Genomic DNA, 57671 nt, shown 5'->3' with positions numbered 1-57671 from the left:
CGAATGATTCTCCATGAATACCGTAATTCCGGTTTCGTCCTGCGGTTGCCCTTTCTGTAGTTCAACGGATGTTCCGGCTGTGAAGTCGATATGTTGCTGTCTGCGGCCGATGAAAGTGGGAGAGTCCATACTGTTCAGATTGACGGGAGTTGCTTTCAATCGGAGTGTCTTACCGTTCAGGATGTAGTTCTCCTGTTTGGGATTGCGCAGATAGATCCATTCCGGTCCCAGTTTCTTGGTATTGAAGGTAATGCGGGGAGCTTTCGAGTCAAAAGGTTGCTGTGGAAGAGTGGGGACATCCATCTGTAAGGCTATGGTTCCATCTCCATTTACCACAGGCCAGGCATTCTTATCCCATCGTACAGGTGCGATAAACGTTTCGCGCCCCAGCAGATGGTGTGAGCCGGTTTGCGGACGGAATGCGAGACATACCATCCACCACGAACCATCGTGAGCTTCTATCAGATCGGCATGACCGGTTCCCTGTATCGGACTGTTCTGTGCGTTTTTGTTTATGTGTGTCAGGATGGGGTTGGCAGGATTACTTTCATACGGGCCGTCAATATCCCGGCTACGGGCAATGGTTACCTTATGACCATATTCAGTACCTCCTTCGGAAATCAGCAGATAATACCAACCATCTTTCTTATAAATATGTGGCCCTTCCGGATGGCGTCCGCCCGTACCGTTCCAGATACGTTTGGATTCGCTTAACTGTTCTCCGGTCATCGGATTTATTTCGCACAGGTAGATGCCTACATCCGGATTGCTGACCAAATAGCACTTTCCATCTTCAAAATAAAGGGATGGATCAATACCTCCTTGCTTTATCCAAACCGGTTCTGACCATTCACCACGTGGATTTGTGGTGTGAACCAGGAAGTTCCCTTTGTCCGAAACATTGGTGGTAATCATGTAAAACACTCCCTCATTGTATCGGATGGTAGGGGCGTAGATTCCGCCCCATGTGCCGGCATTGGTTAACTTTACCTGTGATTCCCGTGTCAGGCAATTCCCTATCTGTTCCCAGTTGACCAAATCCTTACTATGAAACAGGGGTACTCCGGGGAAATAACAGAAACTGCTGTTGACCAGATAATAGTCTTCGCCAGCACGGCAAACACTCGGGTCCGGATGGAAGCCCGGGATGATTGGATTTTGGTATCCTTGTTGGGCATGTGAGAGATTTGCCAGTCCCATCATAATAAAGATGGATAAGATGATTTTCTTCATATATGTGCCTTTTAAAATGATATTATTGCAGTTTGAAACGCATTCTCCACCGTTTGGCTTCTTCATTCCAGTCGTGGCTGATGACTTCGAAGGTTCCTACTTCAGAGGTATTTTTTACGTGCGTTCCCAAACAAAGACATTCATCATAATTGCCTACTTTCACTATGCGTACGGTTTCCGAAGCATCTTCCGGCAGTCGTTTCAAGTCAAAGCGTCCTTGTGCTTCTTCCTGCGTGATGAATTCTGTGGTAACATCCAATCCTTGCGCAATCACTGCATTTACAGCTTCTTCCAGTCGTTTTACATCTTCTTCGGTAGGAGCAGTTTCCAAAGCATAGTCCAGCTTACTTTTCTTTCTCTCTATATGTGCGGATACTGACCGTCCACAACCGAAAAGATTCATCATAGTACGGTTAACTATATGCTCGCAGGTGTGCATAGGAGGATATTCCTGTTTGTTGTGGTCGTTGAGTTGAATTTGTTGTTCCATATTATTTAGTAACTTTTTATTGTTTATATTCTCAAGAATACTTGCTGACTTTAAGATTGATTTCTAATTATGGTGAATTCGCCATAATTAGAAATATAAAGTTTCTCCCATATACCAAGATATTCTAATGTATTTCTATTTCTTAGTTGGTCGAAAATAAAAAGATCCCCTTTGACCTTTTAGGGTATCTGTAAGGCATAAATAATCTTCATTATTTACGTTAATGATTAATATCATTAATCTTGCCATAATAATATTTTTGCGTAAAGGTAGGGCTATATTCTGATATTGAAAAGATTTATATTGTAATTTGTTTAGGCTGTATTTAATTAACCTGTATACATGGATAGATATTTTTTGTTTATTGTAGTCGTTGGTTTTGCTTTTTTCTAAACCCCTCGAATTCGAGAGGTTTTCAATCAGAGTTATATAATATCTCTCACAATTCTAAGTATCCGGTTATCTTTTTATATCTCTTATTTTCGTTTTAAATACGAAATAAGTCTGCTGAATATATTTTTCTTTTTGGGGAGAGATGCATTGCAATTATTCTCTCGTAGAATTTTATATTTAGGATCAGGATTTTCTATCCACAGTTTGAAGAACCTGAGAATATATTCATACCAATTCTCTTTTGTTAAAGATGCATCATTCCAATACCATTGCTCCCCTAATGCTTTCAACTCGTCTATGGCATTAGATAACAAATAAAAATCGTATAAGAAGGTGTTGTACTCATTATTTATACATTCTTGTTCAAGTTTATTTAAAGCAGCAGACACTTTATTCTTATCAGGAGATTGTATTACTGATTTTACTATGAATAAGCTATATAATATAATGATAGAATTTGCGTCGATTTCGTTAAGGTGCAGTTCCTCGAAAATTTTATCTGTTAATTCTGTAAATTCAAAAGGATTGCAATGGATGTCTTCACCAGCTAATATAAAAAGATTTTCCGTCTCATATCCGGCCATCAACATCTCTAAAGCCCAATCTTTCCATTGGGTATTGATGTTGAATTTTTGTTGCTTATAAACCAATATCTCTGCTGTAGATGGCACTTTCTGTAGTATCTCATTGAGGGTGGCGTCAAGTTTCACTATATCAGTAAGTGGGCATTCCTGCCTGTCTTTATCGTTGGTTTGAAGATTTTGCTCCATATTTTAATTACTTCTGTTTATATATCTATTTTCATATTAAAAGCATAATTATCAGCACTATTCTCTGATTTATATCTGGCTGCCTTATTACGAACCAATGTCTCGTTAACATAATGTCCAATCTCGTGCAATAGCAAACGTTCCAGATAATACCTTCTTGCGCTTTCTTCTGTAAATTCAATATACCAATTATCTTTTTCTTTTTGAGGTTCGGAAGCATAGCCCTTATACCATGTCAGTAATTTATGGGTAGGCCTTTCTTTCCCAAGAATAAGTTGATTGCTTTTCGGAAAAGGATATAGGGTAATGAGGCGAACACCACTACCAACCGTATAAACTCCTTGATATTTTTCTTTCTTATTTGTTTTTCGTAACCAAATATGTGTCAGACCTTCTACATGTTCAGATGGAAGTTGTGCTAATACATTTTTTATATCATCTATTGTTATAGGGAAATAGAAGTCTTTGGACGGATTCTCTACCATATAGATAGGTAACTCGTCGAACTCTGATGGTTTTAATAATGAGTGTTTTCTTTTTACAATATTATCTTTCAATTTGGGCCATCTTCTTCCGCCTTTGACGTCTCCAAAGGTACGACTCTTTTTCCAGGCTGTTTGTTTTCTGCTTTGTCTCATAATTATTCTCACCATCTATTTAGGTCGATACCTACAAAAGTAGCTATAACCAATGAAATTTACTAACTTCTTTCTTTTTTCTTTAAACAAAATCCTCTTGCAAAAGCGCTTGTGAGTCTTACAAGTACTTTTATACAGCGCAACACATACATAATTAAGATAAATACTTCTCCCACAAGTAACGCAACGGTCCGAACAACCTCCCGGTCACACTCCGTTCATCCGTCATAACTTCTGCAATTCCGGTTAGTTCACCTTTAAACTCCAGTACTTTCCCATAAGACGTCTGTAAGTCTTGTGGTAAGCTTACGGTCACGGTATACATGCTTTTATCATCAGTCAATAGAGAGACGGATACCACTTTTCCCGTCAGAAATCCGAATTCCATATAAGGATATCCTGTCACACTGATATTTACCCGTTGTCCGGGTTTCACTTTGCCCGAACCGTTAACGGGTAGCTTTATCTTGCCGATAATATCCCCGGTCTGCGAGGCCACGATGGAGAAAACTTTATCTCCGCTGTTCACATTCTGATTCTTTTGCCATACATCGTTGTAAGATAGTATGCCATTTGCCGGACTAATGAAGAGATATGTCATTTTCCAGTCCTCAATGCCTACCTGTAGCTCATCATAAGCAGCTTTTAATGTTGCCACTAAGTTGTTAGCCTCCCGGCTTCGTTCCATTTGAGTTTCCAGAATATTTTGTTGCAACTGTGCTTCCTGTATTTTGGCGGATGAGAGCGAAGTCATCATTTGCTCTTGTCCCTGCTGCTTGTTCAGAAATGCCTGTTTAGCCTCTTCATAGTCCGATTGTGCCGTTAGTCCTTCACCAAAAAGTTTCTTTTCCCGGCTGTGTACAGTCTCAGCTATACGTACCTGTTCCTTATCCAGTTCTGCCTGACGATTCAGATGTTTTATATAGTTGCGATATTCCTGCAATTCCTTGCGAGTTGCCTCTATTTTCTGTTCGTAAAGATCTAAAGACAGGAAATTACGATAATCTGTCAGGCTCTTGATAAATGTGGCATAGGCCGCCTGTACACTGCCCAAAGCTAATTGTTCGGGAAATACAGTGCTGTGTATGCAACTATCTGTCAGGCAGAAATCCTGCAAGATTTTTTCCAGTAGTAAAACATCCTTTGTCTCTGCCGGATTTTCCAGCACGGCAATGATCTTACCGACTTTCACCTGTTCCCGGTCTTTGCCATATACTTCCTTTATTTTCCCATTTCCCCGTGCCACTATCCACACGGGGGGATGCTCCGTAGTGACCGTAATTTCCGCACTCACTACATCCGGATACTTAAAGAAACATCCTCCGATAAAGAACAGGGCCAACACAGTGAAGAATACTGTGATTCCCCACCTTACCAGCGCATGTGGCGGACGTGTCAGTATCTCCTGCACCTCCTCACACCTCAGTTCAATATCTTTTTCTTCTTTTTCCATGCCTCTCAGACTTCCTGCTTATCAGAGTTCCAACTGGTTTTTCACTAACCTGTAATAGATACCTTTCTTTACAGTGAGTTCCTCGTGTGTTCCCATCTCTGCTATATGTCCCTGTTCTATTACTACTATCCTGTCTGCATTCCTGACGGTACTCAGCCTGTGAGCTACCACTACTGATGTCCTTCCTTCGAAAAACTTCTGCAAATTCTCCATGATGATGCGCTCATTGTTAGCATCCAGTGCATTGGTAGCTTCATCGAAGAAGATGAATTCCGGATTCTTATATACGGCGCGGGCAATGAGGATACGTTGTTTTTGTCCCTGGCTCAGTCCATGCCCTTCTTGTCCTATTTTTGTGTTATATCCCAGCGGTAATTCTGCTATGAATCCATGTATGTTTGCCACTTCTGCGGCGTGGCGCAAGCGTTCTTTATCTATGTGTTCCACTCCCGGCGCAATGTTTCCCGCGATGCTATCAGAGAAGATAAACCCATCCTGCATTACGACGCCACACTGCTTTCTCCACTCTCGGATACTATAATTTTCTAATGGCGTATCTCCCAACAGTATTTGTCCGCTTGCAGGCGGATAGAACCCCAATAACAACTTTACGAGTGTTGTTTTTCCACTTCCGCTCATACCAACCACGGCTGTTTGTTTTCCTGCTTTTATCTCCAGATTGATATTATCCAGTGTCGGAAATTCGCTCAACGGGTCGTATTTAAAATTTAGATTCTCTATTCTCAAATCTTTTCCCACAGGAACTTCCCGTATCAATTGTTTTGTTGGTTCTTCTTCATCCGGCTTGTCCCGCACTTCACCCAGACGATTCATACTGAGGCGTGCATCCTGCATGTCGCGTGCGAAAGTTATCAAATCATTCACAGGACTGTTCAGTTGCCCAATGATATACTGTACGGACAGCATCATACCCAGTGTCATTTCTCCCCGTACCACAAGGCTTGCTACCAATCCCGTTATTATAATGTTCTTGGTTTGGTTTATCAATACCGCTCCCGAATCCTGATATTGTCGCAGGGCAAGGCTACGAATATTCACTTTGAACAATTGTGCCTGTATGCGTTCCCATTCCCACCGTTTTTGTTGTTCACAGGCACTCAGCTTGATTTCCTGCATACCATTTACCAGTTGTACCACTGTACTCTGATTGGCACTCTGCTGTGCAAAACGCTTGTGATCCAGTTCCGCCCGCTTCTTCATGAAAAGCCAAACATAAGCCACATAGAGCACACTGCCTCCCATGAAGATAAGGAAAATCATCCAATTATAGAGTAACAGTACAATACCGAAAACCACGATGTTGAATGTAGAAAACACTACACTCAAACTACTTCCCGTCAGGAAATTCTGAATACGTGTATGGTCGTTGATGCGTTGCAGGATATCTCCTGTCATTTTAGTGTCGAAGTATCCCATAGGGAGCTTCATTAGCTTAATAAGGAAATCTGAAATGAGGGCAATATTGATACGTGTTCCCAGATGTAACAATATCCAGCCACGAATAAATTCCACAGCACTGCTACTGAAACTCAACATGAGTTGAGCTATCAGTATTAGGTATATAAAGCTAAGGTTTTGATTATTAATTCCAAAGTCTACGATGGATTGTGTAAGAAATGGGAGCATTAGTTGTATCATGCTGCCTAAGAGCAAACCTAACAACAGTTGTCCAATCAAATTTTGATAGGGGAGAAGATATGAATATAGAAATCTAAAACCTTTACGGTCAATGGTTTCATCTTCGTCTTTCATCGCATAGAATTCGGGAGTCGGTTCCAGCAACAGCGCAACCCCTGTGTTTTCTCCATTCTTTCGCGAACTTATCCAGCAACGGCTAAATTCTTCTTTGGTATATTTCAGTTTTCCCGCTCCGGGATCGGCAACCCATACTTGCTGATTATTCATTTTATAGACAACAACAAAATGTTGCTGGTTCCAGTGTATGATGCAGGGTAGGGGAACTTCCTTTAACTGTTCATAGGTTCCTTGTATAGCAATACTACGAAAACCGAGTTTTTCAGCTGCCCTACTTATGCCCAGCATAGATACTCCTTCACGAGTTATAAATGATTTTATTCTCAAATTTTCCAGCGTATAATGCTTGCCATAGAAAGCAGCTATCATACGTAAACAAACTGGACCACAGTCCATAACATCATATTGAGTATAATAAGGAATTTCCTTCATTGTATATAATAGGCAAGAAAATAAATAACTACTATTAAATACCATTCGACATTATAAAGTAGCTAAATCCGAAAATCTAGCAATGGTGCTAGTGCTTGCCCTGTCTTTTCAAATTCTGTCATTATATAATCTAATGTATCCTTTATTCCTTCTTTAAAACAATACTTTTCAAAATCATCTCCATCAGCAACATATGTTGTCTTTTTATGACAAGGTCCATAACAAATAGGAAGAAATCTACATTCTTTACAATACTCATTTTCAAAAGTAGTATGTATAATCTTATGCGCCAAAGAATTTCCCCATAATATATTTCCATCATCTGTAAGGATGCCATCTTCTTGAGTTTTTTCAAAATTTAAAGCAGTACATTTAAAAACTCGTCCATCGTAATTGATAACAGACTGATTAAAATTATCGGCATAACACGAAGTCTCTGTTGAACAATGTAAGATCTCTCTTTCTATTTGAAATCCAGCCTCTTTAAATTTAAACTGGAGATCACCAATTTCTCTCATCGTTAATCGTTTACTTTCTTTGTCTTGCCATACCTGTTGCAATAAAACTTTTATATTAGCTCTTATATCTTTAGGAAAAGAATCTATAATGCATCCAATAGAGCTAAATGATTTGCTCGTATAATTAATTCTTAAAGATAAATTTTGGGGTTTTAGTTCACGAGTCAATAAAATTATATTATGAACTATCCTGTCATAACTTCCTTTATTACTGTGCGTATATCTAATAGTATCATGAATATCTTTAGAACCATCCAAAGTTATTTGAAAAGACTGCATATTTACCTTTTTAAAGAAATCTATCATTTCTGTATTTATCAAATATCCATTGGTCGTAATTCCTGATATAAAAAACACTTTTTTTTCTTCACATACACTTTTAGTAAATTCTGATATTGGTTGTACCATGTTTTTATAACACAACAATGGTTCTCCACCAAACCAATCAAGCTCGAAATATTGTATATCTTGTTTGGAGACAATATTGTCAATTAATTTTAGGATACGCTGTTTTACCTCATTACTCATATACTTTTTATTGTGCGTTTCATAACAATACCAGCATGAGAAATTACAATTGAGAGTAGGGTTTATTGTTAATCTATAACTAGGATCTCTAAATACAGTTAGCCTTCTTTTCAATAAAGCATCTTCATAAAATGCACGATCTAATTCAGTGCTTTTTATTATTCCCAGCTTTACCATAGTACTGTAGAATACCTGATTTTCTTTTCTTAGTCCCTCAAGATTACTTTTATAATTCAAAAGTAAATTGTATTTTTCCAAATCAATAGCAAACAATAATTTATCTACAAAATTAACGCCAATAACAGTCTTCCCAATTACTTTAAAGTAGTTGAACTTGCTAAATGAATAATGATCTGTCATAATATAAATTTAAAGGTTAATAACATTATCGGGTAGCAATTCAAATTACTACCCGATAGTATTTTCTAGAATTTATTCAATTCTATCGCAATTCACACATTTTTAGTATAATACAATTAGTCAGGGCTACAATAGCATGTACATTCAAAATGTGTATTTTTATTTCTCATACTACTTACCGGTCTATTGTCACATAAACATCCGGTAGCTTTATTAAGGTTACTGGTTTTAAAAAACTCTAATCCACCCTTTAGTTGTGCAAGTTCTTTCTCATTCAGATAAAGAACTGATTTTGACTTGTTCTTTTTCATAATTTCAATTTTTAAAGTTAATATTTATTGAGTATATCTATTGCTTTTAGCATTGCAACATCTATCCCCTTTATATATTCATCAACAGTAGGTTTAGCTTCTATATCTGGTAATATGCCTTGATTGACAAAAGGCTTCATACTATATGGATATAATGCTCTGAGTGTACATAAACGTGCGCATGCTTCGTGGGGAAGTTCGATGACAAGCGGAGCTCCCGTTGATCCAGCTGTTTCTTCTCCAATAAGCACTGGACGCCCTGGCATCTCATAAATATTTATAAGAAAGTCTTCGCAAGCGGAAAAAGAATAAGTGTCTATCAAAATGGCAACTGGACATTGTATAGGTACAATGCTTTTATCCCTTTCTATGACTTCCGCGGGGAATGTTTGATAGGCTTTATATTCAAAATAGTCTTTGTAGTTATTATCGTAGTTTCCTTGTGCACGACCATAGCCAAGATTTGTTCTGGACTGTGTACCAAATGACTTAATGGAATCTGCTTTAGTGAGATGCATCTGAAGACGGAGAGCCACATCGGTTTCACCTCCTCCGTTACCACGTAAATCAATAATCAAACCTGTAGGATTTTTAGACTTGATTTCACTCATCGCGTTATCTATTTCATCGCTGATCGATTCTGGAATAAATCGACTGATTTTCAGTACGGCAATCTTGTCTTTCCAATCATATGTCACAGTTTTTCTTGATCTCTGCTTTATTTCAGGGAAATATTTATCCTGATCTGTACGCGTAGCTTCTCCATCACGTATGATATTAAAGTCTATTACTTTTCCATCAGAGCATAGAGCTTTACCTTTTATATATGTTCCAGCTATGCCATTAAGCAAAAAAGTACCGGCACTATTCAGTATATAATTAAGGGTTGATCCCGTTCTTTCAGGTATTACGTATTTTTCAACATATTCTAACGTAGGCATATCCTCTATTTCAATTATCTCGGCACCCAATAGACGTGGATCAACGTCACTACAGTTTAGTCTATAATTTACAAAATAGAATTTATCACCAAAGCGCTTTGTTGAATACTTCGGATAATCGATATCTTCCATACCAGAATCGGGCATATCAAGCAACTCTGTATGAGCATCTTTAAAAGAACGGAGAAAATTAGAGAGTTCCTTATAATAATCCACATCATTTGTTGTGACAAGTACTTTTTTCATGGTCTCACGATAAAGGCTGTCAACGTCAAAATCCAGTCGGTCAATATTTACAAAGTTATATTTTACTTCTGACCATAATAGGCTAAGTCCATATACTTTGTCCTCTAAACTATTTACCGATTTTATATTTTCAGATGTTTGTTGAGCCATAACACTAATATTAAGTCCAATACATATGTACAAAAGTAATTTATATTTAAGCATAACTTCTGAATAGGTTTATAAAGTGTTTTTTAAAAGCGAGCGGTAATAGTGATAAAAATTATTCTAATACAAAATTACCTTCTAATATTATGTCATCATATTCAATTCTAATTAGATAATAGCCACTCTTTTCAGTACTCAAATCTATAATAATACTATTGAGATTATTGTAATTTTCTAAATAGATAGTCACACCTGTTGTTTCATTTATTATACTAATAGTAATAGTAGGCAATAAATCTTCAAAATCAAGGCTTATTACATTATTATATAGCCAAGCATAAATTGGCTGAAAAGAAATGCTGCGTCTTATAGGAAGATCTCCACCGATATCCCCACCTCTATCTTTCGGCCTTTTATCTTTAAATTCAATTACTTGACTAGTAATAAAAGTCTGGCTATAAATATTTATATTTCCTATAGCTAATAACAAGAAAAGTAATAGTGCTTTCATAATAAATGTGATTAAATTGTTCTTTTGTTACAAAATTAACCGCATTTCATATAAATTGCTGTCCAAAAAGTGCCCGATTTTGTGCCTTCAATGTTCAAAAAGTGCTTAAAATTAAACTTTAAGTTCTTGAGACAATGATAACAGCACATCCTTGAGCAATTTACCTTTAGGCGCTTTTATTTTTTGCAATAGATTTTTTGCTTTTAGTTGAACGGTACTACGAGCATAGCCTTTGATAAAATGGCCTATATGTTTAACTGGTATTTCAGCCAAGTAGAGACAGCATATTTGAATTTCTTCTCCTGACAAATTATATTTTGTATTTAGGTGAGTGATGATTCCATTCCATTTTATATTTGTCAAAACAATCAAATGCTGCCATTCCTCCTCATTAAGATTTTCCTTTGTCTCAACTTTTATTAATGTACGCGCTATGTCTTTTAATTTAATATATACAGCTGAACTTTGATATTCTTCTTCTATAATTGAGTGTTTCCTAATTTCCACCTTTAACTTTGGTTTTTGCTGTTCTTCTGCAATTTTCAGCTTCTTATTTCGTCTAATGTAATTCATAGCAATAGCACATCCTGCAATAGAAAAAAATGTAACCAATACAATAATAGAATATAGATATTGCTTTCTGATTTTATCATTATTAGATTTTTCTTGAGACACTATATTCTTGAGTATAGCATGTGTCTGTAACTTTTGTTGCGCACTATCCATATAGGCAATCTGCTTTTGTTGCATTTTTGCGATAATTTCTGTTTTTCCATGTATTTCTGCAATTTCAGCTAATCGCATACAAGCATCTGCTTTAGTATCATAATATCTATCTTCTGTAAATACACTTTGTAAATATACCTCGGCAGAATCATATTGTTCATTTTTAAAATATGCGTCGCCTAGCAATAGAGAAGCTCTACATCGATGTAATGTATCTCTTTGGGAGTAATAGTTAAGCTTGGCATATTGAAGTGCCTTCTCTATTTCTCCCATTTCGCAATAAAGTGTACTTAAAGATTCATATACAGGAGTTTTTACAGTAGTATCTGAAAAATGTTCAGCTAATAACAATGCCTGTTGCATTTGCAGTTCGGCCCTTGAATAATAATGTTTTCCTCTCTCAAGGTTAATCATGCCTTGTTGTGATAAAGCATAAATTAGAGAGATAGTATCTTTTTGTTGAATAGCAAGTAATTCTGCTAATTGATAGATAGAATCCGCTTCTTCATTTAATTCTTGGACATAATATAAATAAGCAACATTACTATATATCAATGCTGGCAATTCAATATTCTTTGCCATTTTAGCAAAAGAATGCGATATATGATACTCATCTATAGCTTTCAGATGTTCACCTTTATCCCTCCGCACACATCCCCAATAATAATGTGCCTTTGCTTGCATCTTTGTATCTCCAATAGAATCATAATAATGAACCGCTATCTGTATCAATGAATCATCCTTCTGTACAACGAAGTTTTTATCTTGCGCTTGCGTCAGCAGCAATGCATAGTATGCATTATCAGCTCGTGTAGAAAGTTTTTCGGATGAAATGCTTTTAAGAATATTCAAGGCACTATCCGGACGCAGCTGCATAAGTGAGTCTGCCTTAAGTAATTGCTGGTTGTAGTCCTGCCGAATGGTACAAGACGATAGCAAAGACATAGCGAATAATATAATAATGACAGTATTTTTCATATTGCTTGTCGTATTTTCAATTAGATATAGTCCACTTGAAGAAGTGGTATTCCTTTATGCTACTAAGGTACAAAAAATATTCTGATGGAAGCATGGCAAACATTATAAAGAATGAAATATTATTCATAATGGTACAAATCACTGAATCATTGACACCATTTGTCACTACCATGTAAAGTAAGCTGTTAGTAATCCGAAGAAAAGTAAAGGCTTTAAACTGTAAACAGTAAACTCGATGATGTGCAGAAAAGTGCAGCTCATTATTTGCGGTGAATTACACTTTCTCTATATTTGCAATATTCTCAAATACCGAATGTGCATATAAGCAAAAAGAGCAAGAGACCGAAAAATGAAAAGTTACCAATGAAACAAGAAATCTACAATACGCTTGACAGGTTAGGTATCGACTACACCCGTTTAGAACACCCTTCCATTATGACTATGGAAGAAGGTATGACTATAGCACAGAAACTGGGTGTTTCATCCTGTAAGAACCTGTTTTTGGTCAACAAACAGAAAGAGTACTTTTTGCTTCTACTTTCGGGAAATAAAAAACTATCAGCCAAAAGTATTGCAAAGCAAATAGGAAGTTCACACCTTTCTTTTGCTTCTGATGAAGATATGGCAACACTCCTTTTTACAACACCCGGAGCTGTAAGTATTCTCGGACTTATTTATGACAAAGAGAATAAGGTTAAGTTATTAATTGATAAAGACGTTATCCAGGCAGATTATATAGGCTGTCATCCATGTGAAAATACTTGTAGCCTGAAAATAAGAACAAAAGATATATTAGAAGTTTTACTTCCAGCGATTAATCATGCTGATTTTGAAGAAATAAATACGGAACTATAAATGAATGTAAAGAAGCAAAGAGTAGCTCAATAAAAATAGTTGTTTACAACATTATCAAACAGCACTTTTGTATATTTGCAAATCGCTATAAATATGTATGCATTAAAGACATTCAAAAAGTATGGATTATATAATATTCTACTCATTTTATAGAAGAAATACCTTAAACTTATGATTATTCTTATTGCAGGAGATACGCATACGGGAAAGACCCTGTTAGCACAAAAGCTATTGGAGAAATATAAATATCCCTACTTGTCAATAGATCACTTGAAAATGGGAGTTATTAGAAGTGGGCAATGTAAATTGCCTGCTGATAGTAATGATACAGAACTAACAAACTATCTGTGGCCAATCGTCAGGGAGATGATAAAAACCTGTATTGAAAATTCCCAGAATATGATTATTGAAGGATGTTATATTCCTTTTGGCTGGGAAAAGGATTTTACGGATGAATATGTAGAACAAATAAAATACGTATGCCTTATATTCAGTCAGGAATATATAAAGCATAGTTTTCAGAATATTCTGGAATATGAAAATGTTATAGAAAAAAGGCTCTCAACAGATGTAACCTTTGAGGATGTAAGTAAAACCAATAGGTATAATTTGGAACAATGTATATCAAGAAAGTATAATTATATTCTAATAGACAAGAACTATCAAATAAATATAGATGATATAATATGAATTATATCTTCTTCGTCTCCGTTCTTAAAGAATATACTTACTTACATGTACATGTTAGCGCTACTCACATGCACATGTTATCCTTCTCTACATGCACATGTCAATATTGCTAACATGTACATGTAAGCATCTCCATTCTTTAAAAAACTATCGTCTTTACTTTAAAGATATTGTGATTTAAGTGCTATCCGCATGGGATTCTATTAAATTTTACTTATTTTTGCATAGAACTTCTTGTAGAAGTAACCTTTAACCAATCGAAACTCAGATGAAGAAAATAGTCACATCCTTATATCTATTATGTTGTGTATGTATGTGTCAGCTCCATGCCGCCAACAATGTTGTAGACTCCCTTTTATCCCAACTGGACCATGTAATTCAAAACCGCCCTGTATACATCGAGCAAAAAGAAAAGAAGCTGAACGACCTGAGACAAGCCTTGAGACAACGCATTTCTGACGAAAACCGCTTTACCCTGTTGGGGGAATATCTGGATGAATACCGTTCCTACAACACCGACTCTTCGCTCTACATCTCACGCGAGAGATATCAGGTAGCCCTGCGAATGAAAAACAAGGAACATCAGGACAACGCCCTCATGAACACTGCCGAGATTATGGGCACAGCAGGCATGTATAAAGAAGCAGTCGACCTGATGCACAACGTACAAATCAATCATCTACCTGATGACCTGCACCCGTATTATTACCATATTTACCGTACCGTCTATGGCCTCATGGCCGATTATGCCGTTACGGAACAGGAGAAAAAACTCTATGCCGAGATAACGGATAGATACCGTGATTCCCTGTTGCTGGTCAACAAAGACAATCTTCTGGTGTACACGCTGATTCAGTCCGACCAGCACAATGTGCGGGGCGAGTTCGATAAAGCCATCCAGTTATTGACCGACTACCTGGCGGGACAGATAGACAATGTGCACGATGTGGCAATCTGTGCCTACACTTTATCAGAATCATACCGCCTGAAAGAAGACACAGAAAAAGAGAAGGAGTATTTGATTCTTTCCTCCATTGCAGACATGAAGTCCGCAGTGCGCGAATATATTTCTTTGAGGAAACTGGCTGTGCTGCTCTATCAGGAAGGAGACATAGACCGCGCCTATTCGTATCTGAAATTGTGTATGGACGATGCCGTGTTCTGCAACGCCCGGTTGCGTATTCTGGAAATCCTGCAAATTTTCCCCCTCATCAACGACACTTACCAGCAAAAGGCCGAAAAGCAACAGGAACAAATGAAATGGGCGTTAGTCTCTATCAGCTTGCTGTCCATCTTCCTACTGATTGCCATCTTCTATGTGTATAAGCAGATGAAACGCGTAGCAGCCGCACGTCACGAAGTGATAGATGCCAACAAGCGTCTGAAAGAATTGAATGAAGAACTCCACCGCTACAATCTGCAACTGAAAGAAGCCAACCACATCATTGCCGAAAACTCCTACCTGAAAGAGGAATACATCGGCCGCTATATGGACCAGTGTTCCGTATATCTGGAAAAGATGGATAACTATCGCCGTTCATTAGGCAAGATAGCCGCTACGGGCAAGGTAGATGAGCTATACAAAAACATCAAATCTTCCAAGTTCATAGAAGAAGAACTGAAAGAGTTTTATGCCAATTTTGATAATACCTTCTTGCAACTGTTTCCCACTTTTGTAGAAGACTTCAACACCCTGCTTGCCGAAGGGGAGCAGATTTACCCCAAGGCCAACGAACGAATGAGTACCGAACTGCGTATCTTCGCCCTTATCCGTTTGGGAATTACTGACAGTGTGAAGATTGCCCAATTCCTGCGCTATTCTGTGACTACCATTTATAATTACCGTACCAAAGTTCGCAATAAAGCTGCGGGCGACCGTGACCAACTGGAACAGGAAGTAATGAAAATAGGTAAGTCGAGAGACTAAAACCACACTTTTAAGGCATATAAGTGTCTTTTTTACGCTTATATTTTTACTACTTTTTTGGAACAATGCATCTTCTTGATAGCATTGATTATTAGTGTTTTATGTCTTGTAAAACACCTAAAACTACTACTTTTTCACTCTTTTCCCCCTTATTGCTTCCTCTTATCAGATACATTTGCATTGTTCCTTCACAGAGGGGACAAATGCATGTGAATCTATATTTTTATTACTAACTTTAAACTCTTATATTATGCAAAAGTACAAAATGCCGATCAGGCTTCGAATCATGGTTTGTCTGATAGGAATGTTACTTCCGATGTGCATGTTCGCACAGCAAATCACAGTACAAGGTGTAGTGAAAGACCAGACCGGAGAAACCGTTATCGGTGCCAGTGTGGTGCAGAAGAACACAACGAACGGTACGATAACGGGTATTGATGGCGATTTCTCGCTGAATGTGCCTTCGGATGCCGTTATAGTAGTTTCATTCGTGGGCTATAAGTCTTTGGAAATTCCCGTGAAAGGACAGAAACAGATTATGGTAACACTCTCGGAAGACAGTGAAATGCTGGACGAAGTGGTGGTTATCGGTTATGGAACCATGAAGAAAAGTGACCTTACCGGTGCTGTTTCCTCTTTGGGAAGCAAGGACATCAAAGATGCTCCCGTTTCTAATCTGGGACAAGCCATTCAGGGCCGCATCTCCGGTGTGCAGGTAGTGGATGCCGGAAAGCCCGGTGACAATGTATCTATCAAGATTCGTGGTCTGGGTTCCATTAACAACTGCGATCCGCTGGTGGTGATTGACGGTGTGCCTACCGACCTGGGACTGTCTTCACTGAACATGGCGGATGTGGAACGCCTGGACGTATTGAAAGACGCATCGGCTACAGCCATTTACGGTTCGCGTGGAGCCAATGGGGTAGTGATGATCACCACCAAGCGAGGAACGGAAGGGAAAGGCAAATTGTCGGTATCGGCTAATTGTGCTTTCCAGAATGCCACGAACATTCCTTCTTTGCTGAACGCAAGCCAGTATGCCGATTTGAGTAATGATATGATGGTGAACAGCGGTCGCAACCCGAACCCGAATTGGGCAAATCCTTCGGAACTGGGTGCAGGTACCGACTGGATGGACGAATTGCTGCGCACGGGTGTGATGCAGAACTATACGGTAAGTTATTCCGGAGGAAATGAGAAGTCTCATTATTATGTATCCGGTGGTTTTCTCGATCAGTCGGGTACGGTGCGCAGTGTAAACTATCGCCGTTTTACGTTTCAGTCCAACAGCGACGCACAGGTGCTGAAGTGGTTGAAGTTCTCCAATAATATCACTTTCAGCACTGATACGAAGGATTCGGGCAGCTATAATATCGGTGATGCACTGAAAGCTCTTCCCGTTCTTCCGGTGAAGAATGAAGACGGCTCATGGAGTGGGCCGGAAGGTAATTCGGAATGGTACGGTAGCATCCGCAACCCGATAGGGCCTACGCAACTGAACAAGAGTCAGACGAAAGGTTATAACTTCCTTGCCAACCTGACAGCGGAACTGACTTTTACCAAATGGCTGAAATTCAAGAGCACTTTCGGTTACGATGCCAAATTCTGGTTCATCGATAACTTCACGCCGAAATATAATTGGAAGCCTATTCCAACGGAAGAAACTTCACGTTACAAGAGCGATAATAAATCATTCACTTATCTGTGGGATAACTATTTCCTGTTCGACCATACCTTTGCAGAAAAGCATCGTGTGGGAGTGATGGCAGGTTCATCTGCACAGTGGAATGAGAATGATTACCTGAATGCGCAGAAGAATGTCTTCATGTTCGACAATGTGCATGAAATGGATAACGGTCAGGAGATGTACGCCATCGGCGGCAGTTCCAATGAATGGGCATTGCTCTCTTACATGGCACGTATCAACTACTCTTACGAAGACCGCTATATGCTGACGGCAACTGTCCGCCGCGATGGTTCCAGCCGTTTCGGCAAAAAGAACCGTTGGGGTACTTTCCCTTCTGTATCTGCCGCATGGCGCATTTCGCAGGAAAGCTGGTTCCCGAAGAATGACGTTGTGAACGACCTGAAAATACGTGTAGGATATGGAGTGACGGGTAGCCAGGCAAGTGTCGGCAATTATAGTTACCTGGCATCTTACAACACCAGTGTATATCCATTCGGAACAACGAGCGGCAATCAGACCGCATTGGTTTCCTCTACGCTTGCCAATCCTTACATCCATTGGGAAGAGGTGGCACAGACGAATATCGGTTTTGATGCTTCCCTGTTCAATTCACGGATCGTATTTTCGCTGGATGCTTATCTGAAAGAGACAAGGGATATGTTGGTAAAGGCATCCATCCCCATCACATCGGGATTTGAAGATACCACCACTACTTATACGAATGCCGGTAAAGTGCGCAACCAGGGCTTGGAAATGAGTCTGCACACCATCAACCTGACCGGAGAACTGGGTTGGGAAACAAATGTGACCGCCACTTATAATAAGAATAAGATTAAGGACCTGAACAGCGCGGTTCCTTACTATATCAACCAGATCAACAACTCGTATGTGACGATGCTGGCAAAAGACTATCCGATTAATGCCTTCTACGGCTACGTGACGGATGGCTTGTTCCAAAACCAGGCGGAAGTGGATGCGCATGCCGTGCAGCCGGGAGCTGAACCGGGTGATATCCGTTTCAGGGATTTGAACAACGACGGTGTCATCAACGACAGTGACCGCACAGTGATTGGTAATCCCAATCCCAGTTGGTTCTTCTCAATGAACAATAACTTGTCTTATAAAGGATTCGAGCTTTCCGTATTCCTTCAGGGAGTGGCCGGCAATAAGATTTATAACGCCAACAATATCGACAATGTCGGTATGGCTGCCGCATACAACCAGACGACTGACGTGCTGAACCGTTGGCGCGGAGAGGGGACAAGCTACTCCATGCCGCGTGCCGTGTTCGGCGATCCTAATCAGAACTGCCGTGTATCCGACCGCTTTGTAGAAGACGGATCTTACTTGCGTGTGAAGAACATCACTCTCTCTTATACCTTCCCGAAACAATGGTTGCAGAAGTTGCAGATAGAGAATGCACGCCTTTCCCTTTCTTGTGAGAATGTGGCTACCATTACCGGGTATTCCGGTTTCGATCCGGAGGTGGATATCAACGGTATTGATTTGTCCCGTTATCCCATTTCCCGTACATTCAGTGTAGGATTAAACTTTAACTTTTAATTGATTTGGATATGAAAAAGATAACAAACTTACTATACGTGCTGGCTGTATTGATGCTGGTATCATGTAACGACTTCTTGGATAAGTCGCCCAAATATGCCGTTGATCCTGAAACAACCGTGACCGATGATGTGGCCGTGGCACTGACAAATGCTTGCTACAAGGCGCTTCAGTCTTCCAATCTCTACAACCAGCGTATGTGGTCGCTGGATATCGTTGCGGGCAACAGCCTGGTAGGTGCAGGCGGTGGTACAGATGGTCTGGAAACCATACAGGCATCCAATTTTATCACGCAGAGCGATAATGGTATGGCCCTGTATATGTGGCGTTCTCCGTGGGTAGGTATCGGGCAGTGTAACATTGTGCTGACCAGTCTTCCGCAGGCCGAAGCCGTATCGGAAAGCATAAAGAACCGTTGTATGGGTGAAGCATATTTCCTTCGTGCCCATTACTATTATATCTTAGCCCGTTTGTATGGCGGCGTTCCTTTGCGTCTGGAACCTTATAATCCGGGTGAATCTACTGCAATAGCACGCACTACGTTGGATCAGACTTATGAGCAGATCATTTCGGACTGTAAGAATGCGGTCGATTTGCTTCCGGCGAAAGCGGAATATAATGAAGAAGAAAAAGGACGTGCCTGTAAGGATGCCGCCCTTGCCATGCTGGCGGATATTTACCTGACACTGGCTCCCAACCATACGAGTTATTATGAAGACGTGGTGGAACTGTGCAATGAGATTACGAACCTAGGTTACGACCTTTCCACCTGTAAGTATGAAAATAACTTCGATGCTACTATCAATAACGGTCCCGAATCTCTGTTTGAAGTGCAGTATTCCGGAAGTACGGAATATGATTTCTGGGGAACGGACGGTCAGTCTTCCTGGCTTTCCACTTTCATGGGGCCCCGCAACTCGGACTTTGTTGCAGGCAGCTACGGCTGGAATCAGCCTACGGAGGAATTTGTGAGCCAGTATGAAGAAGGTGACAAACGGAAAGAACTGACGGTTCTTTATGCAGGTTGTCCGGACTTCGACGGGAAGACTTACAAGAGTTCTTATTCCAATACCGGATATAACGTGCGCAAATTCCTGGTGTCCAAGACTATTTCGCCGGAATACAATACGAACCCCAATAACTTTGTTGTGTACCGCTATGCGGATGTCTTGCTGAAGAAAGCGGAAGCGCTGAATGAAATGGGACAACCCGGCCAAGCTGCCGCTCCCCTGAATATAGTTCGCAAACGTGCCGGACTGCCGGAAGTTTCGGGCCTGTCACAGGAGGCGATGCGTGAGAAGATTATTCACGAACGGCGCATGGAACTGGCTTTCGAAGGACATCGCTGGTTCGATATGATCCGCGTCAATAATGGAGAATATGCCATCCGTTTCCTGCAATCCATCGGCAAGAACAGTGTGAACAAGAGTCGCCTGTTGTTCCCCATTCCGCAGACGGAAATGGATGCGAATATACTGATGACACAGAATCCGGGTTATTAATCACTTAAATCAGAAGAAGAATATGAAAAGAAATATTTCACATTTAGTATTTGCATTGCTGGGTTGCATGGCACTGTCTGCATGCGTGGACAATGACTATATGGAACTGGACAAGGGGCACAATGAACTGGTGCTTTCCACCAGCAACACGGAAGTCGTTTTGAACGAACAGGCGCATGGCGATGATGCCTTGGAACTCTCCTGGACAACGGGCACGAATTATGGTACGGGAAATAAGATTTCCTATACACTGGAACTTGCCAAGGCGGGCAGTAATTTTGCCGCTCCTTATGTGGCTTTGGAGAATGTCGTGCAAGAATATACCTGGAAGAAGAACGTGGAGGAATTGAATAACATCCTTCGTGAGCATTTCGGTGCGGAAACTACTGAAAACATTTCTCTGGAAGCACGCCTGACAGCTAAAGTAACGGATCGGGAAGAGACGCAGGTGGCCACCACCTCTTTTAGTGTCACTGCCTACAAACCGTTGACTTCCACTCTTTACCTGATAGGTGATGCCACTCCCGGCGGTTGGAGTGCGGACGATGCAACGGAAATGACCCGGAAAGACAATGGTATCTTTACATGGACGGGAAAAATGACTGCGGGTTCCTTTAAGTTTATCACTACGCTGGGTTCTTTCTTGCCGTCGTACAACAAAGGAACTGACGGAAAGCTGGTGCTTCGTACCAGTGCCGATCAGCCGGACGAATCGTTTACGATTGAAGAAGAGTTCAACTATATTGTTGAAGCGAACCTGTTTACCGGTGTTGTCACCTTGACTCAGACCGAGAACCTCAGACCGGTTTACGATCAGCTTTATTTCGTTGGAGGTATGAACGACTGGGGATTTGTGCCGATGAAAAAGGATGTGCTCGATCCGTTCCTGTTCCGCTATGCCCGTTTGTTTGATGCAGGCCAGGGCGGGGAATTCAAGTTCGGAACTTCGGAAGGAAGCTGGGAGAGCATGTATAAAGCAAAGAATGCCAATGCCGCTTACACCGATACGGAAATGGTATTTGTGAAAGGGTTCGATCCTGACAATAAATGGGTGCTGAAAGATGCCGAATGTGGTAAGGCCTATAAGATATGTGTCGATATCCGTGCAGGGAAAGAGCGCATGATGATGAGCGAATTTGTTCCTTATGAGATGATTTATATGGTAGGGGATGCTGCGCCTGCGGGATGGAGCGTTGGAGATGCTACGCCGATGCAGGCCACGAATAATCCGTATGTATTTACCTGGCAAGGTGTACTGAACGTGGGTGAGTTGAAGCTGACCTGTGATAAGAAAGAGGACTGGAACGGTGCCTGGTTTATGCCGACCGTAGCTGATAAGCAGCCTTCGGGCGAGACGGAACCGATGTTGTTCCTGGATAAGGCCAGCGATGCTTTCAAAGCTCAATACTTGGATGTAATGATTGGAGGTATCGACCTGAAATGGAAGATTACGACGGCTGGTTCTTATAAGATTACTCTGAATCAGTTGGAAGAGACTATTTCGATAGTAAAACAGTGAAACGATGAAATATATAGTTTATGCAATGGCTGCCATGTTCTTTTTGGCTTCGTGCAGCAAAGACAATGATGAAACCGGCGGTGGTAACGGCGGTGGAGGAGAAACCGGAGGAGTGACTGATGTCACTCCCGTTACCTCCGATTTAACCGTGAACCTGACTACTGACAAGGCTTGTTACAAACCGGGTGAAACCGTTTCCTTCACAGCCGATGCCCTGCCTGCGGGAGCAAAGGTACGTTACCGTACTTTGAATAAGGTAATCTCCGAACAGGCAGTCGCAGGCAGTTCCTGGACGTGGACTGCCCCTGCAACGGATTTTACCGGATATCTGGCAGATGTCTATCGCACTAAAGAAGACGGTACGGAAGTCATTCTCGGTACTATTGCCGTCGATGTATCCAGCGACTGGACACGCTTTCCGCGTTATGGCTTTGTCGCCACTTTCGACGCTTCTAAAACGGAAAGTAAAATTCAGGAGGAAATGGCTTTTCTGAACCGTTGCCATATCAATGGTGTGCAGTTTCAGGATTGGCACAACAAGCACCACTGGCCATTAGGCGGTACGCGTGAACATCTCGATGCGGTATATAAGGACATTGCCAACCGGGATATCTATACACAGTCGGTAAAGGATTATATCCGAATTCAGCACTCGTTTGGAATGAAGGCGATGTTCTATAATCTTTGTTTCGGTGCGCTCGATGATGCAGCAGGTGACGGTGTGAAAGAAGAGTGGTACATCTTTAAAGGTACAGGACATACGGATAAGGATGCGCATCCATTGCCCGACAGTTGGAAAAGCAATATCTATTTGCTCGATCCGGGTAATGCCGAATGGCAGGCATATATTGCCCAGCGCAACGATGATGTCTATGCCAATCTTGACTTTGACGGCTATCAGATAGACCAGTTGGGAAATCGTGGCGACCGCTATGATTACAAGGGGAATAAGGTGAATCTGCCTAAGACTTATGTTTCGTTTATTGAAGCTATGAAGGGGAAACATCCTGATAAGCGCTTGGTGATGAATGCAGTAAGCAGCTATGGTGCATCCCAAATTGCAGGTACGGGGAAAGTGGATTTCCTGTATAATGAAGTTTGGGGGGATGAAGCTGATTTTACGGATTTATATACGATCCTGAAAGCGAACCATCAGTACGGAAATCAGGCATTGAAGACGGTATTTGCGGCTTATATGAATTATGAAAAAGGTTCCGGTGAGTTCAATATGCCGGGAATCTTGCTGACGGATGCGGTGATGTTTGCTCTGGGAGGTTCGCACTTGGAATTGGGAGGCGACCACATGTTGTGCAGTGAATATTTTCCAAATACCCGTTTGCAGATGAGTGATGCCTTGAAGACGGCTGTTGTGCGCTATTATGACTTTATGACTGCTTATCAGAATCTTCTTCGCGATGGCGGGGAGGAGGAGAAGGTAACTTTGGTATGTACGGATGCAAGCAAGAATCTGAATCTGAACACTTGGCCGCCACAGAAATCAGCTATTACTTCTTTTGCCAGAAGGGTGAACGGCAAACAGGTGGTTCATCTGCTGAACTTCCTTAGTGCAAACAGTTTAAGTTGGAGAGACCTGAACGGGACAATGCCCGAACCACGGTTGGTGACTAAAGTGCCCTTGAAACTGAATGTTGCGGGGAAAGTGAGCAAAGTGTGGGTAGCTACTCCCGATGCACATGCCGGAGCTTCGCAGGAATTAGCTTTTGAACAGAAAGACGGAGCGATAACCTTTACGCTTCCTTCACTGAAATACTGGAGCATGATTGTAATAGAATAAATTATAAAAGATATAGAACCATGAGAAAATATATATATTTATTTTTAATACTGTGTTGCCTGTCTCCGCACTTATATGGCGGAAATGTAACGGGAAACTGTACTTCTTATTCGCAGGAAGGGAGAGACGTTACGTTTCATTTAGACGATAATTCAGCTGTGCAGTTGCAACTTTGCAGTCCCTCCGTTGTGCGCGTCTGGTTTTCGCCGGACGGTAAGTTGCAGCGGGGAAATCCTTCCTTTGCGGTGATTAATGAAGAATTGGAAGATGTAGGCACTGTTCGGGTGGACGAACAGAATGCCTGTTATGAGATATTTACACCTAAATTGCGTATCCGCATCAACAAGGCTCCGTTCAGCTTGCAGATATTCGACAAGTATCAGAAGCTTTTGTTCAGCGACTATGCCGACAAGGGGCATATCAGCGATGGAGAGCGTAAAGTGGAGTATAAGACCCTGCGCCGAGATGAGCATTTCTTCGGTTTGGGTGAGAAGACCGGCAAGCTGGACCGCCGAGGCGAATCTTATAAGATGTGGAACAGTGATAAACCTTGTTACAGCGTTGTGGAAGATCCCCTGTACAAAAGTATTCCTTTCTTTATGAGCAGTTATCGCTATGGTATATTTCTGGATAACACGTATAAGACAGAATTCAAATTCGGCACTGAAAGCCGTGATTATTACAGCTTTGAAGCTCCTGGTGGGGAGATGATTTACTATTTCATCTTCGGTAAGGATTATAAGGAAATCATGAAACAGTATGTCGCATTGACCGGACAACCCATCATGCCTCCGAAGTGGGCGCTGGGCTTTGCACAATGCCGCGGCCTGCTGACTACCGAGAAGCTCTCTTATGAAATAGCCGAAGGATACCGTAAGCGTGGTATTCCTTGCGATATCATCTATCAGGATATAGGCTGGACACAATACCTACAGGACTTCAACTGGCGGAAAGAAAACTATCAGAATCCGAAGAAGATGCTTGCCGACCTGAAAGCGATGGGTTTCAAGGTGATTGTTTCGCAAGACCCGGTTATCTCTCAGGCTAATAAAAAACAATGGGAAGAAGCGGACCGCTTGGGTTATCTGGTGAAAGACTCCACTACGGGTAAGAGCTATGATATGCCTTGGCCGTGGGGTGGCAACTGCGGTGTGGTGGACTTTACCATTCCCGAAGTGGCGGACTGGTGGGGAGCTTATCAGCAGAAACCGATAGATGATGGCATTGCCGGCTTCTGGACGGATATGGGTGAACCTGCCTGGAGCAATGAGGAACAAACGGAACGTCTTGTAATGAAACACCACCTGGGTATGCACGATGAAATTCATAACGTGTATGGTCTGACCTGGGATAAGGTGGTAAAGGAACAGTTTGAGAAACGGAATCCGGATCTTCGTGTCTTCCAGATGACACGTGCCGCCTATGCAGGATTGCAGCGTTACACCTTCGGCTGGACCGGAGATTGCGGCAATGGAGATGATGTGCTGCAAGGCTGGGGACAGATGGCTAATCAGATCCCGGTACTTTTATCTGCCGGACTGGGTGTGATTCCTTTCGTAGCATGTGACATTTCCGGTTATTGCGGGGATATTGAAGATTATCCCGCTATGGCGGAACTTTATACCCGTTGGGTACAGTTGGGAGCGTTTAATCCTCTGAGCCGTATTCACCATGAAGGAGATGTGGCGGTAGAACCGTGGCTTTTTGGGGAGGAAGCGGAGAAGAACGTTAAAGCTGCCATAGAAATGAAATATCGCTTACTGCCTTATATTTATACTTATGCCCGCGAAGCGTATGAAACGGGTTTGCCGATTATGCGCCCTATGTTTATGGAATATCCGGCGAATTTGGAAACAGTCTCTACGGATGCACAATTCATGTTTGGTAGCGAACTGCTGGTAGCTCCGGTGGTGAAGAAGGGGGCAACTAATAAGAATGTTTATCTGCCCGAAGGTACTTGGATTGATTATAATGACAAGCGCACGGAATATAGCGGCGAACAGTGGACTACGGCAAATGCTCCGCTGAATATCATTCCTATGTTTGTGCGGAAAGGAAGTATCATCCCTCAGATGCCTGTGATGAATTATACGGATGAGAAAGCGGTTTATCCGATTACATTTGAGGTATTTCCGGCTGCGGCGGGCGACGAAACGTCTTTCTCCCTGTATGAAGATGCAGGAACTGATCTGGGGTATCAGCGTGGGGAATTTATGCGTACTCCTGTATCTTGCCGGACAACGGAAAAGGGATATGTGCTCGAAATCGGGGAAAGGGCGGGAGAGAAGTATGCTCTTCCGGGAGAACGCAACCTGATGTTTTGCATTTATACCGGGCAGATGCCGAAGGAAGCACTTATTGACGGACAGAAAGTAAGGAAGATGAAAGCGGAAAAACTGAATGAAGGAATGGAAATGGAGTTCAAGGTTACTGCATGGTGTCCGGATAAGAAACAGAATCTTTGTATGTTGAGATTGCCGGATGACGGGGTGAAACACACGATTGAATTTATTTATTAATAGCAACCATAAAAAGTATAGTTATGAGAAAGTTAATGCTTAGTGCAATTTGTCTTCTTTTTGCCTTAGCGGGGAAAGCAGAAGGAGTGTCGTCTCCTTCGGGCCAGGTGAAGCTGGATTTTGAATTATCAAAAAATGGCGCTCCAACCTATCAGGTGGAGTATAAAGGGAAATCCGTGATTAAGCCCAGTACCTTGGGACTGGAATTGAAGAATGCCAATAATCTGCTGGATGGTTTTGAAGTCCTGAAAGCTTCTACCTCTACCTTCGACGAAACCTGGCAACCGGTGTGGGGAGAGACGAAAGATATTCGTAATCACTACAACGAATTGCTGGTTGAATTGAAACAGCCCGCTACAGATCGTTATATGAACCTTCGTTTTCGTGTATATGATGATGGTGTAGGATTCCGTTATGAGTTTCCGCAACAGAAGAACTTGGTTTACTTCGTGATAAAGGACGAACATACCCAGTTTGCTATGACGGGCGATCATACCGCCTGGTGGATTCCCGGTGATTACGATACTCAGGAATATGATTATACGGAATCCAAACTTTCGGAAATTCGCGGTTTGATGCAGGGAGCCATTACTGATAATGCGTCACAAAACCAGTTTTCGCCGACAGGTGTACAGACTTCCCTCCAGATGAAAACAGCAGACGGAATCTATCTCAATCTCCATGAAGCTGCTTTGGTGGATTATTCGTGCATGCACCTGAATCTGGATGATAAGAATCTTATCTTTGAATCCTGGCTGACACCGGATGCACAGGGCGATAAAGGGTATATGCAGTCACCTTGTCACACTCCGTGGCGTACGGTGATAGTCAGTGATGATGCCCGTGAAATGCTGGCTTCCAATCTGATACTGAATCTGAATGATCCTTGCAAGTATGAGGATACTTCCTGGATTAAGCCTGTGAAGTATGTAGGCGTATGGTGGGAAATGATTGCGGCAGGCAAGCCGTGGGCTTATACATTTGATCTTCCTTCCGTAAAACTGGATGAAACGGATTATACGAAAGTGAAACCGAATGGTATTCACCCCGCCAATACGGAGAATGTAAAGAAGTACATTGATTTTGCTGCGGAGCATGGTTTCGACCAGGTATTGGTAGAAGGCTGGAATATCGGTTGGGAAGACTGGTTCGGCAACAGCAAGGATTATGTTTTCGACTTTCTCACTCCATATCCTGATTTTGACATCAAATACCTGAATGAGTATGCTCACTCCAAAGGTGTCAAACTGATGATGCATCATGAGACATCGGCTTCCGCACGCAACTACGAACGCCACATGGAGGCTGCCTATGACTTGATGAATCAATACGGTTACAATTCCGTGAAAAGCGGTTATGTGGGCAATATCATTCCGCGCGGCGAATATCATTATGGGCAGTGGATGAACAATCATTACCTGTATGCCGTGACCGAAGCTGCCAAGCATAAGATTATGGTGAATGCCCACGAGGCTGTACGTCCTACTGGTTTGTGCCGTACGTATCCGAATCTGATAGGAAATGAATCTGCCCGTGGCACGGAATATGAAGCTTTCGGAGGCAGCAAGCCTTTCCACACGACCATTCTTCCTTTTACCCGTCTGCAAGGCGGACCGATGGATTATACGCCGGGTGTCTTTGAAATGGATATGAATAAACTGAATCCGAATAGTCACGCTCATGTAAACTCTACATTGGCGCGTCAGTTGGCACTCTATGTCACGATGTACAGCCCTTTGCAAATGGCAGCCGATCTACCTGAGAACTATGAACGCTTTATGGATGCTTTCCAGTTCATTAAAGATGTGGCTCTGGACTGGGATGACAGCCGATACCTGGAAGCAGAACCGGGGCGCTATATCACGGCTGCCCGTAAGGCGAAAGGTACGAATGATTGGTTTATAGGTTGTACCAGCAGTGAGCAGGGACATGCTTCTACTCTGAAACTGGATTTTCTGGATGCTGATAAACAGTATATAGCTACTGTTTATGCGGACGCAAAGGATGCTGATTATAAAACAAATCCGCAGGCTTACGTAATCCGCAAAGGGATTGTTTCTCCTAAGACCGTGCTGAATTTGAAAGCGGCTCCGGGTGGTGGTTATGCCATCAGCATTATGGAGGTGAAAGATAAGGCGGAATTGAAAGGATTGAAAAAACTGTCCGGTAATATCTGATAAACCGGAATATCTGATAGATAAAAATCCCCTTCCTCAGCTCTCCAATCACCAAGTACGGTAATTAGGAGTGAAGGAAGGGGATATTGTTTTTATTTGAATAAATCTTTCATATAGTCCAGTGAGCGGCTGATATCGAAGTAGATTTGAGTGCCCTCATAGTATGGGCTGCTTTCAAATTCCATCAGGTCGCACTTGTTCACCAATGATTGTTGCTTCAGTCCTTCTACTTTGAAGACATTGTTTAATATCTGATATTCATCATTGACGCTGATGACTTTAAATGCTGTATCTTCGCTTGTGCCATCTCCACTGGAGATGATGGCAGAGGAAAGTTTTATGTATTTATCTATATAAGCCTGAACTTCTTCTTCTCTTTGCAGCTCACTCGCCAGATTCACGGCATAAATGAGTAATTTAAGAGATACAGGATTCTTTTTCCGGCATTCTTTTAATAGGGTATAGGCTTCTTCCCATTTCTTTTCTTCCATTAGCGTCTCAAGCTCTTTCCAAAGCTCCATACTCCCTTTGTATTTTGGGGTGAAAGAATGACCGTAGTAGATTAGCGCGTAATCGTTTAAGGATAATAAGCTGTCATTAGCTTCAAAGCGTTCAATCAGCTGTTGGTAATCATCCGACTGGTTTTCCACATACTTTTTAATAGTAGCATAGTTTACTTCGATATTCTCTTGCGGGAATACACATACAGAGAGTAGAAGAAGATTGATGAGTAACAGTGTTCTTTTCATGGCATTATTATTTTAAAGTATTACCACAAAGAAAAGCCTTTTGCGAGGATATTCCAAACGTATGGACATAAAAAAAGGAGTACCGCTGTACTCCAACCTTTGTTAACCTTAAATCTAATACTATGAAAAACACAGTGCAAAGGTACGGATATTCTGCGTATTTCCAAATGATTAGACCTATATAAGTGTTTTTATAACACTAATTAAAAGTTAGGTGTTGTTTCTTTACTTTTTTTCAGGGTTTTATTCGTTGATACGCTCTTTTATCTTTCCCCAGGCATGTGTATCGAACAGGCAACTTTCGCGCATGGTGTGATACATTTCTTTGAAACGGGACATGGGAATAGTGAAGCTCAACAAATTGGCCTCAAAGTGGGGACGCACGGACGGATCGAAGAAGCCGAGGATACAGCGTTTGCTCCCTTTTTGGTTTTCAGTAACAGCAAAACTTACAACGGAGCTGCAACCGGACCCAAACGGTGTGATTACGGCATCAAATGCTTCCGTATCGTAAGAAGCCCATGTGACAAGTCCCGACAAAATATCGGGCGTGGCAAGGAATAGCAAACCTTCTAAATGATCGAAAGAAGTAATCTTATCAATCCGGGCAAAATGCAGGTAAGCCTTTTCCGTGCGTTGCACTTGGAGTTGCTCTATGTAATTTATTACCATTTCAGGAGTCTTTTTGTACTTCTCTTTCAGAGATACGAAGTTAGGTACGTGTATCGGCATTTCCGTGAAGCCGGTGTAGAATTTTCCGCCGCCACATCCTATGACGTCGCTGTTCAGGCTGATGGTTTTACCTTCTCTTACCTGTTGGAGGCCCTTGAAGAAGCAACCGCCAATTTTTTCTGTTTCGCTTTCCTGTTTATCAGAGTACCAGAAGGCGATGGGAAGTTCGGCACGTTCACCAAATGCTTCCCGATAATTAGTCATAAAAGTATGTATATCCATGATAACAGAGTTTTGGTTTGGAAGTAAAGATAACAATTGATTGCCGGATTATTGAGGATTTTACTTATTTTTGCATAGAAAACTATAATTCCATATTGATTATGAAAGCACGCATTTCCTGTTTCTTTCTACTTGTTTTTTTCTTTGTGCAGATGGTGAAAGGAGAAGATGACACTTTGTGGCAACTTCATGCTTCTGATATAAATGCTCCTTATGTAGGCGCCCCTATGGCGAATGGCGGAATCGGTATTCTTCCCTGGAAAGAACCTTTCTCAGTGCGACAGGTGATGCTGAATCATGTGTTCGATACGGATGGCCCTCAGGGGGTAAGCCGCGTGTTGAAAGGAATCAATCCTTTCCTGATGTCGATGGATGTAGATGGAAAAGAGGTGAATACGGAATGTATCACAAACTGGAAGCAGTGTGTTGATATGAAAGAAGCAACTCATAACAGCAGTTTCCGGGCAGTCGGGAAAGTCGATGTGGGTTATAGCATTTGCGCTTTAAGAAATATGCCTTATGCGGGGCTTATCCGTGTGGAGGTGAAAGCTTTGTCCGATGTATCCCTGAAAGTTGCTGCCCGGATGGATATTCCCCAAGAATACAGTCAGCCGACACAGCGCTTCCGGAAAATGAGGGCGGATGATACACAAATGTATATGCTACAATCTTATGCTGTATCTGCTCATCGGCAACAAAAAGTTTCCGCTTCTTCCGCTTTTATTTTTAATAAGGGAGCAGTACAAGAGCCTCTTTATGATGAAGTGACTAAAGAGATGTCTTTCGTACTTAATCTGAAGAAAGGAGAGCAGATATCTTTTGCTTTGGTGGGTTCTGTATGCTCCGCCCGTGACTTTAGCGATCCGTATAATGAGGCTGAACGGCAGGTGATTTATGCTATTCATGAAGGTACAACTTCGCTGATGGCTGTACATCGTAGTCTTTGGAATGAATTGTGGGAAAGCGATATCCTGATAGAAGGGGATGACGAAGCACAACGGGCGGTTCGGTTTGCACTTTTCAACCTTTATTCTTCTTGCAGGGAAGGAAGCGGATTGAGCATCTCGCCCATGGGACTTTCTTCGCAAGGTTACAATGGACATATATTCTGGGATTCGGAACTTTGGATGTTTCCCCCGATGCTGTTGCTGAATAAGGGAATTGCCGAATCTATGATCGATTATCGTATTGACCGTTTGATGGCTGCCCGCAAGAAAGCAATGGCATACGGTTTCAAGGGAGCTATGTTTCCTTGGGAGAGTGATGATTACGGGGAAGAATCGACTCCTACTTTTGCTTTGACAGGTCCTCTGGAGCATCATATCACTGCGGACATCAGTATTGCCTGCTGGAATTATTATTGCCTTACCCGTGACGGACAGTGGCTGCGGACGAAAGCATTTCCGCTGATGAAAGCGGTTGCTGACTTTTGGGTAAGCCGTGTGACGCGTAATGATGACGGTTCTTACTCCATTTGCAATGTAGTGGGAGCCGATGAATATGCAAATGGGGTGGATGATAATGCTTTCACAAATGGTGCGGCTATCCGGGCTTTGGAATATGCTTGTGAGGCGGCAAGGATATGTAATGAGCCTGTTCCGGAAATATGGGAAGAAGTGGGCAAGGGCATCCGTATTCTTCGTTTTAAAGATGGAGTCACTCGTGAGCATGCCACATACAACGGTGAGATGATAAAGCAGGCGGATGTGAATTTATTGGGATATCCATTGTATTTTGTCGGGGATGCTGAATCGCAAAAGAAGGATATGGAATATTATGTCGATAAGATTGATCCGCAGAATGGTCCGGCCATGTCTTATTCCGTATTCTGTGTGCAGTATGCCCGGATGGGGGATGCGAAGCGTGCCTATGAGATGTTCTGCCGTTGCTATCAGCCGAACTTGCGTGCTCCTTTCGGTGTATTGGCGGAAACGCCCACCAGTGATAATCCTTACTTTATGACGGGAGCAGGCGGATTACTGCAAGCTGTTATAAATGGCTTCTGTGGATTGCAGATAACGGATGGCGGTGTGGAGCAATTATCTTCTATACTTCCTGCACATTGGAAAAAGGTTACGGTGAAGGGCGTAGGACCGGAGAAAAAGATGTATGTACGTGAGAGGTAGGAAACGTATGGGCATAAAAAAAGGAGTACCGCTGTACTCCAACCTTTGTTAACCTTAAATCTAATACTATGAAAAACACAGTGCAAATATACGTACTTTCGGGATAACTGCAAATTATCCAAATAAAAAAGTATGTTCTATAACATTAATTAAAAATATAGACTTGATCTTATATCTTTGTTAACCTTTAGCCTCCTGATACATAAACCGTTTAATAGATTTTTTGGCTGTCTTTTCAAACTCCTCAAAATGTATCTTCACCTTTGATATCTGGCAATAAGCCGGTAATTGCTGGTTGAGTTCGTTACGGTTAGCTTCCATCATACGCTCTACATCCGTTTGTTGCAGTCCATTGGCAAATGCATCGTCAAAGTCCGGATAAATCAGTGCTACCAATTTTTCTTTTTGCAACACAATGAGCGACTCGGAAACGTAAGGCATATTATTCAGTTTGCTTTCAATCTCTTCCGGGTAGATGTTTTGTCCGCTGGAAGTGAGCAACATATTCTTGCTACGCCCGCGCACAGTTACATAACCTTCCGCATCCATTGTGCCTAAATCGCCTGTATGCAGCCAGCCATTTACGTCAATGATTTGTGAGGTTGCTTCCTGGTTCTTATAATATCCCAGCATCAGGTTGGTACCCCGACAAATGATTTCTCCCGCCACCTTTTCCGGATCAGACGAATCGATCTTCACTTCCATGCGTGTGGTTGCCTTACCGCATGATGCCAACTTCAGGGTTTCCCATCGGCTGGAACAGATGATAGGACCACATTCCGTCATACCATAAGCGATGGTGTAGGGGAAGCCTATCTGTTTGAGAAAGCGCTCGACTTCTGCATTGAACGGGGCTCCACCAACGATAATTTCATCGAAGTTACCGCCGAATATTTCCATTGCTTCTTTGCGTGCAAGAGCTCTGATCTTGTCATTGATGATAGGAAGACGAAGCAGCAACTTACCTATTTTATTATCTACACGGGGCAGAATATTCTTCTTGATAATCTTTTCTACAATCAGAGGTACGCATGAGATGACACGTGGTTTGATTTCAGCGAAAGACTGTGCGATAATTTTAGGAGTCGGCATGCGAGTGAGGAAGTAGAGGTGTGCCCCGGCTGAAAAACCGTAGAGGAAATCGTAAGTCATTCCAAACACATGTCCCATAGGAAGCATGGCAACCATATTATCGCCCGGTTTCACCGGAAGCATCTCATGGCAGTAATTCACGTTGGACCAAAGGCTGCGATAGGGGAGCATAACACCTTTGGAATATCCGGTAGTACCGGAGGTATAGTTAATGATGGCAAGTTCTTCCGGTTCATCCTTCCGATAACAGATGTGTTCGGGACGGAAGTTTTTAGGATAGCGTTGTCCGTAGAGTGTATTGCGGTGCTCGAAAGCTTCCATCAATCGTTTGTCGCGACAGACTACAGGGGTGAATTCAGTCATCAGAATAACGCCCAGCAATTGCGGCATGGCGTCTTCATTCAGGTTTTCCCACACTTGGTCTCCCACAAAAAGCAGTCTGGCTTCTGAGTGATTGACGATATTATGTATATTATCCGCTTTAAATTCGTGAAGGATAGGCACAATAACAGCTCCATAAGTGATGGTTGCCAGGAAAGTAACTGCCCAGTGTGCACTGTTACGACCGCAGACGGCAATTTTATCACCCGGCTGGATACCGGCACTTTCCAGTACAATATGGAATTTTGCAATCTTGCGAGCCACGTCTTTATATTGGAGAGTAGCACCTTTGTAGTCAGTCAAGGCGTTTAAGTTCCAGTTCCGAATGATGCTTTGTTCAATGTAATCAATGAAGTGTTGTTCCTGTTCCATCTGTTAAATTTGCACACTTTAGTTAAAACTGCGCAAATATAGAGCTAAATGTGATGTCGTGCAAGTTTATATATTTATTCTTTGGTGGGAGGCGAAAGAAAAAGAAAAAATAACCAATTGTACTTTCTTTTGCCTTGATGCAAAAGAAAGATACCAAAGAAAAAATCAAGGCTGCACTTCCGGGGCTACTCCGAAAGTATTTTCAGCTAAAGGGCAGGAACTCGCTTCGCTCAAACAGCCTGCCCTTCTTAACGCCGAAAACACTTTCTACGCTTAACGCCCCTACAGTGAGGCCGGGAGACCATTCGGTATGAATGGGGGAAATATTACGTGGTTGCATTACATAGCATCTGTGATGCATAGTCCTGTATCGCGCAGCCTTCGGGCATAGGCGTAGGTGCGTTAGGCGGAGATATTGTCAGGCGCAGGTAAGGGGCGATTTGTTTGAGCGTAGCGAGTTCGAGCCCCGTCTGCGCATGGCGGTATCGGAGTAGCACCGTAGACGTAGCCCGTGCCCTTTCTTTTTGGTATCTTTTTCTTTCGGGCAAACGAAAGAAAAAGTACACACATATTAATCACTACTCTTCTTATCCGAAATCAGCAACAACTTATCCCCCAAATGTAATTTCAGCGATCCGTTCGGTATCAGGAATTCCGTGCCTCGTTTCACAATCATTACGAGTGCTCCATTAGGCAGAGTGATATCCTTCAGGGTATCGCCTTCTTCCAGCATCTCCGTGGTAACGGTCATATCGCTGAGATCACTATCTATTTCTTCGGGCAATTCCACACCGAATTCATTACCGGTCTTCTCCAGTGGAGTAGAAAGTTTCAGTAAGCGGGCAGCTAAGGAAACGGTAGTACCTTGGATAACGAGAGAAACAATCGTGATAAAGAATACGATATTGAAGATCACGTCGGCACCCGGTACTTGCGCTACTACCGGATAAGTGGCGAAGATGATAGGCACTGCTCCGCGCAAACCTACCCAGGAAACGAAGAGTCGCGAACGGTTTGTAATCTTCTTACCGAAAGGCAGCAAGCAGAGGAAGACACTGAGCGGACGACCAATAACAATCATAAATACACCGATAAGCGTTGCTACCAAAGCGATATCGAGTAATTCGTGAGGATTTACCAACAAACCGAGGCAAAGGAACATGATGATTTGGAACAGCCAAGTCAATCCATCCATGAAGGTATAAATCTCTTTGCGATGCATTATCTTGTTGTTACCTACCATAATACCGGCAATGTAAACGGCGAGGTAACCATTTCCTTTCAGAAGATCGGTAATGGAGAAAGTGAAAAATACAAATGCAAGCAGAAGGATGGGATAAAGGGCCTGATTATCAATGTTGAGTTTATTCAGCATGAGGATGGCAAGTTTGCCGAGAAGGTATCCGGCAGCCGCACCTACTATAAATTGGATAACGAATGAACCGAAGATACCTGCAATACCCATTCCACCGGATTGTATGAACTGTATCAGCACGATGGTAAGCATGTAAGCCATGGGGTCATTACTACCACTTTCGAGCTCCAGCATGGGACGAAGGTTATGTTTCAGATTCATTTTCTGCGAACGCAAGATGGCGAATACAGAAGCGGAATCAGTAGATGACATGGTGGAAGCAAGTAGTAGGGATGTAGTGATAGGAAGATAAATATTTGACCAACTCATGCCGGAGATCCACCAGATGAAGAATCCTGTAAAGACGGCGGTAAGCAGTACGCCGAATGTGGAGAGGACAATACCCGGAACAAGAATCGGTTTAATTTCGCTGAATTTAGTATCCATACCGCCGGAAAACAAAATAACGCTAAGAGCAACCATACCAATAAATTGTGCTTCTTTAGCGTTATGAAACTGTAGTCCGAAACCATCGCTACCGAAAATCATGCCGACGACAAGGAACAGTAACAGGGCAGGGACTCCGAATCGATAGCCGGTCTTGCCGACAATAATACTAATGAAAAGTAAGATAGAACCAATTAAAAGAATGTTTTCTGCTGTAAAAATCATAAATTAGGTATTATTTAAGTTGTTTATTCAAGGATTTAGTTATCGCAAAGCGAAGTTACGTCTATTTTTAAACAATTGCAAGGTGTAAAATGTTCAGATTGAATTTTACTTTCTTTTCATATAATCCTTCATTACAAATTTTCTTAATTGAATTTTAGCACAAACATAGTTTCCTTTCCGGGATGCAGGGAAAGGCTGCCACCTGACAGGCGCATTATTTGACGGGAAATGCTCAATCCGATGCCGCTGCCACCTTCTTTTGTGGTGAAGAAAGGTATGAAAATGTGTTCTGCTACTTCAGGAGGAATGGCAGGACCGTTATTGGATACTTCGATGAGTACGGCTTCATTTTCATTGCAATAAGCGTGTAAGGTGATGATGCCTTCCGGAATTTCTGCTGCTTCGATGGCCTGAATGGCATTTTTCAATAAGTTGATGAGTACCTGTGAGATAAGGTTCTCATCTGCATAAAGAATAAGGTCATCCGGAGTGATGTGGGAGTGGAAAGTGATATGGGAATCAGGATATTGATGCCGTGCCAGTTCCACCATGCGGTTGATAAAACCTTTGACGTAGAACAAGGAAGGTTCCGGTTTGGGGATACGGGTGAAACGGCGGTAATTTTCTACAAAAGAGAGAAGTCCTTTGCCCGTGGTGCTGATGGTGTGCAGGCCATTGCGGATTTCGTCAGCAGTTTCTTTGTAGGAAGAAATGGATTCACTTTTCGCTTTTAATTCTTCGCTTCCTTGTATCAGCGTCAGCAATGTATCGCTCAGTGAAGTGATAGGAGTGACGGAATTCATAATTTCATGTGTCAGTACACGGGTCAGGCGTATCCAAGAGTCAATTTCCTTTTCATCCAGTTCGTTATTGATATCATTCAGGGCAAGGATACGGAAATGCTCCTGACGGATGGTTATGTCGGAGACGCGGATGGAGAGATTGACTGTGCCGCGTTCGTTGGACAGGCGGGTTTGCAACTTATCTCCGGGGTGGCAATGGGCGAAAAGTCCCATAAGATTTGCATCAATACGGTTAAGTTGGCTGACATGGGTGAAGACTTCCAGGCCTAACAGGCGGAGGGCTTCGTTATTTTTCTGGTAAACAGCACCTGCATCGTTCAGTACCAGGATACCGGTATTGATGCAGTCGAGAATGAGTTCGTAATACTTTTCCTGTTGTGCCGTTTCGCTCTTTACATTATATAATATAGAAGCAACACGGTTCAGGGCTTGGTTTACAATATGGTTGTCCGGAATATCTTCGTGTTCGGAGAAATGGATGGATGCATCGTTGTTTTCAATGGCATCGAGCAGAAACAGAACCTTCTGTGTATGCCGGCGATACAGTTTCCATTGCCAGCGCAGACTCGTTAACAGCAGCAAGGAAGAGATGACGATCCATAGAAGGTCTTTATAAATAATGGATACCGTGACAGCTCCCGCCAACAGGAGAGAGATGACGATACGGAAAAGGTAGCGGTCGGTGATGTATCGGTAGTAATGTTTCATAATCCGAACTTTTTCATTTTGTTATAGAGAGTCTGCCGGGTGATGCCGAGTTGTGCGGCAACAGCGGATAGATTGCCGTTATAGGTATCCAGAGCTTTCTGTATCATTTTCCGTTCCATTTCTTCAAGGGTGGCCGCTTCTGTACCGGCATCGCTTCCGGTGCGTGAGGTTTCGGGACGCTTAGGTAGCTGGAACAGTTCTGCCGGCAGTTCGTTGCCGTCGCAGATAATGACTGCTTTCTCTATGGCATGCTCCAGTTCGCGGATATTTCCGTACCAGGGGTGTGTTTTCAATTTGGTACAGGCAGCATCGGAAAGCCGTAATAATGCTTTGTCATATTGCTTGCAGAAGCGTGTTATAAAGCGTTCGGCAAGAGGAAGAATGTCTTCTGGTCGTTCGCGCAAAGGCGGTATTTCAAGATGGATAGTATTGATGCGGTAAAGCAAATCTTCACGGAATTCATTGCGTTGTACCATCTCGTTCAGGTTGCGGTTGGTGGCACAAATCAGACGGATGTCAACAGCGATAGGCAGGTTGCTACCTACACGGACAATACTGCGGCGTTGCAATACGGTCAGTAGTTTGGCTTGCAGGTGATAGGGTAAATTGCCGATTTCATCGAGAAACAATGTGCTATGGTCTGCTGTTTCGAACTTACCGGGACGGTCTGCGTATGCATCTGTAAAAGAGCCTTTTGTATGTCCGAAAAGCTCGCTTTCAAAGAGGCTTTCGGTGATGGCTCCCATGTCTACAGCAATCATTTCTTTCGTACGGCGGGAAGAAAGTACATGAATTTCACGTGCCAGCATCTCTTTTCCCGTACCGTTTTCTCCGGTGATAAGGATATTTGCATCGGTTATGGCGACTTTCTCCACCAGCGAGCGCAGTTGCTGCATGATGGGACTTTCTCCCCAATACATGGCAGGGGCTACAGGAGAGGCATTTTTTCCATTATTCTTATTCTGAATGGCTTGGGCTGCATTCAGTAAGGTTTCCACCAACTTTTGATTATCCCATGGCTTGACAATAAAGTCTGTAGCGCCCTCTTTAATGCCACGCACGGCAAGATCAATATCTCCATAAGCAGTGAAAAGAACCACAGGTAAGGAGGGATGAAGGCGTTTGATCTCCTGCAACCAGAATAATCCTTCGTTTCCGGTATTGATGCCTGATGTAAAGTTCATGTCAAGTAACACCACCGATGGAGTTTCTTCACGTAACACAGAGGTAAGTGTGACAGGTGAAGTGAGCGTGATGATCTTTTCGAAATGGGGTTTCAACAGCAGTTGCACAGCGGTGAGCACACCGCGGTTATCATCGACAATGAGGATATTTCCGGGCTTTTTCATACGAGAGTTTCTTTTGAGGGGTAAAGATAAGGAAGTTCAGCGAAAAAAATGAAAGATACTTGTCATATTTTCTACATATCGGCGTAATACGAATAACTGACCTTTGCCTGCAACTAAGAATACAGACACTATGAGATTACGTACTTTTTATTCTACCATTGTGTTGTCTGATATCCATTTGGGTACCTCTCACTCAAAAACTGTTGAAGTAAGCAACTTCCTGAAATCCGTCAACTGCCGGCGATTGATACTGAATGGTGACATTATCGACGGCTGGGCCTTGAGCAAAGGCGGCACCCGGAAGTGGCAGGCAAAGCATACGGATTTCTTCAAAGTTATCATGAAGATGATGGAAAAGCAGGGAACAGAAGTGATCTATGTTCGTGGCAACCACGATGATTTCCTGGATGGGTTGGCACCGATGACATTCTATAATATAAAGATTGTAAGAGATTTCATTCACGAGAGTCACGGCCGGCGTTATTTTGTGACGCACGGAGATATTTTTGATACTGTCACTACACGGATGAAGTGGCTGGCACAGTTGGGAGATGTGGGATATACATTTCTATTATGGCTGAACCGTATTTATAATGTGTATCGTGCCCGGCATGGACAACCTTATTATTCTTTGTCACAAGCGATTAAACAAAAAGTAAAATCCGCTGTTTCTTATATTTCCGATTTTGAGGAGGAACTGGTGAAGTTTGCCCGTACACGTAAATGCGACGGTATCATTTGTGGGCACATTCATCATCCAGCAAATACTTATTATGATGATATACATTATCTTAACTCCGGTGACTGGGTGGAAACTCTTTCGGCACTCGTAGAGGATGAAGACGGGAATTGGGAAGTGTTACGGTATGAGGATATGCTGATGAATGAAAAGTCTGAAGAGCGCCTCTGTAGTTAAAATCGTGAATTATAAATCGTAAATTACTAAATTATAAATATAAAGATGAAAGTTCTTTTTATTGTTCAAGGAGAAGGCCGCGGTCATCTGACGCAAGCCATCACGCTGGAAGAAATTCTACGGCGCAACGGGCACGAGGTAGTAGAAGTACTGGTGGGAAAGAGCAATACCCGTCGCCTGCCGGGTTTCTTCAACCGCAGCATACAGGCACCTGTGAAACGCTTTCTCAGTCCGAACTTTCTGCCTACACCTGCCAATAAGCGGGTCAGCATGTCTCGCAGTATCGCATATAATCTGATGCAAGTTCCTGCTTATCTGCGTAGCATCTGTTATATTCACCGGCGTATCCATGAAACTGATGCGGATCTCGTAATCAACTTTTATGAGTTGTTGACGGGCTTGACTTATCTTTTTTTCCGCCCTTCTGTACCGCAGATCAGTGTCGGCCATCAATATCTTTTTCTGCATCATGACTTTGAGTTTCCCCAAAAGAATCCCGTGAGCCTGCTGATGCTCCGTTTTTTTACGCGACTCACGTGTATCGGAGCCAAAGAGAAGCTGGCTCTCTCATTCCGTCCGATGGAAACGGACGAAGAAGCGCATATACGCGTGGTACCGCCTTTACTGCGGCGCGAAGTGCTTTGTTGTGAAGCTGCTTCTGGAGAGTATGTGCACGGTTATATGGTTAATGCCGGATTTGGAGAAAGTATCTCCCAGTGGCATGAGCAGCATCCTGAAGTGCCTTTGCACTTCTTCTGGGACAAACCGGATGAGCCGGAAGTGTGCCGGATGGATGAAACATTGTCATTTCATCAGTTGGATGACGAAAAATTCCTTCGCTATATGTCGGGTTGCCGGGCGTATGCCACTACGGCAGGTTTTGAATCCGTTTGCGAGGCTATGTATCTGGGTAAGCCTTTACTGATGGTACCGGCGCACATTGAACAGGATTGTAACGCTTATGATGCGGCACGCGGCGGAGCAGGTATTATTTCCGATAATTTTGAGGTAGACCGTTTGTTGGAGTTCGCCCGGAGTGAGTATCAACCCGAAGAGAACTTCCGTAGCTGGGTGCGCAGTTGTGAGTGGCGGTTGCTGAACTGTATAGAAACAGCGGAAGGAATAGGCTTTATAAATGATTATAAATTGATCTATGAATAAGAAAATAGCCTGTATTAAAATAAAGAAGGGGAAAATTAACTTCCCCCTCTCTTTTCTTTTGCTTTTGCTGCTGCTTGGGTAGCGGTGGTTTCTGTTTCTTCTGTTTGCTCTTCGGTGTTCTTTTCCGCTTCTTTTTGTTCCATTTCCCGTTTCAGTCTTTTCAACCTCCACTTATTCCAGAACATAAGCTCTTTCCATCGGTTGAAGTCCTTCTTGAAAATGATACCGATGCCTTGCGTTGTCAGATTGGTTCTTGTATAATAGCGGTCGTTCGTCTCATTATACGCTTTCAGGCGAATATCTCCGCTACGGTTCACAAGCCATTCTGCTTCAAAGTCACCTACAAAGTTCGTATTTGCCATCGGATTGTCTCGGTATCCGAAGTTACCATTGATAAGCAGACGATTGTTCAGTAATTGCCCCGATAGCATTCCTTCGAATTCCATATCCGTCCAGCCTTTTTCTCCGGTGCTGAGGTTGGTACCTATATTCCAGTTGTTACTATTAATAATGTTGGAAAGTGCATTGTTTAGTTGTCCCGAAAGGGTGGATGAAAGCACAGAAGTCATCATATTCGAATTTTGTGTGGCATCTACATTCTCGGGTGTATAGAATTTGCCGATACCTAACAGATAGAGGATCTGCATATTCATTTGTTCGTCCGTTGAAATGTAGTTACGGATAAGGGCTTGCACTTCATCCCGTTCATTAGGCACTTCCAGACTTAATTTGATGTCCGGAGAAGTTAGTTGCCCCGTCAGGTTCATGATACAGTTTACACGGATACTCGTTGGAATTCCGTAGTTGCTTACATTCGGCACCAAGTCATTCAAGGATGCGGAATTCACCATATAACTTGCTTGGATATCCATGGTGGCATCCAACGGAGGACCGTTGAAACTGATAGTGCTTCCATCTTTGATGGTAAAGTCCTTGCGTATTACCTCTTGCAGGCTGAATTTATAAACTCCCTGGCTGATACGATAATTACCGAACATCTTCACATCGTCAGCCTTGTTATAAAATTCCGTACGGATATTTCCGGATCCTCGTCCACTGATGTAATCACCGGCGATGGGGTCCATCACTATCTTCATGCTTGCATCCGGTGTAGCTTCTACGAGCAGGTTCAGGCGGATATCCGTGTCACTTTCTTCCTCCTGCTGTATCTCTTGTTGCGCCAGTTCATAGTCGGAAATCAGATTGATAGAATCCAGCACAGCCCGGCGCGGTGTCTTATCCACGAATTTGATGAATTGGTTGCTGGCGGCTGAAGATACATTATCCTTTATATATACGAAGTTGGTATTCCGGTTGGTCGTCATGGCTACATCGATATTGACTCCATCCCTTGCGTTACCTGCTATCAGGGCATTCCCCGTTCCGTATACCGTTCCATAAAAAGGAAAATCCAGTGACTCCTTCGTATTCATTACCAGCATGTTGTTCACTCCAAACTGGAAACGGTATTCCAGGTTCTTGAAATGCTCATAATGCAGATAACCGTCTACATGCCCTTGATTGCCTTGTGTATCGAATATCCGGTTATCTTGGAAAGTCAGTCCATTCGGTTCTATGCGAATACTGTCTTTTATAAAGAAAGTGGTATTCAGTACGTCTACCTTCATGGAGGCATTGCCAAGTACGCGCCCTTCCATGGTGAGCCCTTTGAATTTGCCATAGAAATGTACGTGACCGCTGGCACGTCCGTTAAATTCAGGTGTGATACTACTCATGTAGTGTTCTATGAATTTCAGATTGGTGTTGTCAGCTTCAATCTGTAAGTCAAGCGCACTTTTAGGTTTTATGGGATATATGTAGCCATATACATGACTTTTAGCTGTATCTTTTTCATGGATATGGGCATCGAGATAGATACCTTCTACTTCCTGATGCCATTCTCCGTGAATGTTGGCATCGCCCAATAAACCGTCATTTAGTCCAAGGTCCCGGATGAAAAGGTCAGTATACATAACAGGCTTCTCCAATACTCCGCTGGCATAGGCAGGACCAGTAGCTTCTCCTTTAAAATTAACTCCAAGGTCGGCAATATCAAATACGTAGCCTATATTGATATCTTTTAAATCCAGGCGTACCGTATCCTGAGGTTGTTTTGAGATAGTTCCGTTGATGCGCAGGTATCGGTCTTTATGGCTGAAATAAAAGTCGTCTATATATATCTTTCCGGAGTCGATTACCACTTTTGACGGATGTATTTCCCATAAAGTGTCATTCAGGATAATATCCGTTTTTTGAACATCGACGACGGTTTTCAAAGCCGGAATACTCTTGTTTGAGCGGGAACGCTTTTTGTTCTGATCCTCAGCTTGTGTGCGGATGAAATGTGTAGCAGCAGCTAATTTGCCACTATATGTGACAGCGCTACTGTTTCCCCAATTCAGAGAGGTCTGAATAAGGTCATCTTTGGCTTGTGCGTCTAACGATACGTTGATGGAACCTTCCGGTTTGCGATTACTGAATCGTACACGTGCATGAAATTTATCACCGGGATTCTCACACAAGATCATACCCGATTCAAGGAACTTGTCTCCATAGCGCAGACGCGGGAAATATCCTTCTACTCGCAGGCGCTGTGCTTTGTCATTAAAGTATCCTTTTAGGGTAGAATGTGTATAGACCTTAACCGGAATATTAAAGATGGTGGAGAATAAATCCGTATTAAAGATATTTATGTCGAAATGGAAGTTATTCTCACTTTCTATGTTTTTTTTGTCCGGCAATATTAGAGCAGGAATATATCTTCGCATGATGTTCAGTACACTGGCGGGTAGTGTGCGATAGGAATAATCTCCTTCAATACTTGCATTCAGGAAATTAGAGGTTATTTTTAATTGTTTATGCGATTCGTCTTCCTGAGTGGCGGTTATTTTTAAGTTGTCCAGAAAATAGTTTCTATCGGGTGCTGTGAATTGCAGGCTGTCAATATTGATCTCTCCATTCATTTCATCGATGGAACCACCGGTGAAATCAGCCGTTAACTGAACAGAGACTGCCGTATCTTCATATTTAGGTGTCAGGTGAAGCTCGTGGGGGCGTACATTACGGATATTGGCATGGAAATTAAAAGTCGGTACACGACTGGCTGTATTAATGCTACCATTTAGCAGAACAGAACCGTTTTCGTCATCCAATGCTATCTCTCCGTTGAAACCGCCTTGTTTATATTCTCCGTCGAGTGTGATGTTCTCATAGTTATAATCACTATAGTCGATGGAAGCGATTAATCCCTTCATTACTATGGAAGGATATTGCTTTTCGTAGTGGTTGCCTTCGACTTTGAGATTGAATGTGACCTTTCCTAACTGGTCGTTTGCCAGCATATTGCCTAGCTCAAACTCTTCAGTCTTTACTGCACCCGAATAAGAAAAATAACCTTTTTCTTTATTTGAACTTAATTTTAAGTCGGTCTTGATAGAACCTATATCGGTACGCACTAGGCCATAAGTTACAATATCTGTGAAATATCCCGAGACTTCCCCATTAAACGAGATGGTGCCTAAGCGTTGCAGTACCGGAGGAACACCTTCGTAGTTTTTACTTAAATTGCGAACGAAAAATGCAATGCCTTCCGGATCAGCATATAAACTGGAAAGGTTGCCGAATACGAATGCATCCTGAGGATGCGACAGGTCTTGCAAGGAAACATCTCCCCTTAAATGAAAATGCTGGTTTCCTGTAATTGACAGATGAGGACAATTCAACTGATTGATAGTACCGTTAGCTTCCAAAGCCACTTGCAAATTTTCCTTGAAAGGGGAAAAGGCCGGAACAAAGGGGGCGAGGTCACAAAGAGTAATGTCCGAAGGAAATATCCGCAAGGAAAAGCGTACATCATTGGTAAAGTTTCTAAAAGCTCCCAAGCTGTCATATTCCATATGGATGGTATCCATTGCAAGCGAAGTATTCGGCAAATCAATCGCGAAGTTCTCAATGCTCATCTTCTGATTGTTTGCTACAATCTTGAAACTTAGTTTTTTTAACTCAAAACCGGAATTTTCTTCTTCAATGCTTAGGCGCTTCACAGCTGCATTGACAGAGTCATTTTGGAGCGCTTTCAACGAGATATTGGCGATGATGTTTCGTAGCTGTATATGTTGTGCATTGAATTTTCCGGGTGTCTCTTCTGCCGACAATACGTTATAAGACATCTTACCGCGTCGTATCAGCAACGAGTTGATACGTATGTCCAGATTACTTTCCTTTTTGATGGTATCTTTAGAGGCAAATGCATTGAGTACGAACTGGAAGTTAGGAATGTCTTCTGGTGTCTTTTTTTCCAGGTTGATGTTGAAGCCGAATAACTGTACGTTACTGATCGATACTTTGCCCTTGAACAAGGGAAGTATATCGAATTTTGCAGAAAGGCGGGATACTTTTAGCATTTCCTTGCCTGACTGGTCGTTTAACAATAAGTCGTCAATAATAATGCGGTTCAGTAGTCCCATATTGATCCGCCCAATGGTTAGTTGTGTACCCAGTACATTAGCCAGTTCGTTCGCAACGAGCACAGATATTTGTCGCTGAACGTAAGGAATGTTCAACAATAATATAGTCCCGATATACAAACTAAGTATAATACCGAGCACCCAGCGAACTGTCTTCTTTAACTTTCTGATAGGCGGTTTGTTTGAATTAGCCAACAAAAATATGAAATAATACGTTATCAATCCTACTTTTATCACTACTTTTGCAGCGTTTAAACGTAAATAACGATATGAGTACAATAATTTTAGGAATAGAAAGCTCTTGTGACGACACCTCTGCTGCCGTCATCAAAGATGGGTATCTGTTATCGAATGTCGTTTCCAGTCAGGCGGTGCATGAGGCCTATGGCGGTGTGGTTCCCGAATTAGCTTCACGTGCACATCAGCAAAACATCGTTCCAGTGGTTCATGAAGCATTAAAACGTGCCGGAGTAACTAAAGAAGAATTGAGTGCGGTGGCGTTTACAAGAGGACCGGGGTTGATGGGTTCTTTGTTGGTGGGTGTGTCGTTTGCCAAAGGTTTTGCCCGTTCCTTAGGTGTTCCAATGATTGATGTTAATCACTTGACTGGACATGTGTTAGCTCATTTTATTAAAGCAGAAGGTGAGGATACTATTCAACCTGAATTTCCTTTCCTTTGCTTGCTTGTATCAGGGGGAAATTCACAGATTATCCTGGTAAAGGCATACAATGACATGGAGATTTTGGGCCAGACAATTGATGATGCTGCAGGGGAAGCTATTGATAAATGTTCGAAAGTGATGGGGCTGGGATATCCCGGTGGTCCGATTATTGATAAACTGGCTCGCCAGGGCAATCCGAAGGCTTTTACTTTCAGTAAACCTCATATTCCCGGATTAGATTATAGTTTCAGTGGTTTGAAAACCTCATTTTTGTATTCTTTGCGTGATTGGATGAAGGAAGATCCTGATTTCATCGAACATCATAAGGTTGATCTGGCTGCTTCACTTGAAGCTACTGTTGTAGATATTCTGATGGACAAACTTCGTAAGGCTGCAAAGGAATATAAGATTAAGCAAGTAGCCGTGGCTGGTGGGGTTTCTGCTAATAACGGCCTGCGTAATGCTTTCCGTGAACATGCTGAAAAGTATGGATGGAGGATATTTATCCCTAAATTCAGCTATACAACGGATAATGCTGCCATGATTGCCATTACTGGTTATTTTAAATATCAGGATAAGGATTTCTGTTCGATAGATGCGCCGGCTTATTCGCGTGTCACATTGAAGTGAAAGGAGTTTTAGAACATTTCTTTGTCCGCACCGCACCCGGTCCGTGTCTGGGCCGTACCTGCTCCGTATCTGCTCCAAAGCTATAGATACGGAGCAAATACGGTCCGGACACGGTTCGGGTAATATCAGTAGGAAAAATAGAACAAAAATATAAATTATATATAATAAGGTATATGAAACTGGAAGAAGAAGTCGGTGAATTACTAAAATCGAAGAATTTATCCCTTTCCACCGCAGAAAGTTGTACAGGAGGAGGTGTTGCTGCTTTAGTGACTTCTGTTCCGGGAAGTTCGGAATACTTCAATGGGGGAATTGTGGCTTATTCCAATGAGGTAAAGATATCTCTGCTTCATGTTTCTGCTGAAACATTGGAAAGGTATGGAGCCGTCAGTCAGGAAACAGTGATTGAAATGGTGAAAGGTGCGATGAAAGCATTGAAAACGGATTGTGCTGTTGCCACATCCGGGATTGCCGGTCCGGGAGGAGGTACATCCGAAAAACCTGTCGGAACAGTGTGGATTGCGGCTGCCTATAAAAATGAAATTGTAACTTTCAAACAAGAGGGGGATGACGGAAGAACCAGGAATGTGCAAAATGCTATTCAGAATGCTTTAAAGATGCTCCGTACATGCTTAAAATGAAGAAAAATGCTATCAGACGGTGAATTATTTTATGAAAAACTTGTTTGGTATCGATAAAAGTACTTACTTTGCGCTCTGTTTGAAATAAGTATAGATAAAAACTATAAAAATAAGATAGAAATGTCGAAGATTTGTCAAATTACCGGAAAGAAAGCCATGATTGGCAACAATGTTTCACACTCAAAGAGAAGAACTAAGAGAACCTTTGATTTGAACTTGTTTAACAAAAAGTTCTACTATGTAGAGCAAGATTGCTGGATCAGCCTTAGCATTTGTGCTAACGGTCTGCGTATTATTAATAAGAAAGGACTGGACGCTGCTTTGAACGATGCAGTAGCAAAAGGTTATTGTGATTGGAAAAGCATTAAAGTAATTGGCTAAAAGTAGAGGAGAATACTGATTATGGCAAAGAAAGCAAAAGGTAACAGAGTACAGGTGATTCTGGAATGCACAGAACACAAAGATAGTGGTATGCCGGGAACTTCTCGTTATATCACTACAAAAAACAGAAAGAATACAACTGAAAGATTGGAATTGAAGAAATACAACCCGATCCTGAAGAGAGTAACAGTACATAAAGAAATTAAATAATAAGGTATAACCCATGGCAAAGAAAACTGTAGCAAGTTTGCACGAAGGTTCTAAAGAAGGTCGTGCTTATACAAAGGTTATCAAGATGGTTAAGTCACCCAAAACTGGTGCTTACACTTTTGATGAACAGATGGTATTGAACGAAAAAGTGCAAGACTTTTTCAAGAAATAAGATAGTCTGTCGAAAGACGTTTGAATATAGAATCCTCTTATCGTATTCCGATAAGGGGATTTTTTTTGTACTTTATCCCTGTACTTTCATTACTTTGTTATATCTTTGTGGCATAATGTATTGTATTAATAGATAGAGTATGGGATTTTTTAGTTTTTTCTCAAAAGATAAAAAGGAAACATTAGATAAAGGATTATCTAAGACAAAGGAAAGTGTGTTCGGAAAAATTGCCCGTGTTGTGGCAGGAAAGTCGAAAGTGGATGATGAAGTGCTTGATAATCTGGAAGAGGTGTTGATAACATCGGATGTAGGTGTGGAAACGACATTGAATATTATTCAACGTATAGAGAAACGCGCTGCGTCAGAGAAATATATGAATGCGCAAGAATTGAACACCATTTTGCGCGATGAAATCGCTGCCTTATTGACGGAAAATAATTCAGATGATGTGGATGACTTTGAAGCTCCGATTGAGAAGAAACCTTACGTTATTATGGTAGTGGGAGTGAATGGAGTCGGTAAAACGACTACTATTGGTAAATTGGCTTATCAATTTAAAAAAGCTGGTAAAAGTGTTTATCTGGGTGCTGCGGATACTTTCCGTGCGGCAGCTGTCGAACAATTGGATATTTGGGGGAGTCGGGTAGGAGTACCTGTAATCAAACAGAAAATGGGCGCTGATCCAGCTTCTGTGGCTTATGATACTTTGAATTCTGCTGTTGCTAATAATGCCGATGTGGTAATCATTGATACTGCCGGACGTCTTCATAATAAAGTAGGCTTGATGAACGAGTTGACTAAGATTAAGAATGTAATGAAGAAAGTGGTTCCTGATGCTCCTAATGAGGTTTTGCTGGTTTTGGACGGTTCCACCGGGCAAAATGCATTTGAGCAGGCTAAACAGTTCACATTGGCTACGGAAGTGACTGCGATGGCTATTACTAAATTAGATGGCACTGCGAAAGGGGGAGTTGTTATTGGCATTTCCGATCAGTTCAAAATACCGGTAAAATACATTGGTCTGGGTGAAGGTATGGAAGATCTGCAGGTGTTCCGTAAGAAAGAATTTGTTGATTCGTTGTTTGGAGAGAATGCATGAAGCGGAAAACCATTGATATTATAACGTTAGGATGTTCTAAAAACCTAGTGGACTCGGAGCATTTGATGCGGCAATTAGAAGAAGCTGGATATCATGTGACTCATGATACGGAAAAGCCTGAGGGAGAAATTGCAGTGATCAATACTTGTGGTTTCATCGGTGATGCAAAGGAAGAGTCCATCAATATGATTTTGGAATTTGCACAGGCAAAGGAAGAAGGGGATTTAGAAAAATTATATGTAATGGGATGTCTTTCGGAGCGTTATCTGAAAGAATTAGCTATCGAAATTCCACAAGTAGATAAATTTTATGGTAAATTTAACTGGGTGGAGTTGTTGCAGGATCTTGGTAAGGCATATCACGAAGAGCTTCATATAGAACGTACACTTACCACTCCTAGGCACTACGCATATCTGAAAATATCAGAAGGTTGTGATCGGAAGTGTTCGTATTGTGCTATTCCTATTATTACAGGAAAACATGTCTCACGTCCGATGGAAGAGATCTTGGATGAAGTTCGTTATTTGGTAAGTAAGGGAGTGAAAGAGTTTCAGGTTATTGCTCAGGAATTGACATATTATGGAGTGGATTTATATAAGAAGCAAATGCTCCCCGAATTAATAGAACGTATTTCTGAAGTCCCTGGTGTGGAGTGGATTCGGCTGCATTATGCTTATCCGGCACATTTTCCTATGGATTTATTCCGAGTCATGCGTGAGCGTCCTAATGTGTGCAGGTATATGGATATCGCCCTTCAGCATATCAGTAATCCGATGCTGGAGAAGATGCGGCGACATGTGACTCAGGAAGAAACCTATCATCTGATAGAGCAATTCCGCAAAGAAGTACCGGGTATTCATCTGCGCACTACTTTGATGGTAGGACATCCGGGAGAAACGGAAGCTGATTTTGAGGAATTAAAAGAGTTTCTTCGTAAGGCTCGTTTCGATAGAATGGGGGCTTTTACTTATTCCGAAGAAGAAGGTACTTATGCTGCTGCACACTATGAGGATGAAATTCCTCAGGAAGTGAAACAAGCACGCCTGGATGAGTTGATGTCAATTCAGCAAGGGATTTCGGCAGAACAGAGTGCAGCAAAGGTCGGTCAATGCCTTAAAGTAATTATCGATCGTTTGGAAGGAGATTATTATATTGGCCGTACGGAATTTGATTCCCCAGAAGTAGATCCGGAAGTTCTGATAGAACAGGGTAAACAGAAATTGCTTATTGGTAACTTTTACCAGGTAGAGATTATAAATTCCGATGATTTCGATCTTTTTGGACGAGTTATTTAAATAATTTTCCTGAAGAATTTGTGTATGTGCGGAAGTTTTGCTAATATAGCACCGAACTTTATAAAAATAGCTGGATTTTGAATAATAAAGAATTTACTTCAGAATTGTCACGAAGATTGGGATATACCATAAAGGACACATCCGAACTGATTGCATCTTTGCTGTCGGATATGACGCAACAGTTGCAAGAAGGAAATGCTATTTCTGTACAAAGTTTCGGTACGTTCGAGGTAAAGAAGAAAGCGGAGCGTATCACTATCAATCCTACAACCAAATTACGCATGTTGGTTCCACCTAAATTAGTATTAACATACAGACCCAGCACGGCTCTGAAAGATAAGTTTAAGTAATCTTCTTTTACTCAAGTAATCTTCCATAAATATGAATGAGAAGCTGAATATACAGAATTTAATAGAATTGCTCGCAGAAAAACATGGCATGGATAAGGCGGATGCCGAGAGCTTCGTGAAAGAGTTTTTTCAGTTGATTGAAGAATCGCTGGAGAATGATAAGTATGTAAAGATTAGAGGCTTGGGCACATTTAAACTGATTGATGTAGAGAGTCGTGAGAGCGTAAATATAAATACAGGGGAACGATTTGAAATACAGGGGCATACAAAAGTTTCATTTGCTCCGGAACCTGCCTTGAAGGACTTGATAAACAAGCCTTTTTCTCACTTTGAGACTGTGGTATTGAATGATGAAACCGTGTTAGAAGATACACAGGTGGAGGATAATTCCGAAGAGGAGGAAAAAGAGGAGGTGCTTGTGGAATCAGAAAAGTCTGTCGTTAATACAGAAGTGGCAGATGTTGTTTCAGAGGAAACTATAGAGACTGTAGAAGAATCAATAGAAGTATCAGCTGAAACAGTAGAGGAGCCTGTGGAAGTAGTAGAAGTACCAACTGAGATCATTGAGGAAACTGCTGAAATTGTTAAAGAAGAATCTGTAGTAGTAGCTGAGGAACATATTCAGGTAGTTGAAGAAGTAATAGAAACTACAGAACAACTTGTTCAGGATGAAGAAATTCAGGTTGATCAGGCGGAACCCGCCATTCAGATTGAAGAGTCAGAACAGTTTGTAGAGGCACCTGTCGTTCTATCTGGAGAAGTAAAACAGTCTGTAGCAGAGGTGATTACTCCGGTGAATGAGTGCGTAGAAGAACCTCTGACAGAACAAAAGGATCAAGAAGATTTGGTGCCTACTTATGAAGTTCCTGAACCTCCATCACCTCCTGTGAATAGAGCAGATAGTTCTACGATGAAGTTTTTCATTGGAATCGTAATACTTGTTGTATTATTATGTGTAGGTGCTGTTACTTTTATGTATTATCCGGATTTATTTGACAGAATATCTCCACCGCCAACAGAGAAAGTTGCTGATGAAAAAGTAGAGAAACCAGCCGTTCCGGTCGCTCTGACGGATAGTATTGTTCGAAAAGATACCACAACTGTGGTTGCGAAGAAAGATACTGTGGCAGAAGTTGTTACTCCTAAAGTTGTTGAAGAGCCGAAGCCGGTTGCAAAACAGGAGACTCCTGCTACTGCTCCTAAAAAAGAGACAAAGAAAGCTGCTGCAACTCCTTTTGAGCCAGACTCTGTAAATTATAAGATTGTAGGTACGAAAGCTACTCATACTATCCAGGAAGGAGAAACTCTGACAAAGGTTGCACTTCGCTTTTACGGGACTAAGGCCCTGTGGCCCTATATTGTGAAGTATAATTCGGGTGTTATAAAGAATCCCGATCATGTGCCGTATGGTACTGTAATCAAGATACCGGAGCTCGAAAAGAAATAAAAGAAAATATTGCACCCCTGCAAGTTGATAATACTTCACTTGCAGGGGTGATTTGCTATTTATTCCTGTCTGCGAATTTGAAATTCTTTTCAGAAACTATTGTTAACTACTAAACTCTATGAAAGTAGTTTAATCTAATTGTTTTTTAATAAAAATTAGTTGGTATGGTTAATTTATTCCTGTACTTTTGGGAGCGAAAAAAATAATTACCAGTAGCATACTGGAGAAATCAATGGAATTTAAACAATAAAAATAATAGTATTTATGGCTGAAACAATTGATATCCGCGAACTGAACGAGCGGATTGAAAGACAAAGTTCTTTTGTTACCAACCTTACTGCTGGTATGGACCAGATCATCGTAGGACAAAAACATCTGGTAGAGTCATTGTTAATCGGTTTGCTGTCTGATGGACACGTATTATTAGAAGGTGTGCCCGGTTTGGCAAAGACATTGGCGATTAAGACGCTTGCCTCATTGATCGATGCACAATACAGTCGTGTACAGTTTACTCCCGATTTGCTGCCTGCTGACGTTATCGGTACAATGGTTTACAGTCAGAAAGACGAAACGTTCCAAGTAAAGAAAGGACCTGTTTTTGCCAACTTCGTTCTGGCAGATGAAATTAACCGTGCTCCGGCCAAGGTACAGAGTGCTTTGCTGGAAGCGATGCAGGAACGTCAGGTAACTATTGGTACGGAAACATTCCCGTTGCCCGAACCTTTCCTTGTACTTGCTACACAGAATCCTATTGAGCAGGAAGGTACTTATCCGCTGCCTGAAGCCCAGGTGGACCGTTTCATGCTGAAAGTGGTTATCGACTATCCGAAGATGGAAGAAGAAAAAATGATTATCCGCCAGAATATTAATGGCGATAAATTCAATGTGAAGCCTATTCTGAAAGCTCAGGAGATTATTGAAGCACGTAAAGTAGTTCGTCAGGTATATCTGGATGAGAAGATTGAACGCTACATTGTTGATATTGTATTTGCTACCCGTTATCCGGAGAAATATGATCTGAAGGAACTGAAAGATATGATTGGTTTCGGTGGTTCTCCCCGTGCCTCTATCAATCTGGCGTTGGCTGCCCGTACTTATGCTTTCATCAAACGTCGTGGTTATGTGATTCCTGAAGATGTTCGTGCCGTGGCTCATGACGTATTGCGTCATCGTATCGGATTGACTTATGAAGCAGAGGCCAGCAACCTGACTTCTGACGAGATCATCAGCAAAATACTGAATAAGGTTGAAGTACCTTAATTAAGTAAGCATTTTTTAAAAGGTCTTCCGAGACCTGTTAATAAATGGTGTGAACGTTTTTAAAGAATCTTGCCAACGTTTTTAAAGAACGTTGCTGGTATTTATTAACGGAATTATTTAACGATATAGATGGAAACAAGTGAACTGTTAAAAAAAGTCCGTCAGATTGAAATCAAGACGCGCGGATTATCCAACAATATCTTTGCCGGCCAGTATCATTCGGCTTTCAAGGGTAGGGGTATGGCATTTTCCGAGGTGCGCGAATATCAGTTTGGCGATGACATACGCGACATTGACTGGAACGTGACCGCTCGCTTCAATAAGCCTTATGTGAAGGTGTTCGAAGAAGAGCGCGAGCTGACCGTTATGTTGCTGGTGGATGTTTCCGGTAGTTTGGAATTCGGTACGGTGAAGCAGATGAAAAAGGATATGGTGACGGAAATAGCTGCAACGTTGGCTTTTTCGGCTATACAAAACAACGATAAAATCGGGGTTATCTTTTTCTCTGACCGGATAGAGAAATTCATTCCGCCTAAAAAAGGGCGTAAGCATATCTTATATATTATTCGCGAACTGATTGACTTTAAAGCGGAGAGTCGGAGGACTGACATCCGGCTCGGACTGGAATATCTGACAAACGTAATGAAGCGTCGTTGTACAGCGTTCCTGTTGTCCGATTTCATCGATCAGGGGAACTTTAAGAATGCAATGACTATCGCCAACCGGAAACATGATATGGTTGCTATCCAGGTGTATGACCGCAGGGTAGAGGAACTGCCGGCTATCGGTTTGATGAAGATAAAGGATGCTGAGACCGGACATGAACAGTGGATTGATACCTCTTCACGTGCTGTTCGTCGTGCGCATCACGACTGGTGGGTGAATAAACAGGTAGAACTGAATGAAGCATTCACTAAGAGCAATGTTGATAATGTGTCGGTACGCACCGATCAGGACTATGTCAAAGCATTGATGAATTTGTTTGCGAAACGAAATTAATCGGAAAAATGAAAAGATATCTATTTCTGATAACCCTATTGGGGATGTTGACTGGCAAGGCAGTGGCTCAGTCGGTAACAGTGGATGCTACCATTGACTCTCTGCAAATTTATATCGGTGACCAGGCGAAGATTAAACTTCAGGTAGCCTTGGATGCCGATAAACGGGCTATTTTCCCTGTTTATACGGATACACTGGTAAGCGGTGTGGAGATTATAGATGTTGCAAAGCCGGATACGCAGTATATAAATGATGATAAACGAATGCTGATTACGCAGGAGTATACTGTTACATCATTTGACTCGGCATTGTATTATCTGCCACCGATGGAAGTATTGGTGGATAATAAGGCATATCGTTCGAAGGCATTGGCACTGAAGGTATATTCGATGAATGTGCCATTGGATCCAGAGAATCCGGAACAGTTTTTTGGTCCGAAGACAGTAATGCAACCTCCTTTTGTGTGGGAAGATTGGTATGGGATTATCACCTGTGGCATATTGCTTATTCCGATTGCATTATTACTTATCTATCTGATCATGCGTATCTGTGACAATAAACCTATCATCCGTAAGGTAAAGGTTGAACCGAAGTTACCTCCGCATCAGATGGCGATGAAAGAAATAGAGCGTATCAAAGGGGAAAAAGTATGGCAAAAGGGACAGCCTAAGGAGTATTACACGGAATTGACAGATACTTTGCGTACGTATATTAAAGAGCGTTTTGGTTTCAATGCTTTGGAAATGACCTCTTCGGAGATTATAGAAAAGCTGCTTGAAATGCAAGATAAAGAAGCTATTGCAGATTTACGTTCTCTTTTTGAGACTGCCGATTTGGTGAAGTTCGCTAAACATAATCCGTTGATGAACGAAAATGATGCGAATCTGATCAATGCCATCGAATTTATCAATGAAACCAAAGAGAAAGAAGTGGAGAATGCAAAACCGCAACCCACTGAAATTACTATCATTGAGAAACGCTCATTGCGTACTAAAATATTGCTGGGCATAGGCATCGTAGTATTGTCGGTTGCCTTGATTGGTTCGTTCGTTTATATTGGAATGCAGTTATACAATTATTTTGCATGATAGCAAAATTTAAGGGTAACTCCAATCTTAAATAGTAAATTGTTAAATAGTAAATACAATGGTTTTTGCCAATATTGAATATTTGTTTTTGCTGCTGTTGCTTATACCTTATATAGTATGGTATATCATGAAGCGGAGGAATAATGAAGCTACACTTCAGATTTCGGATGCTCGTGTATATGCTCATACGCCGAAGAGTTATAAGAACTATTTGTTGCATGTGCCTTTTATGTTACGGATTATTGCCTTGGCATTGATTATCGTAGTGTTGGCGCGTCCTCAAACTACTAATAGCTGGCAAAACAGTGAAATTGAAGGTATAGATATTATGATGGCCATCGACGTATCTACCAGTATGCTGGCAGAGGATTTGAAACCGAATCGTCTGGAAGCTGCTAAAGATGTGGCTGCGGAGTTTATCAATGGTCGGCCCAATGATAATATCGGTATAACTTTATTTGCCGGTGAAAGTTTTACGCAATGTCCGTTGACGGTGGATCACGCAGTGCTTCTGAATCTGTTTCAAGGCATTAAGTGTGGTATTATTGAAGACGGAACAGCAGTCGGTATGGGTATTGCTAATGCTGTTACCCGCTTGAAAGACAGTAAAGCGAAGTCTAAAGTAATCATTCTGTTGACGGATGGTACAAATAATAAAGGAGATATATCTCCGCTGACTGCGGCAGAAATAGCTAAGAGTTTTGGTATCCGGGTTTATACAATTGGTGTAGGTACAAACGGAATGGCTCCGTATCCTTATCCGGTGGGTAACACTGTGCAGTATGTCAATATGCCGGTGGAGATTGATGAAAAGACACTGACGCAAATTGCGGCTACCACAGAAGGTAATTATTTCCGTGCCACCAGTAATTCTAAGCTGAAAGAGGTATATGAGGAGATCGATAAGTTGGAGAAAACCAAGTTGAATGTGAAGGAATACAGCAAGCGCCAGGAAGAATACCGTTGGTTTGCTTTGGCGGCATTCTTGTGCGTGTTACTTGAAGTATTGCTTCGTAATTCTATCTTGAAGAAGATACCTTAAAACAATGCATTAATTGTAAATTACTAAATTGTACATAGAAAGATGTTTCGATTTGAAGAACCTACATATTTATACCTGTTGCTTCTGTTGCCTTTCTTGGCGGCTTTCTACCTGTACTCCAATTATCGGAGACGGAAAGCGATCCGCAAGTTTGGCGATCCGGTGCTAATGGCACAGTTGATGCCGGATGTATCTAAATATCGTCCGGATGTAAAGTTTTGGCTGGTGTTTGCTGCAATCGGACTGTTTGCTGTATTGCTGGCACGTCCGCAGTTTGGCTCTAAGTTGGAGACTGTGAAACGTCAGGGAGTAGAGGTAATGATTGCGTTGGATATTTCTAACTCTATGTTGGCACAAGATGTACAACCCAGTCGTCTGGAGAAAGCCAAGAGACTGGTAGCACAATTGGTTGACAAAATGGAGAATGATAAGGTAGGTATGATTGTGTTTGCCGGTGATGCCTTTACACAGTTGCCTATTACAAGCGATTATATTTCTGCCAAGATGTTTTTGGAATCTATTAATCCGTCGTTGATATCCAAGCAGGGTACGGCTATCGGTGCAGCTATTAATCTGGCTACCCGCAGTTTTACACCCCAGGAAGGAG

The 57671-nt window shown here is 42.0% G+C and carries 45 protein-coding genes (2 of these 45 cut by a window edge); 26 read left to right on the top strand and 19 right to left on the bottom strand.

What is annotated here, in order from left to right; genetic code table 11:
• From K429_RS0126710 to K429_RS0126665, 11 genes are all read right to left on the bottom strand, one after another.
• A protein-coding gene (locus K429_RS0126710) for a glycoside hydrolase family 43 protein (protein WP_029328754.1) crosses the window boundary here: on the bottom strand, positions 1–1233 show its 5' portion. Its footprint begins 330 nt before the window's first position; only the first 1233 of its 1563 coding nucleotides appear in the window; it begins with the start codon at positions 1231–1233; its stop codon lies beyond the left edge, outside the window.
• Positions 1234–1255: 22 nt separating this feature from the next.
• Positions 1256–1723, bottom strand: a complete 468-nt coding sequence (locus K429_RS0126705) for a hypothetical protein (RefSeq protein ID WP_029328753.1) — start codon at positions 1721–1723, stop codon at positions 1256–1258.
• Between the two features lie 476 nt (positions 1724–2199).
• Positions 2200–2886 (bottom strand): hypothetical protein, encoded by a 687-nt coding sequence (locus K429_RS0126700; RefSeq protein ID WP_029328752.1) that lies wholly within the window; start codon positions 2884–2886, stop codon positions 2200–2202.
• A 17-nt stretch (positions 2887–2903) separates the two neighbouring features.
• Complete coding sequence (locus K429_RS0126695) at positions 2904–3524, bottom strand: hypothetical protein (protein ID WP_029328751.1); 621 nt, start codon at positions 3522–3524, stop codon at positions 2904–2906.
• Between the two features lie 154 nt (positions 3525–3678).
• The gene (locus K429_RS0126690; RefSeq protein WP_029328750.1) at positions 3679–4977 is read right to left on the bottom strand and encodes an HlyD family secretion protein; all 1299 of its coding nucleotides are present in this window, start codon (positions 4975–4977) and stop codon (positions 3679–3681) included.
• 21 nt (positions 4978–4998) lie between these two features.
• Entirely contained in the window at positions 4999–7185 is a 2187-nt protein-coding gene (locus tag K429_RS0126685; RefSeq protein ID WP_029328749.1) for a peptidase domain-containing ABC transporter, read from the bottom strand.
• A 62-nt stretch (positions 7186–7247) separates the two neighbouring features.
• Entirely contained in the window at positions 7248–8591 is a 1344-nt protein-coding gene (locus K429_RS0126680; RefSeq protein ID WP_029328748.1) for a radical SAM protein, read from the bottom strand.
• Between the two features lie 116 nt (positions 8592–8707).
• Positions 8708–8902: a hypothetical protein gene (locus K429_RS30515; RefSeq protein WP_147343476.1), complete on the bottom strand. Its 195-nt coding sequence runs from the start codon at positions 8900–8902 to the stop codon at positions 8708–8710.
• 17 nt (positions 8903–8919) lie between these two features.
• A complete protein-coding gene (locus tag K429_RS0126675) occupies positions 8920–10239 on the bottom strand; it encodes a S41 family peptidase (RefSeq protein ID WP_181991844.1) in 1320 nt (439 codons plus the stop codon).
• 112 nt (positions 10240–10351) lie between these two features.
• The gene (locus tag K429_RS0126670) at positions 10352–10747 is read right to left on the bottom strand and encodes a DUF3244 domain-containing protein (protein WP_029328746.1); all 396 of its coding nucleotides are present in this window, start codon (positions 10745–10747) and stop codon (positions 10352–10354) included.
• Positions 10748–10858: 111 nt separating this feature from the next.
• Positions 10859–12451 (bottom strand): lipopolysaccharide assembly protein LapB, encoded by a 1593-nt coding sequence (locus K429_RS0126665; RefSeq protein WP_029328745.1) that lies wholly within the window; start codon positions 12449–12451, stop codon positions 10859–10861.
• Between the two features lie 363 nt (positions 12452–12814).
• On the opposite strand from K429_RS0126665, the gene K429_RS0126660 reads away from it, so the two are divergent.
• From K429_RS0126660 to K429_RS0126620, 9 genes are all read left to right on the top strand, one after another.
• Positions 12815–13306, top strand: coding sequence for a prolyl-tRNA synthetase associated domain-containing protein (locus tag K429_RS0126660; protein WP_029328744.1), 492 nt, complete (start codon positions 12815–12817; stop codon positions 13304–13306).
• Positions 13307–13477: 171 nt separating this feature from the next.
• Positions 13478–13996 (top strand): hypothetical protein, encoded by a 519-nt coding sequence (locus K429_RS0126655; protein WP_029328743.1) that lies wholly within the window; start codon positions 13478–13480, stop codon positions 13994–13996.
• Between the two features lie 268 nt (positions 13997–14264).
• A complete protein-coding gene (locus tag K429_RS0126650) occupies positions 14265–15923 on the top strand; it encodes a DUF6377 domain-containing protein (protein ID WP_029328742.1) in 1659 nt (552 codons plus the stop codon).
• Between the two features lie 250 nt (positions 15924–16173).
• A complete protein-coding gene (locus K429_RS0126645) occupies positions 16174–19173 on the top strand; it encodes a TonB-dependent receptor (RefSeq protein ID WP_029328741.1) in 3000 nt (999 codons plus the stop codon).
• A gap of 11 nt (positions 19174–19184) precedes the next feature.
• Entirely contained in the window at positions 19185–20675 is a 1491-nt protein-coding gene (locus K429_RS0126640) for a RagB/SusD family nutrient uptake outer membrane protein (RefSeq protein WP_029328740.1), read from the top strand.
• A 22-nt stretch (positions 20676–20697) separates the two neighbouring features.
• Positions 20698–22194 carry a SusF/SusE family outer membrane protein gene (locus tag K429_RS0126635; protein ID WP_029328739.1) on the top strand — a complete coding sequence of 499 codons (1497 nt, stop codon included), beginning with the start codon at positions 20698–20700 and terminating at the stop codon, positions 22192–22194.
• A 4-nt stretch (positions 22195–22198) separates the two neighbouring features.
• A complete protein-coding gene (locus tag K429_RS0126630) occupies positions 22199–23989 on the top strand; it encodes a glycoside hydrolase family 66 protein (RefSeq protein ID WP_029328738.1) in 1791 nt (596 codons plus the stop codon).
• A gap of 20 nt (positions 23990–24009) precedes the next feature.
• Complete coding sequence (locus tag K429_RS0126625; protein WP_029328737.1) at positions 24010–26508, top strand: glycoside hydrolase family 31 protein; 2499 nt, start codon at positions 24010–24012, stop codon at positions 26506–26508.
• A 23-nt stretch (positions 26509–26531) separates the two neighbouring features.
• Positions 26532–28685, top strand: a complete 2154-nt coding sequence (locus tag K429_RS0126620; RefSeq protein ID WP_029328736.1) for a glycoside hydrolase family 97 protein — start codon at positions 26532–26534, stop codon at positions 28683–28685.
• Positions 28686–28777: 92 nt separating this feature from the next.
• On the opposite strand, the gene K429_RS0126615 is transcribed toward K429_RS0126620, so the two are convergent.
• Positions 28778–29434 (bottom strand): DUF4919 domain-containing protein, encoded by a 657-nt coding sequence (locus K429_RS0126615; RefSeq protein WP_029328735.1) that lies wholly within the window; start codon positions 29432–29434, stop codon positions 28778–28780.
• Positions 29435–29677: 243 nt separating this feature from the next.
• Complete coding sequence (locus K429_RS0126610) at positions 29678–30388, bottom strand: DUF169 domain-containing protein (protein WP_029328734.1); 711 nt, start codon at positions 30386–30388, stop codon at positions 29678–29680.
• 101 nt (positions 30389–30489) lie between these two features.
• Between K429_RS0126610 and K429_RS0126605 the strand changes: the two genes are divergently transcribed.
• Positions 30490–32514, top strand: a complete 2025-nt coding sequence (locus tag K429_RS0126605; RefSeq protein ID WP_029328733.1) for a glycoside hydrolase family 65 protein — start codon at positions 30490–30492, stop codon at positions 32512–32514.
• A gap of 180 nt (positions 32515–32694) precedes the next feature.
• Here K429_RS0126605 and K429_RS0126600 read toward each other — a convergent pair whose 3' ends face one another.
• The 5 genes from K429_RS0126600 to K429_RS0126580 form a co-directional block, all read right to left on the bottom strand.
• Entirely contained in the window at positions 32695–34359 is a 1665-nt protein-coding gene (locus K429_RS0126600) for a long-chain fatty acid--CoA ligase (RefSeq protein WP_029328732.1), read from the bottom strand.
• A 326-nt stretch (positions 34360–34685) separates the two neighbouring features.
• Positions 34686–34925 (bottom strand): hypothetical protein, encoded by a 240-nt coding sequence (locus K429_RS30510; RefSeq protein WP_144430768.1) that lies wholly within the window; start codon positions 34923–34925, stop codon positions 34686–34688.
• Between the two features lie 5 nt (positions 34926–34930).
• The gene (locus K429_RS0126590) at positions 34931–36385 is read right to left on the bottom strand and encodes a potassium/proton antiporter (protein ID WP_007218583.1); all 1455 of its coding nucleotides are present in this window, start codon (positions 36383–36385) and stop codon (positions 34931–34933) included.
• Between the two features lie 143 nt (positions 36386–36528).
• Positions 36529–37896 carry a PAS domain-containing sensor histidine kinase gene (locus tag K429_RS0126585; protein WP_029328731.1) on the bottom strand — a complete coding sequence of 456 codons (1368 nt, stop codon included), beginning with the start codon at positions 37894–37896 and terminating at the stop codon, positions 36529–36531.
• A complete protein-coding gene (locus K429_RS0126580) occupies positions 37893–39245 on the bottom strand; it encodes a sigma-54 dependent transcriptional regulator (protein ID WP_029328730.1) in 1353 nt (450 codons plus the stop codon). The genes K429_RS0126585 and K429_RS0126580 overlap by 4 nt, the downstream gene beginning before the upstream one ends.
• A gap of 130 nt (positions 39246–39375) precedes the next feature.
• Between K429_RS0126580 and K429_RS0126575 the strand changes: the two genes are divergently transcribed.
• Together K429_RS0126575 and K429_RS0126570 are read left to right on the top strand one after the other, a co-directional pair.
• Complete coding sequence (locus tag K429_RS0126575) at positions 39376–40161, top strand: UDP-2,3-diacylglucosamine diphosphatase (protein ID WP_029328729.1); 786 nt, start codon at positions 39376–39378, stop codon at positions 40159–40161.
• A 45-nt stretch (positions 40162–40206) separates the two neighbouring features.
• Positions 40207–41322 carry a glycosyltransferase family protein gene (locus K429_RS0126570; protein ID WP_029328728.1) on the top strand — a complete coding sequence of 372 codons (1116 nt, stop codon included), beginning with the start codon at positions 40207–40209 and terminating at the stop codon, positions 41320–41322.
• A 35-nt stretch (positions 41323–41357) separates the two neighbouring features.
• On the opposite strand, the gene K429_RS0126565 is transcribed toward K429_RS0126570, so the two are convergent.
• Complete coding sequence (locus K429_RS0126565) at positions 41358–46025, bottom strand: translocation/assembly module TamB (RefSeq protein WP_231501917.1); 4668 nt, start codon at positions 46023–46025, stop codon at positions 41358–41360.
• A 32-nt stretch (positions 46026–46057) separates the two neighbouring features.
• Here K429_RS0126565 and tsaD point away from each other — a divergent pair, with 32 nt between their 5' ends.
• From tsaD to K429_RS0126495, 14 genes are all read left to right on the top strand, one after another.
• On the top strand, positions 46058–47080 hold the full coding sequence (gene tsaD / locus K429_RS0126560; RefSeq protein WP_022210454.1) for a tRNA (adenosine(37)-N6)-threonylcarbamoyltransferase complex transferase subunit TsaD: 1023 nt from the start codon (positions 46058–46060) through the stop codon (positions 47078–47080).
• Between the two features lie 173 nt (positions 47081–47253).
• Complete coding sequence (locus K429_RS0126555; RefSeq protein ID WP_022210453.1) at positions 47254–47721, top strand: CinA family protein; 468 nt, start codon at positions 47254–47256, stop codon at positions 47719–47721.
• 120 nt (positions 47722–47841) lie between these two features.
• Positions 47842–48102 carry a 50S ribosomal protein L28 gene (gene rpmB, locus K429_RS0126550; protein WP_007214256.1) on the top strand — a complete coding sequence of 87 codons (261 nt, stop codon included), beginning with the start codon at positions 47842–47844 and terminating at the stop codon, positions 48100–48102.
• A gap of 21 nt (positions 48103–48123) precedes the next feature.
• Entirely contained in the window at positions 48124–48312 is a 189-nt protein-coding gene (gene rpmG, locus K429_RS0126545; RefSeq protein WP_002560155.1) for a 50S ribosomal protein L33, read from the top strand.
• Between the two features lie 13 nt (positions 48313–48325).
• Entirely contained in the window at positions 48326–48484 is a 159-nt protein-coding gene (locus K429_RS30110) for a DUF4295 domain-containing protein (RefSeq protein ID WP_007214255.1), read from the top strand.
• Positions 48485–48623: 139 nt separating this feature from the next.
• A complete protein-coding gene (ftsY, locus tag K429_RS0126535; protein ID WP_007214254.1) occupies positions 48624–49583 on the top strand; it encodes a signal recognition particle-docking protein FtsY in 960 nt (319 codons plus the stop codon).
• Positions 49580–50878 (top strand): 30S ribosomal protein S12 methylthiotransferase RimO, encoded by a 1299-nt coding sequence (gene rimO, locus K429_RS0126530; RefSeq protein WP_029328726.1) that lies wholly within the window; start codon positions 49580–49582, stop codon positions 50876–50878. Before ftsY ends, rimO begins: the two co-directional genes overlap by 4 nt.
• A gap of 77 nt (positions 50879–50955) precedes the next feature.
• The gene (locus K429_RS0126525) at positions 50956–51228 is read left to right on the top strand and encodes an HU family DNA-binding protein (RefSeq protein WP_007218570.1); all 273 of its coding nucleotides are present in this window, start codon (positions 50956–50958) and stop codon (positions 51226–51228) included.
• Positions 51229–51259: 31 nt separating this feature from the next.
• On the top strand, positions 51260–52675 hold the full coding sequence (locus K429_RS0126520; protein ID WP_029328725.1) for an HU family DNA-binding protein: 1416 nt from the start codon (positions 51260–51262) through the stop codon (positions 52673–52675).
• Between the two features lie 264 nt (positions 52676–52939).
• Positions 52940–53935, top strand: coding sequence for a MoxR family ATPase (locus K429_RS0126515; protein ID WP_007218568.1), 996 nt, complete (start codon positions 52940–52942; stop codon positions 53933–53935).
• A 129-nt stretch (positions 53936–54064) separates the two neighbouring features.
• Complete coding sequence (locus K429_RS0126510) at positions 54065–54934, top strand: DUF58 domain-containing protein (protein WP_029328724.1); 870 nt, start codon at positions 54065–54067, stop codon at positions 54932–54934.
• Between the two features lie 8 nt (positions 54935–54942).
• The gene (locus K429_RS0126505) at positions 54943–56022 is read left to right on the top strand and encodes a membrane exported protein (protein ID WP_029328723.1); all 1080 of its coding nucleotides are present in this window, start codon (positions 54943–54945) and stop codon (positions 56020–56022) included.
• Positions 56023–56080: 58 nt separating this feature from the next.
• Complete coding sequence (locus K429_RS0126500) at positions 56081–57064, top strand: VWA domain-containing protein (protein WP_007214246.1); 984 nt, start codon at positions 56081–56083, stop codon at positions 57062–57064.
• Positions 57065–57106: 42 nt separating this feature from the next.
• Positions 57107–57671, top strand: partial view of a VWA domain-containing protein gene (locus K429_RS0126495; protein WP_007214245.1) — the 5' portion only. 482 nt of this gene lie beyond the right edge of the window; 565 of the gene's 1047 nt are visible here — the first part of the coding sequence; its start codon is at positions 57107–57109; its stop codon lies off the right edge, out of view.

Source organism: Bacteroides sp. 14(A) (assembly GCF_000526555.1).
Lineage (GTDB): Bacteria > Bacteroidota > Bacteroidia > Bacteroidales > Bacteroidaceae > Bacteroides > Bacteroides cellulosilyticus.
The sequence above is the reverse complement of the archived record's forward strand: the minus strand, read 5'-3'. Positions and strand labels throughout refer to the sequence as shown.

What these genes read in the sequence shown, in the direction of transcription:
- K429_RS0126620 (WP_029328736.1), top strand. Translation starts at nt 26,532, where the DNA reads ATGAGAAAGTTAATGCTTAGTGCAATTTGTCTTCTTTTTGCCTTAGCG.
- rpmG (WP_002560155.1), top strand. Translation starts at nt 48,124, where the DNA reads ATGGCAAAGAAAGCAAAAGGTAACAGAGTACAGGTGATTCTGGAATGC.
- K429_RS0126615 (WP_029328735.1), bottom strand. Translation starts at nt 29,434, where the DNA reads ATGAAAAGAACACTGTTACTCATCAATCTTCTTCTACTCTCTGTATGT.
- K429_RS0126600 (WP_029328732.1), bottom strand. Translation starts at nt 34,359, where the DNA reads ATGGAACAGGAACAACACTTCATTGATTACATTGAACAAAGCATCATT.
- K429_RS0126500 (WP_007214246.1), top strand. Translation starts at nt 56,081, where the DNA reads ATGGTTTTTGCCAATATTGAATATTTGTTTTTGCTGCTGTTGCTTATA.
- tsaD (WP_022210454.1), top strand. Translation starts at nt 46,058, where the DNA reads ATGAGTACAATAATTTTAGGAATAGAAAGCTCTTGTGACGACACCTCT.
- K429_RS0126575 (WP_029328729.1), top strand. Translation starts at nt 39,376, where the DNA reads ATGAGATTACGTACTTTTTATTCTACCATTGTGTTGTCTGATATCCAT.
- K429_RS0126520 (WP_029328725.1), top strand. Translation starts at nt 51,260, where the DNA reads ATGAATGAGAAGCTGAATATACAGAATTTAATAGAATTGCTCGCAGAA.
- K429_RS30110 (WP_007214255.1), top strand. Translation starts at nt 48,326, where the DNA reads ATGGCAAAGAAAACTGTAGCAAGTTTGCACGAAGGTTCTAAAGAAGGT.
- K429_RS0126675 (WP_181991844.1), bottom strand. Translation starts at nt 10,239, where the DNA reads ATGGCTCAACAAACATCTGAAAATATAAAATCGGTAAATAGTTTAGAG.
- K429_RS0126505 (WP_029328723.1), top strand. Translation starts at nt 54,943, where the DNA reads ATGAAAAGATATCTATTTCTGATAACCCTATTGGGGATGTTGACTGGC.
- K429_RS0126580 (WP_029328730.1), bottom strand. Translation starts at nt 39,245, where the DNA reads ATGAAAAAGCCCGGAAATATCCTCATTGTCGATGATAACCGCGGTGTG.
- K429_RS0126630 (WP_029328738.1), top strand. Translation starts at nt 22,199, where the DNA reads ATGAAATATATAGTTTATGCAATGGCTGCCATGTTCTTTTTGGCTTCG.
- K429_RS0126660 (WP_029328744.1), top strand. Translation starts at nt 12,815, where the DNA reads ATGAAACAAGAAATCTACAATACGCTTGACAGGTTAGGTATCGACTAC.
- K429_RS0126650 (WP_029328742.1), top strand. Translation starts at nt 14,265, where the DNA reads ATGAAGAAAATAGTCACATCCTTATATCTATTATGTTGTGTATGTATG.
- K429_RS0126515 (WP_007218568.1), top strand. Translation starts at nt 52,940, where the DNA reads ATGGCTGAAACAATTGATATCCGCGAACTGAACGAGCGGATTGAAAGA.
- K429_RS0126625 (WP_029328737.1), top strand. Translation starts at nt 24,010, where the DNA reads ATGAGAAAATATATATATTTATTTTTAATACTGTGTTGCCTGTCTCCG.
- K429_RS0126605 (WP_029328733.1), top strand. Translation starts at nt 30,490, where the DNA reads ATGAAAGCACGCATTTCCTGTTTCTTTCTACTTGTTTTTTTCTTTGTG.
- K429_RS0126690 (WP_029328750.1), bottom strand. Translation starts at nt 4,977, where the DNA reads ATGGAAAAAGAAGAAAAAGATATTGAACTGAGGTGTGAGGAGGTGCAG.
- K429_RS0126510 (WP_029328724.1), top strand. Translation starts at nt 54,065, where the DNA reads ATGGAAACAAGTGAACTGTTAAAAAAAGTCCGTCAGATTGAAATCAAG.
- K429_RS0126555 (WP_022210453.1), top strand. Translation starts at nt 47,254, where the DNA reads ATGAAACTGGAAGAAGAAGTCGGTGAATTACTAAAATCGAAGAATTTA.
- K429_RS0126610 (WP_029328734.1), bottom strand. Translation starts at nt 30,388, where the DNA reads ATGGATATACATACTTTTATGACTAATTATCGGGAAGCATTTGGTGAA.
- rimO (WP_029328726.1), top strand. Translation starts at nt 49,580, where the DNA reads ATGAAGCGGAAAACCATTGATATTATAACGTTAGGATGTTCTAAAAAC.
- K429_RS0126685 (WP_029328749.1), bottom strand. Translation starts at nt 7,185, where the DNA reads ATGAAGGAAATTCCTTATTATACTCAATATGATGTTATGGACTGTGGT.
- K429_RS0126665 (WP_029328745.1), bottom strand. Translation starts at nt 12,451, where the DNA reads ATGAAAAATACTGTCATTATTATATTATTCGCTATGTCTTTGCTATCG.
- K429_RS0126645 (WP_029328741.1), top strand. Translation starts at nt 16,174, where the DNA reads ATGCAAAAGTACAAAATGCCGATCAGGCTTCGAATCATGGTTTGTCTG.
- K429_RS30515 (WP_147343476.1), bottom strand. Translation starts at nt 8,902, where the DNA reads ATGAAAAAGAACAAGTCAAAATCAGTTCTTTATCTGAATGAGAAAGAA.
- K429_RS0126695 (WP_029328751.1), bottom strand. Translation starts at nt 3,524, where the DNA reads ATGAGACAAAGCAGAAAACAAACAGCCTGGAAAAAGAGTCGTACCTTT.
- K429_RS0126680 (WP_029328748.1), bottom strand. Translation starts at nt 8,591, where the DNA reads ATGACAGATCATTATTCATTTAGCAAGTTCAACTACTTTAAAGTAATT.
- ftsY (WP_007214254.1), top strand. Translation starts at nt 48,624, where the DNA reads ATGGGATTTTTTAGTTTTTTCTCAAAAGATAAAAAGGAAACATTAGAT.
- K429_RS0126655 (WP_029328743.1), top strand. Translation starts at nt 13,478, where the DNA reads ATGATTATTCTTATTGCAGGAGATACGCATACGGGAAAGACCCTGTTA.
- K429_RS0126635 (WP_029328739.1), top strand. Translation starts at nt 20,698, where the DNA reads ATGAAAAGAAATATTTCACATTTAGTATTTGCATTGCTGGGTTGCATG.
- K429_RS0126590 (WP_007218583.1), bottom strand. Translation starts at nt 36,385, where the DNA reads ATGATTTTTACAGCAGAAAACATTCTTTTAATTGGTTCTATCTTACTT.
- rpmB (WP_007214256.1), top strand. Translation starts at nt 47,842, where the DNA reads ATGTCGAAGATTTGTCAAATTACCGGAAAGAAAGCCATGATTGGCAAC.
- K429_RS0126570 (WP_029328728.1), top strand. Translation starts at nt 40,207, where the DNA reads ATGAAAGTTCTTTTTATTGTTCAAGGAGAAGGCCGCGGTCATCTGACG.
- K429_RS0126585 (WP_029328731.1), bottom strand. Translation starts at nt 37,896, where the DNA reads ATGAAACATTACTACCGATACATCACCGACCGCTACCTTTTCCGTATC.
- K429_RS0126700 (WP_029328752.1), bottom strand. Translation starts at nt 2,886, where the DNA reads ATGGAGCAAAATCTTCAAACCAACGATAAAGACAGGCAGGAATGCCCA.
- K429_RS0126705 (WP_029328753.1), bottom strand. Translation starts at nt 1,723, where the DNA reads ATGGAACAACAAATTCAACTCAACGACCACAACAAACAGGAATATCCT.
- K429_RS0126670 (WP_029328746.1), bottom strand. Translation starts at nt 10,747, where the DNA reads ATGAAAGCACTATTACTTTTCTTGTTATTAGCTATAGGAAATATAAAT.
- K429_RS0126640 (WP_029328740.1), top strand. Translation starts at nt 19,185, where the DNA reads ATGAAAAAGATAACAAACTTACTATACGTGCTGGCTGTATTGATGCTG.